The sequence below is a fragment of the Burkholderia sp. BCC1998 genome (genome assembly GCF_905339875.1).
Classification (GTDB): Bacteria; Pseudomonadota; Gammaproteobacteria; order Burkholderiales; family Burkholderiaceae; genus Burkholderia.
This window is the reverse complement of record NZ_CAJPHE010000019.1, coordinates 115,344-163,921: the sequence shown is the minus strand read 5'-3', so window position 1 is coordinate 163,921 and position 48,578 is coordinate 115,344. Positions and strand designations below refer to the sequence as shown.

48 protein-coding genes, 1 tRNA gene and 1 pseudogene (1 of these 50 only partly in view) are annotated in these 48,578 nt (G+C 62.6%); 19 read left to right on the top strand and 31 right to left on the bottom strand.

All coding sequences use genetic code 11. The annotated features are described in order from the left end of the window. The 11 genes from U5A56_RS27910 to U5A56_RS27860 form a co-directional block, all read right to left on the bottom strand. Window positions 1-1,516, bottom strand: a 1,516-nt coding sequence (locus tag U5A56_RS27910) for an HPr family phosphocarrier protein (RefSeq protein WP_321925666.1), incomplete at its 3' end; no start/stop codon positions are given. A 51-nt stretch (window positions 1,517-1,567) separates the two neighbouring features. Beyond that, window positions 1,568-1,945: a PTS glucitol/sorbitol transporter subunit IIA gene (locus tag U5A56_RS27905; protein WP_321925664.1), complete on the bottom strand. Its 378-nt coding sequence runs from the start codon at window positions 1,943-1,945 to the stop codon at window positions 1,568-1,570. A 19-nt stretch (window positions 1,946-1,964) separates the two neighbouring features. Then, on the bottom strand, window positions 1,965-2,981 hold the full coding sequence (locus tag U5A56_RS27900; RefSeq protein ID WP_321925662.1) for a PTS glucitol/sorbitol transporter subunit IIB: 1,017 nt from the start codon (window positions 2,979-2,981) through the stop codon (window positions 1,965-1,967). 44 nt (window positions 2,982-3,025) lie between these two features. Then, window positions 3,026-3,580: a PTS glucitol/sorbitol transporter subunit IIC gene (locus U5A56_RS27895; protein WP_062885851.1), complete on the bottom strand. Its 555-nt coding sequence runs from the start codon at window positions 3,578-3,580 to the stop codon at window positions 3,026-3,028. Window positions 3,581-3,663: 83 nt separating this feature from the next. Next, window positions 3,664-4,080 carry a transcriptional regulator GutM gene (locus tag U5A56_RS27890; protein ID WP_321925660.1) on the bottom strand — a complete coding sequence of 139 codons (417 nt, stop codon included), beginning with the start codon at window positions 4,078-4,080 and terminating at the stop codon, window positions 3,664-3,666. A gap of 159 nt (window positions 4,081-4,239) precedes the next feature. After that, entirely contained in the window at window positions 4,240-4,983 is a 744-nt protein-coding gene (locus U5A56_RS27885) for an SDR family NAD(P)-dependent oxidoreductase (protein ID WP_321925658.1), read from the bottom strand. 12 nt (window positions 4,984-4,995) lie between these two features. Further along, entirely contained in the window at window positions 4,996-6,306 is a 1,311-nt protein-coding gene (locus U5A56_RS27880; protein ID WP_321925656.1) for an acetoin dehydrogenase dihydrolipoyllysine-residue acetyltransferase subunit, read from the bottom strand. 1 nt (window position 6,307) lies between these two features. Next, a complete protein-coding gene (locus U5A56_RS27875; RefSeq protein ID WP_321925654.1) occupies window positions 6,308-7,309 on the bottom strand; it encodes an alpha-ketoacid dehydrogenase subunit beta in 1,002 nt (333 codons plus the stop codon). Beyond that, the gene (locus U5A56_RS27870; RefSeq protein ID WP_321925653.1) at window positions 7,296-8,324 is read right to left on the bottom strand and encodes a thiamine pyrophosphate-dependent dehydrogenase E1 component subunit alpha; all 1,029 of its coding nucleotides are present in this window, start codon (window positions 8,322-8,324) and stop codon (window positions 7,296-7,298) included. Before U5A56_RS27870 ends, U5A56_RS27875 begins: the two co-directional genes overlap by 14 nt. Window positions 8,325-8,334: 10 nt before the next feature. Further along, window positions 8,335-9,663 carry a homoserine dehydrogenase gene (locus tag U5A56_RS27865; protein WP_321925652.1) on the bottom strand — a complete coding sequence of 443 codons (1,329 nt, stop codon included), beginning with the start codon at window positions 9,661-9,663 and terminating at the stop codon, window positions 8,335-8,337. Window positions 9,664-10,050: 387 nt separating this feature from the next. Next, window positions 10,051-11,034, bottom strand: coding sequence for a sugar-binding transcriptional regulator (locus tag U5A56_RS27860; RefSeq protein ID WP_321925651.1), 984 nt, complete (start codon window positions 11,032-11,034; stop codon window positions 10,051-10,053). An 83-nt stretch (window positions 11,035-11,117) separates the two neighbouring features. Here U5A56_RS27860 and U5A56_RS27855 point away from each other — a divergent pair, with 83 nt between their 5' ends. Then, window positions 11,118-11,963: a hypothetical protein gene (locus U5A56_RS27855; protein ID WP_321925649.1), complete on the top strand. Its 846-nt coding sequence runs from the start codon at window positions 11,118-11,120 to the stop codon at window positions 11,961-11,963. Window positions 11,964-11,986: 23 nt separating this feature from the next. After that, window positions 11,987-12,574 (top strand): hypothetical protein, encoded by a 588-nt coding sequence (locus U5A56_RS27850; RefSeq protein ID WP_321925647.1) that lies wholly within the window; start codon window positions 11,987-11,989, stop codon window positions 12,572-12,574. Between the two features lie 183 nt (window positions 12,575-12,757). Here U5A56_RS27850 and U5A56_RS27845 read toward each other — a convergent pair whose 3' ends face one another. The 3 genes from U5A56_RS27845 to U5A56_RS27835 all read right to left on the bottom strand — a co-directional run bounded on the left by U5A56_RS27845 (window position 12,758) and on the right by U5A56_RS27835 (window position 14,539). Then, window positions 12,758-13,048: a hypothetical protein gene (locus U5A56_RS27845; RefSeq protein WP_321925645.1), complete on the bottom strand. Its 291-nt coding sequence runs from the start codon at window positions 13,046-13,048 to the stop codon at window positions 12,758-12,760. Between the two features lie 245 nt (window positions 13,049-13,293). Then, on the bottom strand, window positions 13,294-14,256 hold the full coding sequence (locus U5A56_RS27840) for a D-glycerate dehydrogenase (RefSeq protein ID WP_321925643.1): 963 nt from the start codon (window positions 14,254-14,256) through the stop codon (window positions 13,294-13,296). A 76-nt stretch (window positions 14,257-14,332) separates the two neighbouring features. After that, window positions 14,333-14,539 (bottom strand): hypothetical protein, encoded by a 207-nt coding sequence (locus tag U5A56_RS27835; protein ID WP_124921003.1) that lies wholly within the window; start codon window positions 14,537-14,539, stop codon window positions 14,333-14,335. A 30-nt stretch (window positions 14,540-14,569) separates the two neighbouring features. Here U5A56_RS27835 and U5A56_RS27830 point away from each other — a divergent pair, with 30 nt between their 5' ends. The 5 genes from U5A56_RS27830 (at window position 14,570) to U5A56_RS27810 (ending at window position 18,746) form a co-directional block, all read left to right on the top strand. Beyond that, window positions 14,570-15,328, top strand: coding sequence for an SDR family oxidoreductase (locus tag U5A56_RS27830; protein ID WP_321925641.1), 759 nt, complete (start codon window positions 14,570-14,572; stop codon window positions 15,326-15,328). Window positions 15,329-15,434: 106 nt separating this feature from the next. Further along, window positions 15,435-16,721 carry an MFS transporter gene (locus U5A56_RS27825; RefSeq protein WP_124646566.1) on the top strand — a complete coding sequence of 429 codons (1,287 nt, stop codon included), beginning with the start codon at window positions 15,435-15,437 and terminating at the stop codon, window positions 16,719-16,721. Window positions 16,722-16,768: 47 nt separating this feature from the next. Then, on the top strand, window positions 16,769-17,161 hold the full coding sequence (locus U5A56_RS27820; protein WP_321925639.1) for a VOC family protein: 393 nt from the start codon (window positions 16,769-16,771) through the stop codon (window positions 17,159-17,161). A 60-nt stretch (window positions 17,162-17,221) separates the two neighbouring features. Beyond that, window positions 17,222-18,469, top strand: a complete 1,248-nt coding sequence (locus U5A56_RS27815) for a citrate synthase family protein (protein WP_124523053.1) — start codon at window positions 17,222-17,224, stop codon at window positions 18,467-18,469. Window position 18,470: 1 nt separating this feature from the next. Further along, window positions 18,471-18,746 (top strand): hypothetical protein, encoded by a 276-nt coding sequence (locus U5A56_RS27810; protein WP_321925636.1) that lies wholly within the window; start codon window positions 18,471-18,473, stop codon window positions 18,744-18,746. A 370-nt stretch (window positions 18,747-19,116) separates the two neighbouring features. Here the strand turns inward: U5A56_RS27810 and U5A56_RS27805 are convergent, their stop codons facing one another. Continuing rightward, window positions 19,117-19,353 carry a hypothetical protein gene (locus tag U5A56_RS27805; protein WP_321925634.1) on the bottom strand — a complete coding sequence of 79 codons (237 nt, stop codon included), beginning with the start codon at window positions 19,351-19,353 and terminating at the stop codon, window positions 19,117-19,119. 161 nt (window positions 19,354-19,514) lie between these two features. On the opposite strand from U5A56_RS27805, the gene dapA reads away from it, so the two are divergent. The 9 genes from dapA to U5A56_RS27760 all read left to right on the top strand — a co-directional run bounded on the left by dapA (window position 19,515) and on the right by U5A56_RS27760 (window position 30,481). Next, window positions 19,515-20,411: a 4-hydroxy-tetrahydrodipicolinate synthase gene (gene dapA / locus U5A56_RS27800; protein WP_124523047.1), complete on the top strand. Its 897-nt coding sequence runs from the start codon at window positions 19,515-19,517 to the stop codon at window positions 20,409-20,411. 14 nt (window positions 20,412-20,425) lie between these two features. Further along, the gene (locus U5A56_RS27795; protein WP_321925632.1) at window positions 20,426-21,592 is read left to right on the top strand and encodes an iron-containing alcohol dehydrogenase; all 1,167 of its coding nucleotides are present in this window, start codon (window positions 20,426-20,428) and stop codon (window positions 21,590-21,592) included. Further along, entirely contained in the window at window positions 21,589-22,866 is a 1,278-nt protein-coding gene (locus tag U5A56_RS27790; protein ID WP_321925674.1) for a four-carbon acid sugar kinase family protein, read from the top strand. The genes U5A56_RS27795 and U5A56_RS27790 overlap by 4 nt, the downstream gene beginning before the upstream one ends. An 11-nt stretch (window positions 22,867-22,877) precedes the next feature. Then, a complete protein-coding gene (gene pdxA / locus U5A56_RS27785) occupies window positions 22,878-23,903 on the top strand; it encodes a 4-hydroxythreonine-4-phosphate dehydrogenase PdxA (protein WP_321925631.1) in 1,026 nt (341 codons plus the stop codon). 136 nt (window positions 23,904-24,039) lie between these two features. Further along, complete coding sequence (locus tag U5A56_RS27780) at window positions 24,040-25,458, top strand: sodium:solute symporter family protein (RefSeq protein ID WP_124523039.1); 1,419 nt, start codon at window positions 24,040-24,042, stop codon at window positions 25,456-25,458. Between the two features lie 23 nt (window positions 25,459-25,481). Continuing rightward, window positions 25,482-26,669 (top strand): sialidase family protein, encoded by a 1,188-nt coding sequence (locus U5A56_RS27775; protein ID WP_124523037.1) that lies wholly within the window; start codon window positions 25,482-25,484, stop codon window positions 26,667-26,669. 104 nt (window positions 26,670-26,773) lie between these two features. After that, on the top strand, window positions 26,774-27,580 hold the full coding sequence (locus U5A56_RS27770) for a DeoR/GlpR family DNA-binding transcription regulator (protein ID WP_124523035.1): 807 nt from the start codon (window positions 26,774-26,776) through the stop codon (window positions 27,578-27,580). Between the two features lie 11 nt (window positions 27,581-27,591). Continuing rightward, the gene (locus U5A56_RS27765) at window positions 27,592-28,296 is read left to right on the top strand and encodes an SDR family NAD(P)-dependent oxidoreductase (protein ID WP_124523033.1); all 705 of its coding nucleotides are present in this window, start codon (window positions 27,592-27,594) and stop codon (window positions 28,294-28,296) included. 361 nt (window positions 28,297-28,657) lie between these two features. Then, on the top strand, window positions 28,658-30,481 hold the full coding sequence (locus U5A56_RS27760) for a DUF4365 domain-containing protein (protein ID WP_321925629.1): 1,824 nt from the start codon (window positions 28,658-28,660) through the stop codon (window positions 30,479-30,481). A gap of 267 nt (window positions 30,482-30,748) precedes the next feature. On the opposite strand, the gene U5A56_RS27755 is transcribed toward U5A56_RS27760, so the two are convergent. From U5A56_RS27755 to U5A56_RS27730, 6 genes and pseudogenes are all read right to left on the bottom strand, one after another. Beyond that, the gene (locus tag U5A56_RS27755) at window positions 30,749-31,123 is read right to left on the bottom strand and encodes a hypothetical protein (RefSeq protein ID WP_321925676.1); all 375 of its coding nucleotides are present in this window, start codon (window positions 31,121-31,123) and stop codon (window positions 30,749-30,751) included. Window positions 31,124-31,175: 52 nt separating this feature from the next. Beyond that, window positions 31,176-32,027 (bottom strand): FRG domain-containing protein, encoded by an 852-nt coding sequence (locus U5A56_RS27750; RefSeq protein WP_321925628.1) that lies wholly within the window; start codon window positions 32,025-32,027, stop codon window positions 31,176-31,178. 279 nt (window positions 32,028-32,306) lie between these two features. Further along, a complete protein-coding gene (locus tag U5A56_RS27745) occupies window positions 32,307-32,735 on the bottom strand; it encodes a hypothetical protein (protein ID WP_321925627.1) in 429 nt (142 codons plus the stop codon). A gap of 103 nt (window positions 32,736-32,838) precedes the next feature. Further along, window positions 32,839-33,993, bottom strand: a pseudogene (locus U5A56_RS27740) (PDDEXK nuclease domain-containing protein). Further along, window positions 33,990-34,268, bottom strand: coding sequence for an HU family DNA-binding protein (locus tag U5A56_RS27735; protein ID WP_059448531.1), 279 nt, complete (start codon window positions 34,266-34,268; stop codon window positions 33,990-33,992). The pseudogene U5A56_RS27740 and the gene U5A56_RS27735 overlap by 4 nt, the downstream one beginning before the upstream one ends. A 601-nt stretch (window positions 34,269-34,869) precedes the next feature. Next, complete coding sequence (locus U5A56_RS27730; RefSeq protein ID WP_321925626.1) at window positions 34,870-35,493, bottom strand: hypothetical protein; 624 nt, start codon at window positions 35,491-35,493, stop codon at window positions 34,870-34,872. 572 nt (window positions 35,494-36,065) lie between these two features. On the opposite strand from U5A56_RS27730, the gene U5A56_RS27725 reads away from it, so the two are divergent. After that, a complete protein-coding gene (locus U5A56_RS27725; protein ID WP_321925624.1) occupies window positions 36,066-36,899 on the top strand; it encodes a DUF932 domain-containing protein in 834 nt (277 codons plus the stop codon). Window positions 36,900-37,111: 212 nt separating this feature from the next. Here U5A56_RS27725 and U5A56_RS27720 read toward each other — a convergent pair whose 3' ends face one another. The 3 genes from U5A56_RS27720 to U5A56_RS27710 form a co-directional block, all read right to left on the bottom strand. Next, window positions 37,112-37,816: a protein mobD gene (locus U5A56_RS27720; protein WP_321925622.1), complete on the bottom strand. Its 705-nt coding sequence runs from the start codon at window positions 37,814-37,816 to the stop codon at window positions 37,112-37,114. 9 nt (window positions 37,817-37,825) lie between these two features. Next, window positions 37,826-38,287, bottom strand: a complete 462-nt coding sequence (locus U5A56_RS27715; RefSeq protein ID WP_081070249.1) for a hypothetical protein — start codon at window positions 38,285-38,287, stop codon at window positions 37,826-37,828. A 1,097-nt stretch (window positions 38,288-39,384) separates the two neighbouring features. After that, window positions 39,385-39,693 carry a helix-turn-helix transcriptional regulator gene (locus U5A56_RS27710; RefSeq protein ID WP_321925620.1) on the bottom strand — a complete coding sequence of 103 codons (309 nt, stop codon included), beginning with the start codon at window positions 39,691-39,693 and terminating at the stop codon, window positions 39,385-39,387. A 142-nt stretch (window positions 39,694-39,835) separates the two neighbouring features. On the opposite strand from U5A56_RS27710, the gene U5A56_RS27705 reads away from it, so the two are divergent. Further along, the gene (locus tag U5A56_RS27705; protein ID WP_321925619.1) at window positions 39,836-40,210 is read left to right on the top strand and encodes a hypothetical protein; all 375 of its coding nucleotides are present in this window, start codon (window positions 39,836-39,838) and stop codon (window positions 40,208-40,210) included. Window positions 40,211-40,332: 122 nt separating this feature from the next. Then, complete coding sequence (locus tag U5A56_RS27700; protein ID WP_321925617.1) at window positions 40,333-40,818, top strand: hypothetical protein; 486 nt, start codon at window positions 40,333-40,335, stop codon at window positions 40,816-40,818. Window positions 40,819-41,116: 298 nt separating this feature from the next. Here U5A56_RS27700 and U5A56_RS27695 read toward each other — a convergent pair whose 3' ends face one another. The 7 genes from U5A56_RS27695 to fdxH form a co-directional block, all read right to left on the bottom strand. Then, complete coding sequence (locus U5A56_RS27695) at window positions 41,117-42,370, bottom strand: tyrosine-type recombinase/integrase (protein WP_321925616.1); 1,254 nt, start codon at window positions 42,368-42,370, stop codon at window positions 41,117-41,119. A gap of 170 nt (window positions 42,371-42,540) precedes the next feature. Next, window positions 42,541-42,636, bottom strand: a tRNA-Sec gene (locus U5A56_RS27690). Between the two features lie 31 nt (window positions 42,637-42,667). Then, window positions 42,668-44,593, bottom strand: coding sequence for a selenocysteine-specific translation elongation factor (gene selB / locus U5A56_RS27685; RefSeq protein WP_321925614.1), 1,926 nt, complete (start codon window positions 44,591-44,593; stop codon window positions 42,668-42,670). After that, window positions 44,590-46,029 carry an L-seryl-tRNA(Sec) selenium transferase gene (selA, locus tag U5A56_RS27680; protein ID WP_321925612.1) on the bottom strand — a complete coding sequence of 480 codons (1,440 nt, stop codon included), beginning with the start codon at window positions 46,027-46,029 and terminating at the stop codon, window positions 44,590-44,592. The genes selB and selA overlap by 4 nt, the downstream gene beginning before the upstream one ends. A gap of 73 nt (window positions 46,030-46,102) precedes the next feature. Further along, a complete protein-coding gene (fdhE, locus tag U5A56_RS27675; protein ID WP_185733814.1) occupies window positions 46,103-47,038 on the bottom strand; it encodes a formate dehydrogenase accessory protein FdhE in 936 nt (311 codons plus the stop codon). Window positions 47,039-47,145: 107 nt separating this feature from the next. Then, window positions 47,146-47,772, bottom strand: coding sequence for a formate dehydrogenase subunit gamma (locus tag U5A56_RS27670; protein WP_321925609.1), 627 nt, complete (start codon window positions 47,770-47,772; stop codon window positions 47,146-47,148). Beyond that, window positions 47,769-48,578, bottom strand: the 3' portion of a protein-coding gene (gene fdxH / locus U5A56_RS27665) for a formate dehydrogenase subunit beta (protein WP_124521371.1). Its footprint extends 105 nt past the window's final position; the window shows 810 of its 915 coding nt (coding positions 106-915); the start codon falls outside the window, past its right edge; it ends in the stop codon at window positions 47,769-47,771. Before fdxH ends, U5A56_RS27670 begins: the two co-directional genes overlap by 4 nt.

The following is a 48,578-nucleotide window of genomic DNA, read 5'->3' as shown; positions in this document are numbered from 1 at the left end:
AGATGTTCCCGTGCGCGGCGGCACGCAGTAGCGCCCGCAGTTGCGGCTGGAACACTTCGGGGCTGTCAAGGCACATCCGGATGCCTCGCCACCCCAGAAACGGATTCTCCTCCTTCGGGAAGCGAATGCCCGGCAACGGCTTGTCACCGCCCGCATCGAGCGTCCGAATGATGACAGGCCACGGGTGAAAGCGCCGTGCGAGCGTGGCATAAACTTCGTATTGCTCGTCCTCCGTGGGCACCCGCTGGTGGTCCATGAAAAGCAGCTCGGTACGGAATAGCCCCACGCCCATCGCGCCGGCTTGCAAGGCCGAGTCAAGTTCCGCCAGAGAACCCATGTTTGCGGCGATCTGTATCTGGCGTCCGCCGCGAGTGCGGGGCTCGACGTCCCGATAAGCAAGGAGCGCCGATTGCTGTTCGCGCTGCGCCTTGATGCGGCGCGATAGTTCCTTTTCATGCTCGTCGGAATGGTCGAGCCAGACCTCTCCGGTCGTGCCGTCAATCGATACACGCGCGACCGATCGCAGCCGGTCCTTGTCGATCGGCAGACCCAGAACTGCCGGAATGCCGTGCGAGCGCGCAATGATCGCGACATGCGATGTCGCACTGCCCGATGTGCAGACGATTCCGAGGATATTGACGAGGTTCGCGCGCGCGAGATCCGGCGCGGACAGTTCTTCGGCAAGGATGATGCTCGGCACGTCTAGTTCCCGCAGCGACTTATGCTGCTTGCCAAGAAGCACGGCCACGATCTCGCGCGTCAGGCCGCGAATGTCGTCGGCGCGGCTGCGAAGATATTCGTCCGTCATCGATTCGAACGCGAACGCCAGTTCCTGCCCGCATTTCAGCGTAGCCGCCGCCGCGCTCCACCGCGTTGCGATGAGCTCTCGGATCGTGCCCGCGTAGTCTTCGCTCCTTGCGACATCGGCGATCGCCTCGATGATCTCGTTTCCCATCGTCCCGTCGCCCGGCTCGAGCATCGCCGCCAAAGTGGACTCGAGCGTCGCGGTGAATCGCCTAGCTTCGTCCGCTACCTCGTGCTCGGACACGAACTGGCGATCGATCACCAGTTCGTCACGAACGTACACAAGCGCACTGCCAAATGCCAGCCCTTCACTCGCCGGAACGCCTCTCAACGCGCCGGGAGGATCGGCATCGTCAGCGGATTGCGCCGATGCCGTGCGCTCGAACGCTTGCGGAGCCGCTGCAGAACCGCCGGACCCACGATGGCCGTCCTGTGCAGTGGCGCCCTGCACGATTGCGCTGACGTTCGACAGAAATTGCGTCAACCTGTCCACCGCCTCGCATTCGTCTTCGCCGTCCGCTCGAAGAAGTATCTGCTCGTCCTGCTTCACGCCTAGCAACATGAGCTTCACGGCGCTCTTCGCGTCCGCCCATGCATCGCCTCTCCCGATTTTCAGCGCGCTATTGAACCCCTTCGCAAGCTTTGCGAATTGCGTCGCGGGGCGCGCGTGCAGACCCTCGTGTACCTTGACAACAACCTGAGTTTCCAACATGACGATGCCTTTTCGTATTCCGTGGGTGACAACGATTGACGTCGGTGCGATTCAGGCGTCAACGATCTCGATGACCGTCCCTTTCTGCATGCTCTTGAAGAGCCGTTCAGGATCGACCGCCGATGCGCAGATCTCCCCAGGGCGCTCTGCCGAATGGGCCCCATTGAACGTGATGACCACATGGCCCAGTTCGCTCACCTTGTTCCAGGCCGTCTGCCCAACGGCAGTCACGATCGCAGAAATCTCACCGATGCGCAGCACGGAGCCAATACGCGGCGCGTGGCTGTGCGCCTGCTCAACGCAGTGAAGAACCGACACCTCTGCCAGTTCGGAGGGCGCGCCATCCGAATACAGAATCAGCACGCCACCTTCGAGAAGCGATTCCACTTCTTCGCCGATACTGGAAATGATTGTCTTGTAGTAATGCATGCGTGACCTCAAGATGTTTTTAGAGAGCAAAACTGACCACCCAAGCGATCAACACCGATACCGGCCCCATGATCTGGCGACTGATCAGTACGGCCGGCACGCCGACGCGAATCGTCTCAGGTTTCGCTTCGCCGAGTGCCATCCCGACTGGCACGAAATCACAACCGACCTGGGTGTCATACGCGAACAACGCCGGCAACGCCATATGCGGAGGAATCGTGCCATTACCGATGGCCGGCCCGATGATTGCCGCGCCGATGACCTGCGCGATCACGGCGCCAGGTCCGAGTACGGGCGACAGGAACGGAAGACCGCAGATCGCCGACAGGATCACCAGCCCCACGATATTGCCCGCCAGCGGCGAAAGCAGATGAGCGAGCCCGGTTCCCACCCCGGTCGAATTGATCACGCCGATCAACATCGTCACGAACGCCATGAACGGCAGCACGTTGCGAATGACGGTATCGATCGACTTGCGGCCACTCGTGAACAGCACATTCACGACGCCGCCCATGCCGCGGCCGACCGACGTGATCATCCCGACGAAGCCGCCGTGGCTTTCCCCGGTGCGCGGTTGCGCCGGTGACGGCGTTGCGGCGGCCGGTGTGTCACCGCTCGTGAAAGCGGCGCGATGTGCGTCGACGTTCGACGCGTCGTCGTCGACGGACTGCAAGCTGTTCAATTCGACGCCGGACACATAGATGTCTTCGGTAATGAACTGCGCAAGCGGACCCGACTGCCCGACCGGACTCAGATTGACAGTCGGGATGCGCTTTCGCGGATATACGCCGCACCGCGCGGTTCCCCCGCAATCGATGACGACAGCCGCGATTTCCGATTCGAGCGGTGGATTGCGGAAGCCGTCGACAACTGTTGCTCCGGTCATATCCGCCAGCCGCTGTGCTACCTTCGGAATATCTCCTCCGGTTACGGCCACGATCTTGTTGCGCTCCACCGTCGGTGCGATGACGAGTGGACCGCCCCAGCCGTTTGGCCCTTTTCGAACCTCAACCGCCTTGTACGTACGCGCGTCCATTTCCTTCTCCTCCAGATGATTTCTCGTGTTTTATCGTGTCGAGTTCAAAGCGTCAGGCCTTCGCGCTTCGCGATCATGCGTGTGATCGCTTCGGTCAGCACTCCTTTCAGGAGATTGACGAAAAGGCCGACGCCCAGGTAGAAGAGCGCGAGTTTCGGCAATGAAAACGGTGCGGCATGTGTTTCAGCGAGCTTCGTGATACCTGCTGCCACACCAAGCCAGACGAAAAGCTCACCGGGATTGCAGTGCGGAAACAAGCCAGTGATCGGATGACACAAGGACACTGCGGAATCGTAGAACGCGGGTTTGTGACGCTCTTCAAGGAAGACGCCGAACGTGTAGGCCATCGGATTAGTCAGGAAGAACATCGCGAGTAACGGCAACAGCGAATATCGCGTCACGATGTTCTTCGAAAGGAAACGAGCCAATCCCTGAATGCGCTGCTCTCCTACCAGCGCGATGATTGTGTAGACCGCGGTGAGCAGCACGATCAGTGTCGGCAAAATGCCGGTGACAAAGCCGACGAACGTCTTTCCGCCTGCGTTGAATACGCCGATAAACGCCTCGGCGGCATGAGTGAGAAAATCCAGCGGATTCATGGTTGTCTCCTGATGAAGTTGTAATGTGCGACAGATGCATCAATTGAAACAGCACTACGACCAGCGTGCTTTACAGCGTTCGTCTACTCAATCACGGCAACGTTAGGACGGTTGACGTTCGCGGTTCTGCAAGCCATGTCGAGCGCGCTGTGAAGCGCGTGCCTGAGACGCGGCGCAAGCGCCGAGGACGCCACATGTTGCTGAAACTCGCCGATCGACCCGCCGTTGAATCCGGAAAGCGCTTCAAAGCGAGCAAACACCGTAAGCCCGGACATGGCCAATACTTGCCTGACAATGCAATCGTCACCGATGACGACGATCGCAACCGCGCCTCGCCCGATCCGCGGCTTGAACGTTCCCACGCCGAGGAACCCGTCGCCCCACGTTCGCGCCGTCTTTCTGAGCGTGTCCCTGTAGTAGCGCATATGGGCCCATCCGGCGATGAGCTGCAGCGCCCACGTGACAGCCAATGCCAGTAAACCGAACCGTACGAGTTCCATTGCATGTCTCCTACCTCGCTCGAGCTGCTTTAACAAACGGTACGAATCTGGCGGATTATTTCGCGCCGCCATTTGAACAAATGCGCATTTGAATAATACAATTGTTCATTTTTGGGTAAATACGGGAAAACGCGACACGAAGCTCTAGAAACGATTCTTCTAACAGAAACCCGAATTGACCTCGATCGGGAACACGAGACCCGAAATGTAATGTGACGCCTCCGAAGCCAGGAACAGAGCGGCACGCACCGCGGCGGACATGCCATCTTCTCGCCTCGGGATCGACGGCAGCAGGGCCGACTGCAGCGTCGCTCCATGTGAGGCGCGGCGAAACTCATCATATGCGGGTACCGTTGGACACACGGCATTGACGCGGATCCCGTCACCCTTCAATCGTTGTCCCAATGCTTGGGATAGCTGACAGAGCGCCGCGGCACAGGCGCTCTGCCATGGCACGCACCAGGAATCGGCTTCGGCGGTTGGCGCGATATTGACGATCACGCCTCGCTTGACTCGCCGATACTGCGAAGCCGCGGCATGGGCGATGTAGAACGCAGCCTTGACGCACTCGGCGTACGCGTGATCGATCTCTCGCTCGTGAATCTCGAGATCGTTTGCCCCATCCAGGCGCGCGCAGCCGTTATGGACGACGATATCGAGTCTCCCGAATTCGAGAACGGTCCGTTCGACCAGTTCGACCGCACGCCGCGCCGTGAAGATTTCCGCCCCCGCCTTGTCGACATTCGCTTGACCGTCTCCCGTTTCATCCAACAGTTCGAGAACGCGTGCCTGCTGCGTAAGCACCGTTGCGCCGGCGGTACGCAAGGCACGGACCACCTCGTCGCCGATCGGGGACGATAGCCCCGTTACCAGCGCGATCTTGCCGTCAAGCTCCAGGTTCATGAATGGCTCCGCCTATCGTGACAATTGCTCGCCGACGATGCCGATCACATCAGCCAGCGCTTCGACGTGCGGCAAATGACCGACGTCCGCGAAGCGGTGCTGCGCAATCCGGCCAGGCAAGCCATTCGCGTGCGTGATCGGAATGATCTTGTCCGATGCCCCCCAGACGACGCGAACAGGCATTGTCAGCGACGCGATGGCCGCTCGCAGATCAATCTTCTGCCGGCCGCCCGGGAAAAACGTCTCCGCGATTGACGCAAGCGTCACACGTTTTGCCTCGCTCGACAATTGCTGCTCTGCCGTCGCGATGAACGCGTCGTCGATCACACCGGGACGCGCAACCAATTCCAGCAGCCATCGCGTAAGACTGGTTCGATCGGCGGCTTGCGTCAGCCCGCGCAAGAACGCACCGTTGCATTCGGTACCCAGCCCCGCCGGTGCGGCCAGCGTCAACGACGACACACGCACATGGCGCGAAGCGCTCAACGCAATCGCGACAGCCGCGCCGAACGAATGCCCGATGAGATGGCAGTGCGCGGCATCTTCTGCGGCCAGCGTAGCGCCGATCGCGTCGACGATGTTCTCCAGCGATGCGGCAGCGTCGGCCGGCGATTTTCCATGTCCGGGCAGATCGATCGACAGTACACCGAGATTCTTCGCAAGGCCGGCGTCGCGCAACGCATTGAAGAACGGGCGCCAGCTATTCGCCTCGGCCCCGAATCCATGCAGAAACACCAGCGTCGCCGGGCCGCCGCGCTGCAGCCAGACCCGATTGAGCGCGCCTTGCTGGCTCGCGCCGGCTACCACTTCACGTGAACCGCCGCTCCCAGCGGCGACGGCGCGCACGTCATTTTCGATAATCCGCCCATGCGGACCGGATCCTTGCAGGCTGCCCAAGTCGATTTCGCTTTCGCGAGCGGCCCGACGAGCGGCGGGCGTCGCGCGAATCCGGCTGTCGCTGATATCACCCGGCAATGCCGCATCTGCGACGTCCGCGCGACGATGGATCGAGGGTTCAGCCGCAGCGTCAGGCTCGGCAACGCCTGATGCGGTCGTGCCGACGTCCTGCTCGATGACGGTCTCACCATTGGCATAGATCCATGCGATCACGGTTCCGACGGGGACCGTATCGCCGACGCTGGCGGTAATCTGCCGGACCGTGCCGCTCGCCGGGGCCTCCACTTCCATCGTGGCCTTGCTGGTCTCGATGTCGAAGATCGGCTCGCCATGCCTGATCGTGTCGCCGTCCTTGACATACCAGGTGGTAATGGTGCCCTCGGTCATGTCCATGTCGACGCGAGGAAGGATCACTTCGGTCGCCATCTCAGCCCCTCCGACCGACGATATGCCGAATCGCCTCGACGATTTCGGGCACCTGCGGCACGGCAGCCTTCTCGAGCTGCGGGTTGTAAGGCAACGGACAATCCGCCCCGCCCAGCCGGACGATCGGTGCGTCCAGATAATCGAAGGCGTCGCTTTCGCAAACGATCGACGCGATCTCGGCGCCTATGCCCAGTTGCTGAACACCTTCGTACACACATACCAGACGCGAAGTCTTGCGTACGCTGTCGATGATCGCCTCGCGGTCGATCGGACGGATGCTGCGCAGATCGATTACTTCCACGTCGATGCCTTCCTGCTGCAGCGCGTCTGCCGCTTCCAGCGAACGCACGGTCATGATCGAAGTCGCGACGATCGTGACATCCTGCCCCTCGCGGCGAACGACGGCCTTGCCGATCGGCTCCACATAGTAGCCCTCCGGCACGATGCCCTTGCTCTTGTACAGGAGCTTGTGTTCGAAGATCATCACCGGATCGGGATCCTCAAGCGCAGCAAGCAGTAATCCCTTCGCGTCATGGGGCGTACTGGGTTGCACCACCTTCAACCCAGGAACGTGCGCGAACCAGGCCTCGAGGCTCTGGCTGTGCTGGGCTGCGGCACCTGTCCCCGAACCGGCCGGAAAGCGCATCACAACCGGCACCGAGACTTCCCCGCCCAGCATGTAACGCATCTTCGCGGCCTGATTCACGATTTGTTCCATCGCAAGCGTTGCGAAGTCCGAAAACTGGAATTCGTAGATCGGCCGGCAGCCGGTCATGGCCGCACCGACCGCAATGCCTGCGCCTGCCAGCTCAGCGATGGGCGTGTCCATGACACGTCCCGCACCAAAGCGCTGAAACAGGTCACCGGTCACCTGGAACGCACCGCCGTAGACTCCGATATCCTCGCCCATCAGGAACACGCGCTCATCTCGCTCCATTGCGATGCCCATTGCCTCATGAATCGCCTGAGCGTAAGTCAGTTCGCGCTGGTCACTCATGGTCATTCCCCCCGTTCTCCGTATATACATAGCGCGTCAACTCGGCGATGTCCGGTGCCGGGCTGTTCTGCGCGTAGTCCAGACCCGCCTTGATTTCTTCCTCGACTTCCGCGTGGATTACTTGCACCGCTGCGGCGTCGATCAGTCCAAGTTCCACCAACTGCCGCTCGAATTTCGTAATGGGATCCCTTGCGCCCCAGGACTCGATCTCTTCGCGGGTGCGATAGCGGTTCCGGTCGCTCTTGGAGTGGCCGCGAATGCGGTATGTCTCGCACTCGATGAGTGTCGGCCCCTCGCCTTTTCGGGCACGCTCGATCGCGCCTTCAGCCGCCGTCAGCACGTCGCCGAAGCTATTGCCGTCGACAGTGATGCCGGGCATGTCATATGCAGCCGCGCGCTGCGAGATCCGACTGACGGCCGTCGAACGTTCGACCGACATCGACATGCCGTACCGGTTATTTTCACAGACGAAAATCACCGGCAGCTTCCAGATCGCGGCGAAATTCAGCGATTCATGGAACGCACCTTCATTGTTCGCGCCATCGCCGAAAAAACACACGACAACCGAGTCCTTGCGCTGCTTCTTGATCGACAGCGCCGCGCCGACCGCGATAGGCAAGCCTCCGCCCACGATACCGTTGGCGCCGAGATTTCCGCGGCTCACATCCGCAATGTGCATCGAACCGCCCCGCCCCCGGCAATACCCCGTCTCCTTGCCGAAGAATTCGGCGAACATGCGTTTCGGATCCGCACCTTTGCCGATGCAGTGGCCGTGCCCGCGATGCGTTGACGTGATGTAGTCCTCATCGGTCAGGAGCATCGTCATCGCGATCGCGGAAGCTTCCTGACCGATAGACAGGTGCATCGTCCCGTGAATCAGACCGCGCATATACGCCTGCTCCGCGCTCTCCTCGAATCGACGCACGAGTTGCATCTTCTTCAGCGCGTCACGCAGCGCCTGCACCGAGACATGCCGATAGACTTCGGGCATTCCTTCGATCTTCTCTGCAACGAATCCCATCATCTTCTCCTCAAGCGGCGGCACGCGCACCGCGGACCATTTCGTCCTGGCGCTGGCGCAGTTTGACGATCGGTGCGTTCGCGTCGACCGCGGCGTTCTGGTACGTCAGCAATTCGCCCTTTCGGATTGCTTGGGTGACGATGCCGCCTTCCAACAAGCCGCATGGAACCGCGCGCTGTGCAAGCGCGTGGTCCGCCGCGATGGCCCAGGCGCGGTACGTGAATTCACCGATCGCGTCGAGGCGGTCACCGGCTTTCAAGTCTCGCTTCGCGACCGCGCAAACCTCGACCACCGGAACGGGGAGCGGCCGCATGTCGGCTTTGCCGTACAGGACAGCGCGCGCGCAGCTGAGCGGCACCTCGAGACTCGTCAGGTGATACGGACGATAGAACGTGTAATACGGCCCCTTGCCGAGCTTGAGGTCTGCCATGCGCTCGCGCAGGCGACGATGTGCAAGTTCGGCAACGACGAACACCCCGGGTGCGACGCCCTTTCCAATGGTGTAATCAACCACGCCCTTTTGGGTGAGGATCCCGCCGTCCGCCACCGGACAAAGCACCTCATGCAGTTGGTCGAGCGTGGCCGCGGGACCATGCATGCCTGCCACATCCGGAATCAGCCCGGTCGCATTTCCGATCGCCGCCATTTCGACCGCGGTCTTCGAACCATCGACGAACTCCACCAGCATGCGCGGGTTCATGTTGCGCGCCTTGGCTTCGGCCATGTAGTCATCCGGCGTCGCGTCGATATTCAGAGGGTTGTTCTTGCCCTTGCCCGCGGCGACGATCGGATAACCGAGCGCGCTGACGAAATCGATCAACTCGATCGTCGAGCTCGGCTCATCGCCGGCGCCGAGCGTGTACACGACGCCCAGCCGCTCCGCTTCACGACGCAGATATGCGCCGATGGTCACATCGGCCTCGACGTTCATCATCACGAGATGCTTGCCGTGTTCCATGGCCAGCAGGCCGATCTGCGCGCCCACCGCCGGTTTGCCGGTCGCATCGATAACCACGTCGATTTGATCGTTGGTACAGATCGCATTCGAGTCTTGCGTGATGGCGATCGATCCGGCCTCGATCGCCTGCGAAATCCCCGAGCCTGTCTCGACGACGCGATAGCCCTCGTCCACCTGATTGGCGACTCGAACCGCTTCGCATGCAGCGTCGACGCGGAGGTCCGCGATCGCGCCGATCTCGAGACCTTCCATTTGCCGGACCTGGGTCACGATGTCCGTGCCCATTTCGCCCGAGCCGATCAAGCCAATTCGAATAGGTCTGCCCGATTGGGCGCGGGTTTTGAGGTCGGCCGCCAGGCCGCTAGGAATGATGTTGAGCATCGACGATGTCTCCTGGGGTAGTGACGCGCGCTTGCGCAGACATGTGCCCTTAACCCGCGTTTGCAACCTGGATCGCCGCGACGTTCAGTGCACATTTGTTTTTTACAATATCACTTTGTTCACAAAAGGTACAAGCGACCAAGCGGCAAAAAGAGCGCATCTAGGGTTATTCCTAGCGCATGGAAATTTGGGGACGGAAAGAGGAGGAGCCGCGCGAGCGGCTCGTTGACGCGAGCGCCACCCAGCGGCGGGCACTCATACAGAAATTGATGCGGCGCAGCATCACTGCCGTCGCCGCGAATGGGGGTGGTGCGAGAGCGCGCTTCTCTCGGCAGTGGGGACGAGCGCGGAGTACGGAAAGGTGACGGGGTCCTTTCCGCGCGAGGGTCAGCTCGCTAGTTTCAGCAAGTCCGCTGCGGCGTATTGATCCGTGATCAATACGGACGGTCGCAATAACCTCAGAGCGCCCCCAAGCGCCGGCACCTTGCTGACGCCGCCCGCTGCAAGCACGCGCACCGGTACTTGCTTGACGATGTCGAGCGGCACGGACATCACACGCTCGTTGATGGGATGGTCAACCAGTTGTCCGTTGGCGTCGAAAAAGTTGAAGAGCAGATCGCCCACGGCACCGGCCTTGATCACGGATTCGCGATCAGCATCGCTGATGAACCGCGATCGGTGCGCCGTTGCCTCCGGGCCAGTGCCCGCAGCGCCGAGCACGACCGCATCCAGGGATCTCGCCAGATCGAAAATATCCCGGAGGCCGCAGCGCTCGATGAGCGTGCGCCGGGTCTCCGGGCTGTCGACCACCAACGGCGCGGTCATCAGGTAGCAGTCCGCCTGATACAACGTCGCGAAACGCCAAGCGAACTCCGCCGGGTTGAAATGTCGGGCCTTCATGATGCCGCCCAGCAGTGAAACCACCGAGACGTTTTCGACGGGACGCTCACCCATGTACGACAGCGAACTGACAAGGGTGCGCCCCCAACCGACGCCGATCTTCATGTTCGACCGCACCATCGACGACACATATTCGCCAGCGGCGGCGCTCACTGGCGCGGTGGCATCCGCGTCTCGCGCTGACAGCGGTACGACGATCGCTTCCGCGATCCCGAATCGCTCCTCGAGTTGCCGTTCGAGATCCACGCATTCGACTAGGCGATCCCCAATCGAAATTTTTACCTCGTTTCGCTCGCGCGCAGCGGCCAGCAGGCGCACGACAGTCACCCGACCGATGCCGAGTTTCTGTGCGATCTCGTGTTGCGTCATCTCCTCCACGAAGTACATCCAGGCCGCGCGCAGCCGCAGTCTGCGCGCTGGGCTTTGCTCGTCGATGGCCTCTTCTCGCTGCTTGGTTCGGGCTCTCGGCACGCTTCCTCCCCTAAATTAAGGTGATCAATGACACTGAACAAATGTGCTATCTTAACTTCAAATGTTTCAGCCTCGAGGCAGCCATGGAACCCAAGTCATTGACGCCATCGCACATCGTCCAGGATCTCGGTCAAGTTCGCCTTGCATTGATGGATTGTGCGCGGCAACTTCGATACGCGGCGCGAAACGTCCCCGGTTCTGGGTCCGATTCTCAGCGAACCGCTATCCACCGCGCGAACTTGCCGCCACTGCCGCAATTTCTTGGCTCCGTCGGCCATATCGCGGACACACTGCTCGAAACGGCCGAAACGTATGCAGGTCACGCGATCCCCCCACTGCAGGATCACTGGAAAGCGCCGGTCAGCTTCGACGGCGGCCTGGAACGCATCATTCTCGAATCCGCGGATGCAAAGCTGATCCGCCACTGCTCGGCACTTTATTACGCAGCCGCGAAGCGATTCATCCTGCACGCGGGTGCGACGGACGTCCTTATATTTGAACACCGCATCAATGACGCATTCAGCAGCCTGCGCGGCGCGCACAATGTGTTGAAAGGCATATCGGAAATCCAGGTCGAGGCGTCCCCGGATAAATTTTCCGACGATACTTGTCGCGCGTATTCCCGACTCACGTTATCGCTCATCGATCGCCAGCCGATTCGAAGCGCACGATTCGATGAATTGCCTGATGTCGTCGCGCCGTGGTGGCTGGTATCCGAGCCGAACGTATATGTTTTTCTATTACTCGGTATCACCGGGTGCGCAAGAATTGTTCAGCCTGCAGCGCTTCCGTCCGATCCCGACGCGCTGCTTCGCTTCGCGGCCGATCTCGTAGGCGCGTCCGAGTCGCGAATTCGAGCCGCATTGCGATCGAGAAATCCGGACGACGCGATGCAGCGCGAGTTTTCCAAAATTGTCAGCTACCTGTGAAGTCAATGCGCCGGAGAAGCATCTTGGTAGACGAACACGAACCGATCGCAAGGTCCATACATCGCGTATGGCCGGCTCTCACCAAACTGTCATCTTGCAGACTGCTTCTTCAGCAGTATTGCGACGACTACTCAAAAAATTCCGGCGTGTTGCTCGAGCTCGATGAGCGACAGTTCACACAAGCGTTCGTCGCGTGGACCCAAATCCTCGAAGACAGCGAGTTTTACCAACACAAGAACGCGGCTGACTATTTTCAGTTCTGCATCGGCGGGCTGCTCGCCGAACTATTGAAATTCAAAGCTGTCCGAGACACATCGGTGACCGTCATTCCGCATAAAAAATCGAGCAGCGAAATTGCAGACTGGTGGTCGACCGGATTCGCACTGACTCATTTTTGCGTCGAGCTCGTCAAAAACGTATCACAGCAGGAATGTGGAAAAGTCGTCAAACCGTCCGAAAAAATCGGACAGCTCAAGATCTGGCAATCGTATCGCGAGAATTTGCTCGAAGAGCCGATGCTGGCCATCGCATATTTCGACAACTTCATGGGCATAACGCCAAACTGGCGCACCCCGTACTATGCCGGTCACCGCACGGCAGGGACCGATTGATTCGTATTTTTTGAATCGTGCAGTGCGCGCATGTCTACGGCGCCCTGCACGGCTACGTTCGGTAGTGCCGACAACCAACGATTGCGGCACTCCGCCGCAAAAGCCGATCGCGACAATCGTCGATCGCCGTATTCGATTCGCGACGGTCGGTGGTTCTGTCTAATTCCGGCAATATCACTCGGCTCAGCCACCGATCGGCATATCGATCCGGCGTACCGTTGCCAAACTCGCTGCCGCGAGTTCGCAGTAGCGGTTCGTCGCTTCGACCTTCTCACGCAGTTCCGCTTCGGTCAGTACGCGGACGATTCGTGCCGGCACGCCCATGACCAGCGTTCGTGCCGGCACACTTGACACATCCATATATTTACTGGGGTCGCGCACATCCATAACATGTGACATCTTATGACCCGTGGTGTACGGAAAATGGAATCCGATGTTTCGCAAAACTAAGAGCGGCGGCATGGTTTGGCGCATCAGGCGAGACCAAGGCGGAAGCTCTCTCGCTATTCGACATTAGGGCGTCCGTCGTCACTCCCCTGGGCGAAATAAAAGCGACGCTGCTGCATGCGACCGCTTATTCGGGTATCCCGCATCGTCTCAGCGCGTTCGAGGCCACGCATGCGGTGTGGCGGAGGGGGTGTTGAAGTGACGACGCGTGTGAAGCCGGGGGTTCCGTCATCGGACACCCCGGCATGGGCGAGCGCTCTCGCCCGCCGTCATCACAGCGCGTTCGGCGCCCCCTTCCCGTCAAGCACCGCCGCGACGTTGTCGAGCGCGGTAAACCCCATCTGGTCGCGCGTCTCGATGGTCGCGCTCGCCATGTGCGGCGACAGAAACACATTGTCGAGCGCGGCAAAGCGCGGATCGATGTTGGGTTCGTTCCGGTAAACGTCGAGCCCCGCGGCGAACAGCCGATGCGACGTCAACGCATCGTAAAGCGCATCCTCGTCGACGAGACTGCCGCGTGCCGCATTCACGAATACCGCACCGGCGCGCAGTAAGCCGAATTCGCGGCGGGTCATCAACGGCGTGCCGCCGCCGGGCACGTGCAGCGTGAGGATGTCGCACTGCGGGAGCAGCGTGTCGAGATCCGCGCAATAGCGTGCACCGGCCTCGATCTCGGGCGGTGCGGGACGCCGGTCGGTATAGACGATCTTCATCCCGAAGCCGCGCGCGCGCTGCGCGACCGCCCGGCCGATCCGCCCGAAACCGACGATTCCGAGCATCTTGCCGTTCACGCGCGTGCCGAGCATGTCGGTCATGCCGAACGACTTTCCCCACCCCGCGCGCACGATTCGCTCGTACTCCGATGCACGCCGGCACGCGGCCAGCACCAGCAGCATCGTGAAATCGGCCGTGCAGTCGGTCAGCGCATCGGGGGCGTTGCTGACCGCGATTCCGCGTGCGCGTGCGGCGGCGACATTCATGTGGTCGTACCCGGCGCTCGCGTTCGCGATGATCTTCACGCTCGGCGGCAATGCTGCGATGTGCTCAGCCTGCAGCCCCGATTTCTTGCCGATCAGCACCGCCGGCGTCTCGTAGCGGTTGCAGAACTCGACGACGGACGGCGCGTCCATGTCGGCGTCCGTTATATACGCGTTGAATTCGGATTCTGCGCGTGCGGCGACTGCGGCGGGAACGCGTCGCGCAACCAACAGGCGGGTGCGATTGTTGTCAGGCATGGTCTCGTCCTTGGGTCGAAAAACGGAACACAGGCTACGAAGCGCAGTCGGCGCGGGTCAATATTGATTGGTTCGATCAACATGTCCGCGCGGCATTGAGCGACCGGATGATCGACCGATTCCGACCATATCCTCTGCCATGCGCGATGCCGTGCCGGCGCGCGAACGGCGCAGCCGCGAACTCAGGAAAACCCTGACGCCAGCCCGTCTGGACGGGGCGGTTGATATTGATTGAAAGAATCAAGATTGCTGCGAAATCGTCGCCGCGCAATGCTTTTTGCATGTTCAACGGACTGAAGACGAGGGCGTGAAAATGCAGCCAGAGAAAAAAATCGCGGCAGTGACGGGCGCCGGCACCGGAATCGGGCAGGCAGCGGCGGTTGCGCTGGCGCGAGCAGGCTTCACCGTCGCGCTGCTCGGCAGGCGTATCGATCCGCTGCTCGCGACGCAGGAGATCGTCGAGCGGGCCGGCGGCGTGGCCGCGGCCATTCCGACCGACGCTTCCGACGAGGCATCGGTCGATGCGAGCTTCACGCGGATTGCGCATGACTTCGGCCGCCTCGACGTGCTGTTCAACAACGCGGGCCGCAACGCAGGCGCCGTGCCGCTCGACGATTATTCGCTTGAGTTCTGGAACGACGTGGTCGCCACCAACCTGACCGGCGTGTTCCTGTGCGCCCGCGCCGCGTGGCGCCAGATGAAGCGCCAAACGCCGCAAGGCGGCCGCATCATCAACAATGGCTCGATCTCCGCGCACACGCCGCGCCCGAACACGATCGCGTACACGGCCACGAAGCACGCGGTCCTCGGCATCACGCGCTCGCTCGCGCTCGACGGCCGGCCGTTCAACATCGCGTGCGGCCAGATCGACATCGGCAACGCCGCCACGTCGCTGACCGAGCGGATGAACAACGGCGTGCTGCAGGCCGACGGCCGCGTCGCACCGGAGCCGCGCATCGACGTCGCGCACGTGGCAGACGCGATCGTGCAGATGGCGAGCCTGCCACTCGAAGCGAACATTCTGAACATGACGATCATGGCGAGCGCGATGCCGTTCGTCGGGCGCGGCTGACCGGACGAGCGCCGGCGTACGAGACAACCGCGGACAACCGCGCGCCGGCCCTGCAATCAGGAGACAGGAGACGACATTGAAAACCGCAGAAGAGCAGGTTTCGGTCATGCGCGAGTTCGACGCGCACGCAGGCACCGCAAGACGATCAAGGGTGCGCTACGGCGTACTGTCGATGCTGCTCGTGGCCACGATCCTCAACTACGTCGACCGCTCGGCGCTAGGCATCGTCGCGCCCGCGCTATCGAAGGATCTCGCGCTCACGCGTGTGCAGATGGGCGAGCTGTTCGCCGTGTTTGGCCTCGCCTACTCCATCGCGCTGCTGCCGGCGGGCGTGCTCGCCGACATGCTCGGCTCGCGCGTCGCATATGCGCTGTCGCTCGTCGGCTGGTCGCTGGCGACGCTCACGCAAGGGCTCGCGCACGGCTATCACATGCTGCTCGGTTCGCGGCTAGCGATGGGCGCGCTCGAAGCGCCCGCGTTTCCGTCGAACGCGCGCGCCGTGACGATGTGGTTCCCGGTCCAGGAGCGTGGCTTCGCGACGAGCGTGTACGTGATGGGTCAGTACATCGGCACGCCGCTCTTCACCGGGCTGCTGCTGTGGATCTCATCCGCGTTCGGCTGGCGTACCGTGTTCTTCGCGACCGGCGCGTTCGGCATTCTGTTCAGCGTCGTCTGGTACCGGCTCTATCGCGATCCGTCGCGCCATCCACGCGTCAACGCGGCCGAGCTGCAGTACATCACCGAAGGGCAGCCGGTAGTGACGGCGCGCGACCGATTCGACTGGCGCATGGCGCTGCGCCTGCTGGGCTATCGGCAGATCCTCGCGATCTGTCTCGGCAAGTTCTGCAACAACACGCTGCTGGTGTTCTTCACGACCTGGTTCATGACCTACCTTGTCGAGGAACGGCACATGTCGATGATCAAGGTCGGTTTCTTCCAGGCGATGCCGTTCATCGGCGCGACGCTCGGGATCCTTATCGCGGGCTATTTGTCCGATCTCTGCATCCGGCGCGGCGTATCAATGTCGTCATCGCGCAAGGCGCCCCTCGTGATCGGCACCTTCCTCGGCGCATCGATCGTGCTCGTCAATTTCGTGCAGTCGAACGCGCTGGTGATCGCGATCCTGACCGTCGCGTTCTTCGCACAGGGAATCGGCTCGATGTCGTGGGCGGCGGTGTCCGAGATCGCGCCGAAACGCTATGTCGGGCTCACCAGCAGCATCACGAGCCTCGCCGCGAATATCGCAGCCGTCACCACGCCGCTGATGATCGGCTACGTGACGCAGCACACCGGCAACTTTTTCTGGGCGCTGAACCTGATGGGTGCGATCTGCCTCCTCGGCACGCTGTCGTACTCGGTGCTGCTCGGCAAGCTGTCGCGTATCGAGCTCTGACCCGGTTCGCCCCCTTTTACGCTCCACTGCACGTACCGCACACGACCATGATCGAATTTAAATGGGATCACCTGCAACTCTGCTCGGCTGATGCCGAGGCCACCGCCGCGTGGTTCGCGCGCTGCCTGAACGCCGAAATCGTGCGGCGCCCCGGCCGCGTCGACCTGCGGATCGGGGCAATCAACCTCTTCATCACGGCGCTGCCGGACGCGTGTCCGGCGATCGTGCCGGACGGTGCGTGCATGCAAGGGATCGACCACTTGGGCGTGCTGGTCGAGGATCTGGATGAGGCTTACGCGCATCTGGTCGACAACGGCGCGGAGATCGTCCAGCCCGTCACGCGGATCCGCGCCGGCGTGCGCGGCTGTTTCGTGCGCGCGCCCGGCGACATCCTCGTCGAGGTGCTCGAGCGGCGCCCGGCCGAGATGACATTCAACTGAACCCGGTCTATAGTCGGCGCAAGCGGCCGCACACCGGCCGCATCCTCACCACGACTCACCATGCAGAACTGGATCACCCTGACGGAAGCGGCACGGCGGCTCGGCGTGCGGGCGCAGACCGTCTATGCGTACGCGAGCCGCGGCAGCATTGCCGTGATGCAGGATCCCGACGATCCGCGCAAGAGCCTGTATCGGGCCGAGGATGTGGTCGCGCTGTGCCGCAAGAAGCAGGTCGGGCGCAAGCGAGCGGCGCTCGCGGCCAGCGCGATCTTTGGCGCCGAGCCGTGCATCTACAGCGGCATCACCACGTTCTCGAAGGGTCGCGCATGGTATCGCGGCCGCGACAGCATTGAACTCGCAGATAGCGCGACGCTCGAGGAAACGGCTTCGCTGCTCTGGCAGGCCACCGCGCCGGTGTCGTTCGACGCGCCGGTGATCGTGCTGCCGCCCGGCGAGCGTGACCGGCAATGTGCGTTCACGATGCTCGCGACGCTGGCCGCGTTTGGCCATTCGACGCTCGGCCGGCTCGACAGCGCGCTGCACATCGAGGCCGGGCAACTCGTTGCGATCGTGTCGCGCGCGTTCGGCGCGCACGACAACGCCGGCGCAAGACCGCTTCACACCCATCAGCGGCTCGCGGCCGGCTGGGGCCTCGATAGCCATGGCGCAGACTTGCTGCGCCGCGCGATGGTGCTGGTCGCCGATCACGAGATCACGAGTTCGGCATTCGCCGCGCGCATCACCGCATCGACCGGCGCGTCGCTCGCGGGCTGCCTGCTGACGGGGCTCGCGACGTTGTCGGGGCCGCTGCACGGCGACGCGTCGGGACGCGTGCGCGCAGTGTTCGACGATGTGCAACGAATGGGTGCCGAGCATGTCGTCGATCATCACTTGAAGTCGGCGATCCCGATTCCCGGTTTCGGTCATCATCTTTACCCCGAGGGCGATCCGCGTGCGGCCTCGCTACTCGCGCGACTCGATCCCCCGGCGGAACTCGCGCACTTCGTGGACAAGGTCACGACGCTCACCGGCCAGCGGCCGACCATCGATGTCGCGCTAGCGATGCTGTCGGTGCAACTTCAGTTGCCGCGCGATGCGGCGTTCGGGCTGTTCTCGATTGCGCGCAGCGTCGGGCTGCTCGCGCACTGCATCGAGCAGCTGCGCGTCGGCAAGGTGATCCGGCCGCGCAGCCGCTATATGGGGCCGACGCTCGACGATCGGCATCTGCGGCCCGCCGCTGACGACGACGGCAAACAGGCGAAAGCCGGCTTAATCGCGAAGAACCGCGTGTTCAAAGTGGTGGAGTAACATGCGTGACGACAGCGATGCTTGTCTTCACGCCAAACGAAGCGGCGGGAGTACGCGCGGCAACCTCGCGCCAAACACGTCAAAAGCGCCGGTCGTCACAGCATGCCCGCAGCTTTCCCGTCATTCAGTGCTGCTCGGCGCGCGTCAGAATTCGTCCCCAGCACCAATCACCGCACCGAAGTCCGACTACGTATTGCCACTCACCGACGCCTTGATGGCGCAGCGGTTGCTCTCCATCACATACGAATGCCAGGCGGTGAACCGTTGCTGGCAGTGACTTTCCTTTGCGCGACAAGTAAAGATCGAATCAAGAACCTTAGCTCAGCATCCGTCGACGGTGGCAGCAGGCGAGAGTCGGGGTTACACGCGAGCGTCTTCTGCGTGTCGGCCGGCGCTGCTTCGAGCAACCCACGATGCGGAGCGTGATGGTAGCGTCTCCCAATCTCAACCGCGAGCCATCGCTCGAATTCTCGAGGCGTCAACAACACGCCGTCTTTTCGAACTCCCCCCTTTGCGGCCCTCTATGGGATGACCCAGTCGCTCCCGGCAGGCCCCGGACGCGCTCCATCAAGGTGCGGATCAAGCGCTCAATGTGCCCGCCAAAATGCGGCCGCCCGACTGAACGATACATGGGGTCGATGCCGTATTCACGACACCCGCTGCGAAGTGCCCTGCTTTTCCAAGCACTTCAACATCCGCCGCTGGCCGCCCTGCTGGCCCACCATCGAGCCACTGCCCAGCACGGGTGGACCAGCGCTGAACCGGCAGCGCGTCTCAATGACAGAAATGACTGATTCGGTCATATCAGGGTTTTCATTGATCGAATCGATCACAAAACAGGCTAAAATGCACATATCGATTAATTTATTGATTGGAACGAGCAAGTCAATTCACCGATATCGGCCGGGATTTCTATGCGTCCGGATAGCGTCGGAGGACATATCCAGCGGCGCAATCCTGACCGCCGGTGCGCAGCGTCCGCTGATGTCGACACACCCCATGGAGATGGCGTTTCCGCCGCCGTCCCAGTTGCGATGGAGCAAGCATGTCAATTTCGCTCAAGGGAATCGTTCCCGCGCTGATTACGCCGATGACGGCGGACGAGAACGTCGATGAAGACGGCCTGCGCGCGCTGGTCGAACGGCTGATCGAGTCGGGCGTGCACGGCCTCTTCGTGCTCGGCACCAACGGCGAATTTATCGCGCTGAATGAAGAAGAGAAGCTGCGCATCGCCCGCATCGCGGTCAGCCAGGCCCGCTCGCGCGTGCCCGTGATCGCGGGCACCGGCGCCTATGCGACGCGTGACGTGATCGATTTGAACCGGAAGATGACCAACGTCGGCGTGGACGCCGTATCGGTCATCACGCCGTATTTCAACGGCGCGACGCAACCGGAGCTCTACACCCACTACAAGAAGATCGCCGACGCCACGCCGCTGCCGGTCATGCTCTACACGATTCCCGCGAAGGCGGGCATCACGCTGACGGTCGATACGGTACGGCGCCTGTCCGAGATTCCGAACATCCGCGGCATCAAGGACAGCGGCGGCGACTTCGATCGCCTGCTGCAGCTGATCAACCTGCGGCGCGACGACTTCTCGGTCTTCACCGGCACCGACTCGATGATTCTCTGGACGCTGATCGCGGGTGGCGACGGTGCGGTCGCCGCGACGACCAATGCCGTCCCGCATGTCGTCATGTCGATCTGGAACAAGTTCAAGGCCGGCGATATCGCCGGCGCACGCGCCGCACAGGAATCGCTGCGTGCGCTGCGCGATGCGTTCGCGCTCGGCACGATGCCCGTCGTGCTGAAAACGGCCGCGCAGATGCTCGGGATGCCTGCCGGCCCCGCGCGGTCTCCCGCCCAGCCGCTCGACGCCAGCGCCCGCGAGCGCCTGGCGCAAGCGCTCTCCATTTACCACGACGCCGCGCGCGGCCACTGAAACGGGTCACCAGCATGACTACCTATCACTTCCAGACCGTCAAGCACATCGTCCATGGCGCCGGCAGCCTCGCCACGCTTCCCGACAAGCTGTCGCTGCTCGATACGGCGGTCGAGCGCATTGCGCTGATCACGCAACCTGCGATGGACGAACTCGGCATCGCCGATCGCGTGATCGAATCGCTCAACGCGAAAGACGTCGAGGTTCGCATCATTCGCGGCGTCGAGCCGGAACCGACCATTGGCAACGTCGAGACAGTTTTCAAGGAGCAGATCGAGCCGTTTGCGCCGCAAGCGATTCTCTCGATCGGCGGCGGCAGCGTGCTCGATGCGGCAAAACTGTTCTCGGTGCGGCTGACCAACGACGAACCGCTGCGAAACTGGCTGGGCATCGACCTGATCAAGCATCCGGGCGTGCCGATGATCCTGGTGCCGACGACGGCCGGAACCGGCTCCGAAGTCACGCCCAACGCAATCGTGACGCTGCCGGACGAATCGCTGAAGGTCGGGATCGTCAGCCGTCACCTGCTGCCGCAGATCGTCATTCTGGATGCAGAGCTGACGCTCGGCCTGCCGAAGCCGATCACGGCCGCGACCGGGATGGACGCATTCGTGCACGCGCTCGAGTCGTACATCTCGACGAAGGCGAACCCGGTCAGCGACATGTACGCGATGGAGTCGATGCGCCTGATCGGCGCGAACATCGTCGAAGCGTACGAGAACGGCCAGTCGCTGAAGGCACGCGAAGCGATGATGCTCGGGTCGATGTACGGCGGCCTCGCACTCACCGCCGCCGGTACCGCAGCGGTGCATGCCCTCGCCTACCCGCTCGGCGGAATGTTCAACGTCACGCATGGCGTGGCAAACGCGATGCTGCTGCCGCATGTGATGGCGTTCAATCTCGATGCGATCGAAGGCCGGCTGTCGAACGTTGCGCGCGCACTCGATCTGGCGTCGAAGGCCGACCCGGACGCGGTCGCGGCACGCAAGCTGATCGACAAGATGGAGGAATGGACCGCAGCCGTCGACATTCCGCAGGACCTGCGCAAGTTCGGCGTGTCCGAAGAACATCTCGACGCGCTCGCGGACGCTGCATCGAAGGTCAAGCGCCTGCTTGGCAACAACCCGAAGGCGCTGACGCTCGACGACATGAAGTCCATCTACAGCCGCCTGCTGCCATGAACGCAGTCGCACAGAGTGCTGCACGGCTCCTGATCGTCGCCGACGACCTGTCGGGCGCGGCAGATTGCGCGGTGGCCGGGCTGCGTCACGGCTTGACGGCCATGGTTCTGCTCGACGCGGAGCGCGCACCGGCCCAGGCGAGCGGCATCGACATTCTGTCGGTCGACGTGGACGCGCGCCGTACGTCGAAGGAAGAGGCGGCCCGACGCAACGTCGCCGCCGTCGATTCGCTGTCGCGTGCCGGCATGCGCATCTACAAGAAGGTGGACTCCACGCTGCGGGGCAATGTCGCGGCTGAGGTCGCCGCGCTGGCGTCGCGCCTCGGCATGGCGATCGTGTGCCCCGCCTACCCGGCATCCGGCCGTACCACCCGCGACGGGCGGCAATGGGTGCGCGGCGTACCGGTCGAAGCAAGCGAATACTGGCGCAACGAGAACATCCCGGGCAAGGCCGACCTGGTTGCGCTGCTCTGCGCCGAACATCTGCGCATCGCGCATGCGTCAATCGATGCGGTACGCGGCGAACCGGACACGCTCGCGGCACACCTGCGGCAACTGCAGTCAGACGAAGTGCAAGCCGTCGTGTGCGATGCGGAGTCCGACGAGGATTTGCAACGAATCGCCCGCGCATCCGTCACGCTCGAGCACGTCTTCTGGGTCGGCTCGGCAGGCCTGGCCCCTGCCGTCATCGAAGCGCTGGAGCCGCCGCGCAGCATGACGGGCAAGGCGGTCGACAGTCAGGATCCGCAAGGACCCGTGCTCACCGTCGTCGGCAGCATGTCGAGCGTTTCGCATGCGCAACTGGACTGCCTCAAGGCGAACGCCGGCACCGACCTCGTCGCGCTTGAAGTCGCACTCGCGGCGCTCGACGCTCCACATAGCGACGTAACGACGGTCGTATGCGAGGCCCTGCGTCGCGGCCGCCATGTGGTGGTGTCGTTGAGCCAGGCGCAGCGCGGCGACGTGAAGGACGGGCTGCTGTTCTGCAACCGTCTCGCGACCTTGCTGGCGCCCGCCGTGCCCTATGCAGGCGGAATCATCGCAACGGGAGGCGAGACGGCGCGCGCACTGCTCACCGCGGCCGGCGCGAGCGCGTTGCGGGTCGTCGACGAAATCGAGGACGGCATGCCGCTGCTCGAATGCCAGCTGCAAGGCAAGGCACTCCCCGTCGTGACCAAAGCGGGCGGCTTCGGCCGGCCCGAATCGATCCATCACGCTTGGTGTCGGCTTGCGAATGCACGCAAGACGGCCGACACGGCGCAATCCAATCAGTGAAGGGAACTGCCATGGACAACCGTCCCATCATCGGCATCACCATGGGCGACGCGGCCGGCGTCGGACCGGAAATCATCATGAAGAGCCTCGCCCATGCGTCCGTGTACGAGCAGTGCCGCCCCGTGGTCATCGGCGACGCCGCGCGCTTGCGGGACGCCGGTCGCCGGGCGGGCGTCGATCTCGAGGTTCGCACGGTCGGCCAGCCGTCCGGCGGCGCGTTCCGCGTGGGGGTCGTCGATTGCATCGACCTCGCGCTCATTCCGGCGGACCTGCCGTACGGAAAGCTGTCGCCCGTCGCGGGAGACGCCGCCTATCAATACATCGCCCGCACCGTCGAACTGACGTCGAAAGGCGAGCTCGACGCAATCTGCACCGCGCCGCTCAACAAGGAAGCGCTGCATGCCGGCGGGCATATTTTCCCCGGCCACACGGAAATGCTCGCACACCTGACGGGCATCGACGAAGTGTCGATGATGCTGGTCGCGCCGAATCTCCGCGTGATTCACGTGACGACGCACATCGGCCTGCTCGACGCGATCCGCAAGATCGAGCCGGGCCTCGTGCAACGCACGATCGAACGTGCCCATGACACGCTGGTTCGCGCCGGCATCGCGAATCCGCGCATCGGCGTGTGCGGGATCAACCCTCATGCCGGCGAGAACGGCCTGTTCGGCTACGGCGAGGAGGAAGAGAAGATCGTGCCGGCGGTGCAACTCCTGCAGGCGCGCGGGTGGGACGTGGAAGGCCCGCTGCCAGCGGACACGCTGTTCTTCCGTGCGGGCCGCGGCGATTTCGACGTGGTCGTCGCGATGTATCACGACCAGGGACACGGGCCTGTGAAGGTGATGGGCCTCGAAGCCGGCGTGAACGTGACGGTCGGCCTGCCCGTCATCCGCACATCGGTCGACCATGGCACCGCGTTCGACATCGCCGGCAAGGGCATCGCCGACGAACGCAGCCTGCTGGAAGCCTTCCGCCAGGCCGTGGATCTTGCGACACGACGCAACGAGGCGTCGCCCGTCGCCACCGCCGCGTAAGCGACACGAGCGACACGAGCGACACAAGCGGCACAAGCACGACACGCATCGACCCGGGAGCGATACCGGCAGACACATGCCGGATCGCTCGACGCACCCGAACGTACATCAACCGAAGGTAACGTGGAGACAAACGATGGCCACCTTCAGTTCCTGGGATACAGCCACCATCATCGGCATGGTTGTCATCTACATCGTGATTACCAGCCTGATCAGTATTCGCCTGCGCAGTCGCAATTCCGAACAGTTCATGGTGGCCGGGCGGTCGATGCCCGCGCTGGTGGTCGCCATCCTGCTGATGTCCGAATTCATCGGCGCGAAATCGACGGTCGGGACCTCGCAGGAGGCCTTCTCGGCCGGCATCGCGGCGTCGTGGTCGGTCCTCGCGGCAGCCATCGGCTTTCTGCTGTTCGGCCTGTTCATGGCCAAGCGCCTGTATGCGTCCGGTGAGTTCACGATCTCCGGTTTCATCGCGCAACGCTATGGCCACGGTGCCAAGCTCGCCGTCTCGGCGATCATGATCTACGCGCTGTTCGTCGTGAACGTCGGCAACTACGTGAGCGGCGCGGCGGCAATCTCCACGGTCATGCACATCAACCTGCCGACGGCCGCCGTCATCACCGCGATCGTCAGCACCATCTACTTCGTCTGGGGCGGCCTCAAGAGCGTCGCGTACCTGACGGTCGTCCACAGCGCGGTGAAGCTGCTCGGGATCGCGATCCTGGTGGGCGTCGCGTGGAAGCTGTCGGGCGGCATCGCGCCGATGGCGCAGCACATGCCCGCGCACTACTTCACATGGAGCGGTGCGCTGTCGGGCGGCACGATCGGCGCGTGGATCATCGGCACGGCCGGCGCGATCTTCTCGACGCAGTTCATCATCCAGGCCATCTCGGCCACCCGCAGCCCCGAGGGCGCGCGTGCGTCTTCGCTGATCGCCGCATTCCTGTGCGTGCCGATCGGGCTCGCGCTCGGCTTCATCGGCGTGACGGCGAAGTACCTGTACCCGAACATCAAGAGCCTGTACGCGCTGCCGGTGTTCCTGCAGCACATGAACCCGATCCTGGCCGGCATCGTCACGACGTCGCTGGTGGCATCGATCTTCGTGAGCGTCTGCACCGTGGCGCTGGCCATCGCATCGCTGATCGTCAAGGACTTCTACGTACCGCGCTTCCATCCGACGCCGGACGTCGAACTGAGAATGACGCGCTGGATCTCGCTGGTCGTCGGCTTCCTGCCGCTGATCTTCGTGCTGTTCGTCCCGCAGATCCTCGCGCTGTCGTTCTTCAGCCGCGCGCTTCGCCTGTCCGTCTCGATCGTCGCGCTGATCGGCATCTACCTGCCGTTCTTCAGCGGCAAGCGCGGCGCCGTGTCGGCCCTGATCGTCGCGACGATCGCCACGACGCTCTGGTACCTGCTCGGCAATCCGTTCGGCATCGACAACATGTACGTCGCACTCGTGTCGCCCGCCATCGTGCTGGTCGTCGGCAAGCTGCTGTTCCATGGCGAGGACTCAAACCTGCGCGACAAGCGCCTCACGCACCGCGAATCGCACTAACCTCGCAACCTCAGAGATATTTCATGAGCACGAACCTCGTTGAAGCGGCGAGCGCCGCGTCGGATCATTGCGTTCGCACGGCATATGCGGACGCGGAACGGCAAGAAGCGTTTCTGCCGACCGCATGCGTGCAGAACCACGCGGCCAACCTGCACACCCTCGCGAACGGCGACCTGCTGTGCGTCTGGTTCGGCGGTACCCAGGAAGGCATTCCCGACGTGTCCATCTACCTGTCGCGTCTCGCGGCCGGGACGAGCGAGTGGTCGCAGCCCCGGAAGCTGTCGGACGACCCGACCCGCTCCGAACAGAACCCGGTGCTGTTCACCGCACCGGACGGCCGCCTGTGGCTGATCTACACCGCGCAGTTGTCAGGCCACCAGAACACCGCGATCGTTCGCCGCCGCGTGTCGATGGACGACGGCATCACCTGGGGCCCCGTCGAAACGCTGTTCGACCGCCCGGGCACGTTCGTGCGCCAGCCGATCGTCGCGCTCGACAGCGGCACGTGGATCTGCCCGATCTTCCTGTGCCGCACGGAGCCCGGCGAACGCTGGGTCGGCAACGACGACGTCAGCGCGGTCATGGTGTCCGACGACGAGGGTGCGTCGTGGACGCTGCACGAGGTACCGGACAGCGTCGGCTGCGTGCACATGAACGTTCACGTGCTGCACGACGGCTCGCTGCTGGCGCTCTACCGCAGCCGCTGGGCGGACTTCGTCTACGCGAGCCGCTCGACGGACGGCCGCACGTGGAGCGCGCCAGAGCCGACCGACGTGCCGAACAACAACTCGTCGGTTCAGTTCACTGTGCTGCACAACGGTCACCTCGCGCTCGTGTTCAACGAAAGCGATGCGTCGCACAGCAAGGCGCGCCGCGCATCGCTGTACGACGACATCGAAGACTCCGAGGACAGCGGCGAGCTGCGCGACCAGAAGGCGTCCGCGCACGGCACCGCCTTCTGGGGTGCGCCGCGCGCGCCGATGTCGCTGGCCATCTCCGAGGACGGCGGCAGGACGTGGCGCCGCCGCCGCAACCTGGAAATCGGCGACGGCTACTGCATGACGAACAATTCGGCGGACCAGCGCAACCGGGAATATTCGTATCCGTCCATCGTGCAGTCGGCGGACGGCGCGTTGCACATCGCCTTCACCTGGTTCCGCCAGAAGATCAAGTACGTGCGCGTCGACGAAGCGTGGGTTCGCGGTCGGTGATGCCCGCCGGTGCCACTGGCCGGTCACCGCGGCAATTGGATAAACTTGTCGGTCGCGAGGCGCGGACCAGCGCGCCCATTCGATCAGACCAGGAATTCACGCACATGAAAGTGACCAGGCGCCGGGAGGCGATGCTGCAGGCCGTGCTCGGTGGCATGACGGACGTAGCGACGTTGTGCGAGCACTTCGGGATGTCGGAAGCGACGGTGCGCCGGGACCTGCGGGCGCTGGCGAGCGACCGCCGCATTCTTCGCACGTACGGCGGTGCCGCCGCGGTGGGCGGCCACGAGCCGGAGGCGTCGCTCGAGGAACGGCGCATCAGCTCGCAGGAGCAGAAGGAAGCGATCGCGCACGCGGCGAGCGCGTTCGTCGAAGCCGGCGACACCGTGTTCCTCGACGGCGGCACCACGACGGCGGCGCTCGCGCGCCTGCTTGCCGGACGGACGGACGTGCACGTGGTCACCAACAACCTGCTCGTCGTGAGTCCGCTCGCGTCGTCGGGCGTGCCGGTGACGGTAATCGGCGGCGACGTGCGGTCGTCCAGCATGAGCACGCTCGGGCCGCTCGCGCAGATCGCGCTGAGCCGGTTGAGCGTCGACAAGGCCTTCCTAGGCGCCGATGGCGTGGTCGCCGAACTGGGCTTGTGCGAGGCAAGCAGCGAGCAGTCGTATCTGAAGGAGTGCGTGATGCGGCAGGCCGCCGAGGTCTTCGTGCTCGTGACGGCGGACAAGCTCGGGCGCGCAAGCCAGCAACACTGGACGCCTCTCGAGCGCGACTGGACGCTCGTGACGGATGACGGCGCGCTGCACGAGCAACTCGAACCGTTTCATGCGCAGGCGCGGGTCACGGTTCACGCAGTCGGCACAAAACCGGCGACCGCCTCCGGCAGTTCACCGCAGGTTCAAACGTAACGGGAGAGATCGTGGCGCAACGGGAGCAGTCGGGTTCGGTTTCACGTCATGCCGTCGTCACCGGTGCGTCGTCGGGAATCGGCCGCGCAATCGTCGAGCGGCTGCTCGCCGACGGCTGGCGCGTCACCGGACTGTGCCGGTCGCACGTCGAAACGGCGCACGATTCGCTGACGATCGTGCCGGTCGACGTCACCGACTTTGTGGCGCTCGCGCCTGTGTGCGACGCGCTGGGCGCGGTCGACACGCTCGTGCATGCGGCGGGCTTCATGCGCACCGCGCCGCTCGGCCAGCTGTCGCACGACGACGGCGCGGCGATGTGGCGGCTGCACGTCGAAGCCGCGACGTTTCTCGCCGATCGCCTGGTGCCACGGATGCCGGCCGGCGGACGCATCGTGCTGCTGGGCAGCCGCACCGCCAACGGCGCGGCCACGCGCAGCCAGTATGCGGCGACCAAATCCGCGCTGGTGGGCCTCGCGCGATCGTGGGCGGCTGAACTCGCGCCGAAGGGCATCACCGTCAACGTCGTCGCGCCCGGTGCAACGAACACGCCGTTCCTGCGCGATCCGGCGCGCGCGGCAACACCCCCGAAGCGTCCACCGATCGGGCGATTCATCACGCCCGAGGAAGTCGCCGCGCTGACCGGCTTTTTGCTGAGCCCTGATGCAAGCGCAATCACCGGCCAACAGATCGTCATGTGCGGCGGTGCATCGCTTTAACCTAGCGCGGCGCAGCCACGAACGCACGCAACATCGCTGGCGGGATAAGTTCCACTATCCTGCTTGCGCATTAGCCCAACGTCAGGAGCTGTACGAGACAGCGAATGGCCATTCTGGCGCGCCGCGAACGACTCTGAACGACTGCGTTCGGTCACTCGCACCCATGCGGGGAATGTCAGCTTTCGGAAACCGGTTCTTGTCATTCATGCTGGCAGCCTGATGCCTTTTGCTGCAGCCATTTGTGCCCCCCAGTGGGTCTGATTAGAATAGTTGGCAACAAAGTATTCGGCGAAAGAAAGCGGGTGCACGCTCGGTCGCCGAACGGCCAGCTTGCAGCAATACAAATCGGATCCCCATTGAAATGAACGCAAAAGAGATCGGTCGAGCCGCCGGGCGAATTTTCGCCTTCCACTTGCCGCCCAACTGGATTTTCCGTAGCCAGGAAGACCAGGAGGACTATGGGGTGGACGGTGAAATTGAAATTGCTAGCCCTGAAGACAAGGCTACCGGTTTTATCTTCAAGGCGCAGATCAAGGGGCAACTAAAGGTCGCCTACATAAATCAGGGAACGCAGATCTCGTTCGACCTGTCCGTCGACCGTCTACGTTACTACATGGAGCAGATCGAGACACCGATTATCCTCGTCGTTGTTGACGTGACCGACAAGAAAATCTTCTGGGTTAGCCTTCAAGACAACAAGAAAATTGCAGAGGATCTCGCCAAGGCCAGCGAAAAGAAGCAGAAGACAGTGACGGTTCATCTTCGAGCTGAAGACACCATCCCTGAACGCACCAGCGAATTGCTGAGTGCTGTCGAACGGAATATGAACGGGCTACGCCTACACGCCCTGGAAAGATTAACGGAACCCATCGACGCACTGGTCAAACATTCTCACGACGATGCACTGAAGGCCTTGTTGGAGCAGAACAAAAAGGTAGCGTTCAACATCTTCAATGAACAGTTTGAGCGCCTTTACCATGCGGGCAATTTCAAGGAACTGGTCGCGGCGGCGAAACGAGTGATCTACTCTTCGACAGAGCTGGTCGAAACGCGGATCTGCGCCGGACTTTACGTGGAGCGAGTGGTTCAGGTCGAAGCTGGCAGGCGTAATCCTCATGGACTTGCGGCTCTTGCGGACCTGTACGCGTTGATGCTGACAATAGTTCGGCACGAGAAGGCTTCTGCACACTTGAGGCGCTATTTGATGACGCTGGCACGCGTGCTACGTCTACAGGTGAAAGTAGAATCCGACTATCAGTACTTCATCACGTCAACGCGGTTCCCGCGTGAGAGCCTCACGGGGTGGATCGTCTCAACCTCGCGTGCGCAGGCGAGTGGGCGTGCATCACGCGAGGTGGTGAAAACGGTGCATCTGATGAACAGGATGATTCTTGCCGGTGAGTATCATACCGTCATGGATGCCCTGCCACGATTAATACCCCCCATCGCATTGTTCACACTTCGATTGAGACAGGAGAAGTTGGAGAGTCAGGCAGATCGCCTCTCGTCGTGGCTCAAGTTCTGCGTTGATCTGGCCATCGACGTGGCAAAAAGCACCGGAAACCAAGAAGCTCTCGCAGCTATGATTACCCAAAACGCGTTCTCTGCGCTCGACGAGGCTGGTAAACCAACGCGTATTGAAGAGTCCTTTGTGCTCTCGGAGAGTATCGAAGACCCTCTTCTTCGGGAACAAGTCCAAAAGCACCTGCAAGAATTCAAAGCCCAGAACCAGCAGGTACAGCATGACATGACGCCGAAGCAGGAGATTGAGGCGTTCCGTGCTCGCGCACTCGCTCTGGGATTTAACGTCGACGACCCCAATGATGAAATGGGGCAGATTATTAGACAGGGCCTGCTTGACTACAACCCTGAGCGGGTCGTTAGAGATTGCGAATCGCTAGTGATGATTCCCGCACAGGCGCTTGGTGTTCCGGCCCAGATGGTCGGTCTTCCGTCTGCGGGGATGAAATGGCTGTACTGCCTCAAGTTGGGTCACGCCATGGCAGGGTGGCGGCTCGACGATATTTATACAGCGCCAATTCCGGGCGCAGGCTTCAAATCAGTCCATTGCGATTCCTGTGAATTTCGCCAGCCCAGAAGCACGGACTGGAGGTGGACAAGCAAATGGCAAGAAAGTCTTGCGGAGGAACATGGCGAGATATACATGGGTCTTGGTAGGCTTTGACGGCGCGCTGCACAATAGCGAGTTGCTGCTCGTCAAGAGACGTTCGTGAAGAGAATGCGAAGGGCCGCTTGTGGCCGGGAGCAGGCGGACGCAGTCGACCCCGGATGTCCCACAGCACTGCTTTTCCAGCATAGATGACTGAGCTTTAGGCAGAGCGCGTCCTGTCTGAATTCAGCGCTTCGACCGGCCGTGCGTTGCGCCGGGAATCGGTCTAGAAATCAGGGCGTTACCGCCGGAACGCTTGGTCCACTACGCGAGTTGACAAATTTAATGCGGACGTAGGCGAATTGACGACATTATTTTGAAGCGCCCGTAAATAAAGTCGTCAACTCGCGGGCCGAAGGCCTTGATCCACAAGGATTCTGGGGTGACGGAATTACTTTGCTCCACGCGTCTGGATCGAGCCTCACGCCTGCCCGGATCCCCGTCGCCCCGTTTTCCTACCTGCGCCCCCCGTCGCCCGCTTGACCGATCGTGGCTCGACGGGACAACGCAGAGTCGCGACTCGCCGCGCCGCGCTGCCAGTCGCGCGTAATACTTCGCCGCTTCCTGGCGCATCTGTTGCTGTTCCGCATTCACGTAGATGGTGGTGGTCTGCAGCGATGCGTGCCCGAGCACCTGCTGCAGCACCTCGAGCGCCATGGCGGAGGCAGGTCGAGCTGCTGGGGACGGTTGGCCACGGGATCGTGACTCCTCAGAAATTGCTAGCGCCGGGCGATGGCTGGTCGGCGGGATACAGGATGTCATCCGTGATTCGGCCGGCGACCCCGTCGAGGTCCGGGAACAACACGCCGCGATTGATGCCGGCCCGCTGAAGCTGCCCTCGGATGATGCCAAATCTCTCGCCTGGAATGCGGATATAGCGCAGCCGATCGCGAAACTCAGGGTTGGTGTCCAGCGCGAAATACTTCGTGTCGAGCCCACTCTGCTTGCCGCGATGCACCGTGAACCAGCCATCCTGGGCAGCGATACGGCGAGAGACATGGCGCGGCTTCAGCAACCGTGTTCGACCGAGTCGGAGCGGATCTTTGCTCTCCTCGGGCGAGATCAGGTCGTCGTGCGCGACGGGCAACATCCACACGGCGCCCGGCCACACGCCACGGCCCTCCTCGCTTTCACACGAACGGTTCTCGCACGGTTGCCCGACGGCCGGTTTTTTTACAGCGAACCAGAGGGCCGACAACGCACTCCCCGACCAATCCAGCAAACGGGTGGGCATCGCGTGGTGTTGCGCGATCGCAAGCCAGTCGGCGTTCGTCAAGTCCACGGTCGATTCGATGTGAGGCAGGGCACGCTGCTTGAACTCGTCGAGCATGCGTTGCTCGGTGTTGGGCCGCAACCGCAGTTGGTATGGTGCGCGTCCAATTGCGGGCACAAGCCGCCACGACTCCACCTCCTGGCCGCGAAACAACGGGAAATCGAGGCTGATCACGTCGACGCTGGCAAGCCACTTGTCGACGTGTTGTAGAAAGCTCACGAGGTCAGTCGCTTCCCCGACACATTGGGCATCGCGGAGATTCGGATCGAGACTGGATGAGGTGCTCATCGGTGAGTCCTTTGTTCGTGGGTCAGGGTACCGTCATCCTGATGCCCCTTTATTCCACTAGATCCCGCCACGGAATAGAACCACTTAGACAAAGAATATCGCGGTGCCCTTTGACGATACAACTACACACGCCCTGACTCACTTGCTAGAGTTTCTACGTAGAAACTGTCGACTACGAGGTCCACACACAGATCACGCATTGGCTGCGCCAACTCGCAGATTTATCCGTGCACATCAACCGCCGGCGTATTCGCCGCGACAGGCAGAAAACGTTCAGCATCAGTCCGATTCGTTCGGCAAGTTAAAGGAAGGCGTGCCAACATGCTGCACCTGTTCCAGTGCTTCAAGATAGCGATGGACCGGCACCGCAGCAAGTTGCTTATCATGAACACGAAGCAACGCTTCGAGTGCAGTCCGTTCCGCGGCTGTAAAAATCCACTTGCCACCCCGCTCTGCCCGCGCAATGCATTGGTTGAGTGCGAAATCCGCGGAGCGATACAGTTCCGCTTCGCCGTCGGAACGTAAATAGAACGCGAGCGCGAGTATATTGGACAGCGTGGCGATCGCCTCGACATCACCAGTGCCGCCGCAAAGCAGCGCAAGTACGAGGTGGTGCTTGAGAGAAAGACGACGGACCTGGTCAACCGGAAGAGGTAGTAGTTGCGCCTTCGTCAGTGGCCGTCGGCGCACGGTAGAGTGTTTTCGCATAGCTTGATTGCCGTGCCAGCAACATCAAATTTTACCGGGCGACCGCTTCATCGTATTCGCCGATCCGCGCGTGTTTAAGCACTTCGGAACCTCGGACGGGAAGTCACGCCTTGCGGCCCCGGCGCTCCAGTTCGATCCTGGTACGTTCCAATTCCCGAGCAAACGTGGCCTCATCCGGCAGGACCGTCTGATACTCCGCCGCGAGTATCTTGTTCGGTAAGTTGTCGAGTGCATAATGCGCCTCGGCCGCGCCTTTTTCTGCACACAGAATCAAGCCAACCGGAGGGTTCTCGCCGGGTTTCATCCAATGTTCACGCGCGTAGTTGAGGTAGAGATGCATCTGCCCCGCGTCCGCATAGCTGAAGCGCCCGACCTTCAAATCGATAATGAGCAGGCATCGCAAGCGCCGGTGAAAAAACACGAGATCGACTCGAAACCAGGTGTCATCGATCCGTAGACGCCGCTGCCGACCTATGAACGCAAAGTCATCGCCGAGCTCGAGGAGGAAATCCGCCAAGTGCTGGATCAAGGCCGCCTCGAGATCCGACTCCGAATATTCGTCCTTCATGTCAAGAAATTCGAGGACAAACGGATCGCGGATCGCTTCCTCTGGCGATAGAAGATCGCCGGGTTGCGCAACAGCCGCCTTCCCGAGCAAGGACGCCTTGTTGCGTGACAGCACCAGCCGCTCATAGAGCTGACTGCTGATCTGACGGTCAAGCTGCCGCACAGACCAGCCCTCACGCAGCGCTTCAGCCTCGTAAAAGTCGCGAGCAGCTTGCGCTTTCACCGCGAGGAGGCGAACGTAGGCGGACCAGGGCAACGGAAAAGCCTGAGCGATAGCATTCAGCTCAAACGCCACGCCCGGCGGCGCCTTCACCGCCGCCTTGGTTGATTTTGCAGACGCTGTCGGGACAATCCGGGCGGGCGTGGATTATGCAGACAGTGTCTGCACAATCCGATCCGCAGGCCACGTCAAGTAAAAGGCGCGCATCTGTGCGAGATTGCGCCATCCGAAGCCGCGACCGAATCGCTCTGACAGATCGGCACCCAAACGGCGGATCACCGCCTCGCCATAAGCGGCCCGTCCCTCCCCGCCCTGCTCGAACTCAACGATTCGTCGCCCGATCTCCCAATAGGTCGCCGTCATCAGGGCGTTCACCGTGCGAGCCGTCGCTTCGCGCGCCGACGCGACTACATCAGCAATTTCACGGTGCAGTCCCGCATAAGCGGCCTGCCCAACCTCGCGCTGCGTCACAGTGCGTTCACCACGTCCTTGAACGCCTTGCCGGCGGTGAACTTCACAGTATTCGCGGCCGGGATGGCAATCTCCGCGCCCGTCGTCGGATTACGTCCCGTGCGGGCAGTGCGCTGCCCCTGCGAAAACGCGCCGAAACCGATCAGCTGTACCGATTCGCCGCGACTCACCGCGTCCGTGATCGCGTCCAGGACCGCCTGGACGGTTTTGCTCGCGTCAGTTTTGCTGACGCCCGCGCCTGCTGCGACCGCGTCAATGAGTTCCTGCTTGTTCATGAACAGCCTCGGCAACAAAGTCAAAGCTGCACCCTACCTCATCCCGCTGCACACACGCAAATCGCTGGCCTCCGCCCCACCACTGCCTGCGGCGGGCAGCCCACCAATAAACTCCGGCTTACACCTGTCGCAGCCACGCTCGCCAAGAGCAATCGCGAACGTCTTCCGCCCGGCCAGCGCTCACACAACCAGCGGGCCGGTGCGGGTGTCATCACTCGCGCTGACTACGTGGTCCGGCTTCCGGTGTCGCACAACCTGACTGTTTCTCCAGCCGAATCTGCCCGGCCGACCTGCGCGGACTACGGCATCGGTTCGTGCCGCGTCTCCTGCCTCCCCTCTGCCCGCCACCGGCAGCCGGGCCTCGACTCAACTTTAGTCGTGTGCGCCCCACGAGCCTGGGGCGTTCGCTCGATGTCCCGAAGTGAAGGGTAACATAGCCCTTACTATGTTCCCCTTCATTTCAACAGGTCCGACATGGCGCGGACGCGAGCCGTCACGGATCAAGAGTAAGAAGCTTGAGCGCTTCCTCATCGCCCCTGAGCTTAACCACGAGCATCAAACCAAACGCCGGTCGTCGGTTTGGCGCGATAGCGGCAACACGTCACTGCTCGTCAGGAATGGGCTCTCCGACAGTCACGTTGGCTGCTGCCTGCCGTTGCTTCTCCCGAAACGCCCCACGCTTCGTGCTCTGCTCCGCAATGAACTGCATGAGTTCGCTTTTCAGATCGGCATCCGGCACGATGGGCTTCCATGGCGCAACGTCATGCCTCGTGCGCGTCAAGTGAGATAGTTCCAACGCCCTCACCGCAGCCTTCGCACATTCGAATTCCACTTCTGCACACCAGTCGATCGGATCGCCGTATTCCCACTCCGCGGACAGGGACTGACGGGTCGAATGCAGCGTGGCCGGAAACTCGTGGAGCTGAGAGGCAACGTTGTGTTTCAACCATTTCCAATCGATCGGCTCCGGGAATACGAACGGAGGTAACGCAACGCCACGGAGCGGCTCATACGTCTGCAAGCGACCGGCCTCCCCCCTGGCCCAGTCAGCGCGATGCATCATCGATCGGGCTTCCCGCGCATAGCTTTCCAGCAACAGCGCGACCGTCAACGCGACATGCCGCGCTTCGCGCCTGCTGACCCTGGCCTCCCGCAATTCATTCCAACTCAGCGTGACGACCGAGCTCACAAAGCCGGCGACGCCGCCAACTTTCAGCAGATCCATCCAGCCGCTCTGCTTAAGATACTCGATCCACTGAAGCCCCATACCCACCCCCATGTCCTTACGTCGGCCCCGGTATACGGGGCGGCTAACTTCCGATGCCCATATGGTTCCGAGCGACAGTGAACTTCGGGCGATCGAATGCCCGAATCCTGACCCGATTCACGCTTACCGCACCGTTCGCCCCGAAATCCAATACACCTCAATCACTTCCGCTCCGGCCGCGAAAGTTGCTCACAGCGTTGCCCCAGAAACTGTGAATAACCGGGGTCTCGTCATTCTTCCGGTCGAACTCTTGCCTTGGCCTGCGCCTGGCACCCAGTTTCCTGCCCTGTCCCGCGACCGTAGCCGAGGGCGGGACGGGATCAAGGGGCGAGGGACCGGGTTGCCCGCACCATCCCTCGCCTCCTTCCTTGACACCGTCCCGCCCTCGGCTCCTTGGGTCGCACGGGCAGGAAACAGGGTGTCAGGCAAAAGCAAAAGCCAACCCCGAGTTCCACCGGGAGCGTTTTCCGCGTAAGCGGCACGGTCATCCCACAGCCCGCCGTTCAACCCTTTTTGCTGTGGAGATTGCCATGCAACTCGCTTCTTCCTTCCATTACAGCTCCCCGATGCTTCGGGCTGACTCGCCCCTCTCGGACAATCAGATTCGCCGCGTTGCACCGTCCATCTTCGGCGACGGCAAGCACGAAAGCCGCTCGGAGCGCTACACCTACATTCCGACCATCGACGTATTGCGAGGCCTGCGTAATGAAGGATTCCAGCCGTTCATGGTCTGCCAGACGCGCGTGCGCGATCAGGGCAAGCGCGACTACACGAAGCACATGCTTCGCCTTCGCCACGCCGAGCAGATCAATGGCGACGAAGCCAACGAAATCGTGTTGTTGAACTCGCACGACGGCACGAGTAGCTATCAGATGCTCGCCGGCTTGCTGCGCTTTGTCTGCCAGAATGGCATGGTTGCGGGCGACAACGTCGCCGATATTCGCGTGCCGCACAAAGGGAACATCATTCAGAACGTCATCAATGGTGCGTTCGACGTGCTCGACGGTTTCGAGCTGATTCGCGAACAAAAGGAAGGCATGCGCGACGTTTCGCTGAACCGTGACGAACAGCAGGCGTTCGCTCGCTCCGCGCTTGCGCTGCGCTACGATCCAACCGATGCCGAGATTCCTGCTCCGATCACCGAAAGCCAGTTGCTCGCTCCCCGCCGTTTCGAGGATCGCCGCGACGACCTCTGGACGGTGTTTAACCGGGTGCAGGAAAATCTCACGAAAGGCGGGCTGCATGGACGCTCGCGCACCGGGCGTGCAATGTCCACACGCCCCATCACCGGAATCGACCAGAACGTAAAGCTCAATCGCGCCCTATGGATGCTGGCCGACGCCATGCGTCAAATGAAAGTGTAAGTGCCGTAGGGCGGCATCGCGTCGCCCTACTCAAATCAATCCCATCAGGATAACTATTCATTTTGTCCTGACAGACTCTCCTTGGGTCCGTCATATAAGCCATATCACTGCCGCCAAACGGCAGTTGGCAAAGTCTGTGCGTCTCCCGAATATTCTCACCGACCGGGACGTTCCGACCTCGAATAACAAGCGCGCGAGCGCCCCTGGCGACCTCACCGCACCAATTGCACATGATCTGTCAGCTTGGCGAACATCGTGCCGTATATCGCACGCCAGCGCAGCAGTTCCGCCCGCTCACCAATATGCATCGTTTGCGCCGCCTTCCCGACCGACAGACGCTGGCTACGCAGTTCGTCCGCGACGCGATCCGCAAGGTCTGGAAAATCCAACGATTGGCCCTGTGCTTCAACGGCGTTGCGCAATTGTGAGTCCCGATAAAGGGTGAATTTATCTGGAGAACCAAAGTAGCCGTTGCGCACAACATGCGTGATTGCGTTCGGGAACGTCGCGCCGAACTTGAGCAGCAATTCGAGACTATCGCGTTGCCGGTTGATGACCCACAATACGACCAGACGCCGGGCGAGCTCATCGAGCGCCCTAGCGAGCGTTCCGCCGTACTGCTCGACACCCGCCTGACTCCGGGCTGCCGTGTTGACGACAACGATTGCATCCCGGTGCGTATCGCAGAAGTTAACAAAGTCGATCCAGCCGCTGACGTCGTCCAAATTACATGACGCGCACTCGATTTCGGCATGGACCGCTTTCATAACATCAGGATTGGACGTGTCCGTCTCCACCAGCACGACGTCGATGTCCGTGCGTTGCAGATAGTCGACCAGCGCCAGCGTCACAAAACTCTTGCCGACGCCACCCTTGCTACCACCGACCATGTAGATGGGGGGATTTTTACTTGCCATGTGAGACCTCTACAAGTTCTCGGTATCCGGGCTGATCGGAAATCCAAGAAAGCCCTGTACCTGTTGCCCCGGCCTGGTTGTCCTCGTGTTCTCTTTCTGCTGCAATCCCGTGCGCGGCGGGTTATCGCGTGACGCATTGGCCCGTGCTGACTTCCTGCCTCGAGCAGGCGCTGCCGTCTGCTCTCGTGCCGTGTCTCGATTGCCTCGTCGCCCCCTTCCCTTTCCGTCCGCACGGCGCATCGCATATCTCAGCGAATTGAGATTCACGTCGATGCCTTCTTGCGCGGCCTGCTCTATCAGTTCATACAACGTATATCCCTTCTCCCGCGCCGCCACGATCTGTGTCTGTATAGATTTGACACCGTCCCCCACCTTGACAGGTTGCGCGTCTTTCGGTTTTTCAGGCAACGCATCCAGCCTGCGACCGAACGCTTCCCACTGCCCTCGAGTGAATCTCCTGGCAACCGCCATGACAACCTCCGACGCACATCCTTCACTGCATCTTGCGCACGCGTTTACGCTCCGTCAACCCTCGTTCTATGTTGTTTTCGACGCAAACGGAATGTAGAGGAATACATAGGAATATGAAGGAACAAGAAATATTTTTTTCTCGTCAGACGCCTCATCTGGCTTCTCATTCGCGCGCGTATGGACACGAATTGCAGTGAGCGCTGCTGCCCGTCGATTCGCGCTGAAGAGCAATCCAGAACGCATTCGATGCCACCGGCGCGCACTCGGCACTCACCTCTTCTGCCCGGCCCTTTCAACGTCAGCGCTACACGCGCGCACCGGCGTTACGCAGACATTCACCGCCGCGCCACTGCGGACCAAACTCGAGTACCACCGGCACGACCCGACGCGGTGCGTCGGACGCACCAATCACTCAAGACATGCTTTCAGGCATTCACCATGCGTTTACACGTGATGCGCTCGAGATCATGCGATCGTGTATGCCATGCTCACTTCTTCACACCGCTACCTCAAACGCGCCGCACACGGCAATTACACGGACGCGATTTCAAAATACGCATGGCTTGCACATCGCGCATACGGAAGTCACTCTCGACAGAGAAAACAAGATGAAAAATGAGTGACGGCAGGATAGGCTTGCGCCGGTTTTGGGCGCCATGCACATCTGAGCTGCGCGGAATAGACGTTAGAGCGATGGAACGCCGCTTCGCGACCTGTGGAAGTTCGGCTACTGTCCGGCTGCGCCTCAGCCCTGCAATAGTCCGCATTCCCCCGGCAACATATCTCAATGGTCAGCGGCGCACATTAGGAAGTACATCGGGTCCGGGCGATCGCAGGAAATACCGCTTCCAACGGCGTCCATATCTAACGAGGCCGGTCGCCATCATAGTGCTGCCCGGTTGAGGACGGCTGCGTCGAAGAGGCCGGTCGTCGTTCCTAGGCAGAGCCGTTGACGGGACTTCTTCTAGCCGAAGAGGTATTGGCCTTACACGTCGCCCCGACTTCTTCTACAGGTCGCGATCGTCAGATCGTACGGTCCGGGAACGTGCCGACTTCTTAGCCACCCTACGAATCATCGTTCTGTTTCGCACGGTGCGTTATCCACCCATGGTCTCCATAAGCGCCAGCATTGCAATGCGCTGATCTGCGTCGAGGGCCCTGTATCGAGACAAGATCTGCTGTTCCTCAACAGTCGATGCAAGCGTCGCGACCTGCCCAGTAAGCAGGTAGTACACATCCACGCCGGCAGACGCCAGTCCGACTAGGTAATCGGAATTCGGTCGGCGCGTCCCTCGCTCGTAATGAAACTGAGCCTGCTTATGAACCCCACCCAGCTCTGCAAATTCGGGCTGGGTCAAGCGCATGCGCTTGCGTTCCTGCTTCAGGCGTGTCGGAAAATCATCCATTTGTCATGTTTTGTTCGTTGACAATGGTACAGATGAGTACTAATCTCGTCATACCATTTGACTTCTCGATGTTACCGCACGTTGTCGAGCGGGGTTCCACCATGCCTGCTCGCACGAGCGGCGAATCGGTCCGGAGGAAACCATGGCCAACTACATACTCCGCGGCGCGCTACCGGTCGGTACCCAATTTCGCCGTGCACACGCCGAAAACCTCGCCAACAGATTGACCGAACAGGTCGATGTCGACGTTTATTTTGCCACCGACCCCGTGGCGCACTGTCTAGCCATCTGCCTCACAGGCGCGCTATTACCGAACGCATGGCTCGCGGTGGAGAAAGTGCTTGCCGACTTTGCGCAGAAACACGCGAGCGCCGCTGCAATTTTCACCAGGAATTGGGCCGGCGACGTTTCATTCTTGCCGCTCGGCCTTGATCGCCACATCGACCTCTCCCGAGATTCCATCATCTGGACCCGCAGACTGGAACGCTGCGCGTCGACGGTGCATGGCGACTCCTGAATTTTCTCACGATCGCCCAGCACGGCAGCACGCCGTCGCATGGCCGCTGGCCGCCTGTCCCACGCCGGAGCATCCAGTCAGTCGCTTGACCCGTCCGGCGAAACATCAGCGGAGTGACGATCATGGACATCGAAGATGCCCTAGACAGGGGCGAATATGTATTGTGCGGGGCAATGCCAGTGGATGCAGATATGGAACTCGAGCATCTCGAAAGCGTTCGTCGGCACTTGGGCGGCATTGCGGACGTATATCTCGCGCGTGACGATGCGGCGAACACTGTCGCGATCCGCCTATCTGGATCCATTTCGCGCGACGATGCGAAGGTGATCGACCGACGGATCCAGAAGTTTGCACACGATCATTGCAGCGCTGGCGCCATCCTGTGGCGCGGGTGGAACAATTCGTGGAAATGGTTCGTGGTGGGGTTGGATTGGCAAGCTCAATGCCTGTTGAAGCTTGCCGCAGCTGAGGAGCAGTTCGAGCGCCTCGAGGACCGGGGCTTCGATTTCATTTTCTGGGTCCATCTAGATGCGACCGCCAACGGCGATCACAATCAACGTGGCAACCCGGTTGGTCGCCTTTCAATTGAGGCCGAAAGGCGAGAGTGACTTGTGATCAGCATTACGCCATTGGGGCGGCGACGTCATCAGTGGTGTGCAAGTTGTACAGGGCGGCCGAAGTCGCTACAACCGGAATACCGATCCGGACGCCGCATGGCTCGGTGGAAGTACCGCGCCGTTCCCGCGAGAACCACTCAACGTGTGGGGGCAAATGTGGGGGCAAAATCCGCCCAAAATGGAAAAGGACTTACGGCTTCCACCGTAAGTCCTTGATTTTCCTAGTCGGGGCGATAGGATTTGAACCTCCTACCACCTGTACCTTTTCCAGAGCAAAAGCTGCGTCGATCTAGGCGGCAAACGTTTGCGGCATGACCGGCGCAATTGATGCTTCATGCATGTGTCCGCTTGAACAATACGCCCCCCAGTCCTCCATCATGAGCCGCCGTCTTTCGAGCTGATCGCGACGCCGATAAGCCGCTATCGTTTGCGAAGTAATGATGTGCGCCAAGGCTTCCTCTGCAAGAGAATCCGGATAGTCGGTGCATTCGGCGACCCAGTCACGAAATGTCGACCGGAAACCGTGCACGGTGATCCCCGAGTACGACATGCGTTTCAACAGGGCCAACATAGCCATGTTCGACAGTGGGCGCCCCTCCGTGCAGCCAGGGAAAAGATAACCATATTTGGCCTTGGGTAGTGCAGCATGGACGACTTCGACGGCTCGCTCACAAAGCGGCACGCGCAGCGGCCGACCGCTTTTCGTGCGATCGCCCGGGATGCTCCAGATACGACTGTCGAGATCAAATTCCTCGACCCGCGCAAATCGGACCTCGTTCGTACGAGTCGCCGTGAGAATAAGCAGGTGCAGTATCCGCGCCGCGCGTCGAGGACGAAGCTCCAGTTCCCGGATGAACGTCGGCAGATCTTCCCATGGCAGTGCTGGATGATGCTTGATCTGCGAACGCTTCTTCGAGCGCGGCAACACCAGTTGGAGATGGTCAACGTATCGGGCCGGGTTGCCGCCGGTGCGGTGACCCATCACGGTCTCCGCGTCGAGGATTGCCTTGATGCGACCGCGCACCCGGCGTGCCGTTTCTGCCTTTTTGGTCCAGATAGGCTGGAGGATACGCACGATCATCGCTGTGTCGATGTCGCGCACGCGCACATCGCCGATGATGGGATAGGCGTACGTCTTTAGTGTGTTGCCCCATTGCTGGACATGCTTGCGGTTTCGCCATTCCGGTTCACGTGCGCGGATGAACGATTCAGCCGCCTCACGGAACGTCACATTGGCGTCGATCGAGATATCAAGCTGTCGCCGACGCTGCTCTTCGCGCCGGGCAAGGATGGGATCGACCTGGTTACCGACCATCTCGCGATATCCGATGGCCAGTTTCCGGGCTTCCCCAAGCGCGACTCGCGACAGCGGTCCAAGGCCCATTTCGCGCACGCGCCCATTGAGCGTGAAGCGAAACACCCATGAGCGTGCGCCGCTATCGGCGATCTGGAGGTAGAGGCCACCGCCGTCTGCGTAATGGCCTGGATCGGCCGCCTTCGCGACGCGCAGTGCGCTGAGTCGATGCAAGTGTCGTCCCGCCATGTCGCCCTCCTTTCCTACCCACAAAACCCAACCCGCTACCCATGTTTCACGGGAAGATTGTGCGGAGCCGTGGCGGAAGTCGCAAGCATGCCGTTACCCACAAATCGCTTTGAAATCAGCGACCTACGGTGCATTTACGGAAGTCACCGGAATGCGCGGGAAGCCTTGACTGGCGGAAGGCAGCCGGAGTCGAACCGACCCGGGAGTGTCTGACACCCCCAACCGGGTTTGAAGCCCGGCCGTACCACCGGATACGAATGCCTTCCGTGGGGAAAAAAACCAAAGAACAACGAGCGCCTACGCCTGTACACCCACCCAACCGCTGTCAGGCCGCAGGAAGTGAAGATCGCGGTGGAAGCGAGTATACCCAACCCGATCGAAGAACTCGAGAATCTGGATCGCGCGCTTGCGGCCGAGCCCCGTCGCGTCGCGAAACGTCGCCGCGTCGAGCCCGCCGCCGCGCGCCGGCGCGAGATGCGCGACCAGCCCGGCCAGCTCTCGCACGACATCCGCGTGATAGAACAGGTCGCGCACGACCTGATGCACGTCGCCGCGCCGCGCGAGCTTGCGCAGCAGCGTGCGCACGGCCTCCTCCTGCGCGCCCGTGTCGCGCGCCAGATCGCGGACCCACGGCGGATCGAAGCGCCCCGCATGAATCAGCGGCAGCAGTTGCTGCGCCAGCGCTTCCTCGCGCGCATCGAAACTCACCGAATGCGACGGCAGATGCAGCCACGGCCCGCTTCGCGCCACCTCCCCGCCGTCCACCAGCGCATCGACCAACGCGCGCCACAGCGCATCGCCGACGAGCGGCGCCGCCATCCGCCGCAGGCGCGCCGCATCGAGCCCCTGCTCGTCCGGCACGCGTTCGTGATACGCGCGCAGCGTATCGATCGCCCGCGCCTGCAGCGCGTCCCAATGCACCCGCGCGATTACCGTGCCGTCGTTCGACGCGCGCTCGCGCTGGCCGATCGCCAGTGCGTCGTCCGGCAACGCCAGCACGTCGGGCGCGAAGCCCGTCAGGTGCGTGAGCATCGCGCGTGCGATACCGAGCGGCGCCTGCGCGAGCAGCGCATCGAGCCGCCCTTCGTCGAGCCACGCGGCCAATGCGTCGAGCCATGCGCGGCGCGCGGGCGTGCGACGCTTGCGGGCGGGACCGAACGGATCGAGCACGCGACCGCCGCCGACGGTGCGCGTCGCCTGCGGATTGCGGACGATGAAGCGATCGCCCGGCAGCGCGAACACGGGTTCGTCGAACACCAGTTGCACGCGCATCGTGTGGCCCGCCGCGAGCGTATCGCCGTCGAGCAGCGCAACGTGCGCGACGCGATGCAGCGTGCCGAGATGCACGTGCAGCGGCGCCCAGTGCGTCAGCGTGAGCCCCGCATCGGCCAGCAGCGTCAGTTCGACGTCGAGACGCGGCGACGTCGCGACGAGCCGCGCATCCACGACGGTATCGCCACGCTCGACGTCCGCACGGTCGACGCCGGCCAGGTTCAGCGCGCAGCGCTCGCCCGCGCGGCCCGCGTCGACCGGCCGGTTCTGCGCATGGATGCTGCGCACGCGCGCCGCGCCGCCGGTGCGCACGACCGCGAGCGTGTCGCCGGTCGCCACGCGGCCCGCGAACGCGGTGCCCGTCACGATGGTCCCCTGCCCGGCGAGCGTGAACACGCGATCGACCGCGAGCCGAAACAGGCCGTCGTCGCGGCGCGCACGCCACGCGAGTGCCGCATCGGCGAGATGACGCTTCAGTGCAGCGACGCCCGGATCGTCCTCGCGCGTCGCGCAGGTTTCGAAGATCGGCGCGCCATCGAGCGCCGAGCCGTGCAGCCACGCGGCGATCTCGTCGCGCACCGCCGACAGGCGCGCGGCGTCGACCCGATCGCACTTCGTCAGCGCGACAGCACCATGCGCGACGCCGAGCAGTTGCAGGATCGCGAGGTGCTCGCGGGTCTGCGGCATCACGCCGTCGTCCGCGGCGATCACCAGCAGCGCGAAGTCGATCCCGCTCGCACCGGCCGCCATCGTATGAATCAGCTTCTCGTGGCCCGGCACGTCGATCAGGCCGAGCACGTCGCCGTTCTCGAGCGGCGTATACGCATAGCCGAGCTCGATCGAGATGCCGCGCGCCTTCTCTTCCTTCAAGCGGTCGGTGTCGACGCCGGTCAGCGCGCGCACGAGCGTCGTCTTGCCGTGATCGATGTGTCCCGCGGTACCGACGATCATGCAGCCGGCCCCGCGACCTGCGCGCATTGCGCGACGAATGCCGCTTCGTCCGCCGCTTCGAGGCAGCGCAGGTCGAGCCGCAGCGCATTGTCGGCGATGCGGCCGATCACCGGGCGCGGCCATTCGCGCAACCGCTTCTCGAGCTGCGCGAGCGCACGGCCGCCGCGCTTGCCATCCGGCGTGCGCACGACGAGCCCGGCGCTCGGCAACTGGTCGACCGGCAGCGCACCGCTGCCGATCTGGCTGAACATCGGCTCGACCTGCACGTCGAAGCCGCCGCCGAGCGCGGCCTGCAACGCCGGACGCACGCGCTCGGCGGCCTCGGCGATGTCACGCTGCGGCCGCGTCAGCAGACGCAGCGTCGTGAGCCGCTCGCGCAGGAATTCCGGCGCCTGGTACAGCCTCAGCACGGGCTCGAGCGCGGCGAGCGTCAGCTTGCCGACGCGCAGCGCGCGCTTGAGCGGATGTTTCTTGATCTTCGCGACGAGCGCGCGATCGCCGACGATCAGCCCGGCCTGCGGCCCGCCGAGCAGCTTGTCGCCGCTGAACGTGACGAGGTTCGCGCCGGCCGCGACGGTTTCCTGCACGGTCGTCTCGTGCGGCAGGCCCCATTGCGACAGATCGGCGAGCGTGCCGCTGCCGAGATCGACCGCCACCGGCAGCCCGTGCTCGCGCGCGAGCGGCGCGAGTTCGGCCAGCGTCACTTCCTTGGTGAAGCCGCTGATCGCGTAGTTGCTGCAGTGCACCTTCATCAGGATCGCCGTGCGCGGACCGATCGCGTCCGCGTAGTCGCGCAGATGGGTACGGTTGGTGGTGCCGACTTCGCGCAGTTTCGCACCCGCACGGCTCATGATGTCGGGAATGCGGAACGCGCCGCCGATCTCGACGAGTTCGCCGCGCGACACGATCACTTCTCGTTTCGGCGCAAGCGCCGACAGCACGAGCAACACGGCCGCGGCATTGTTGTTGACGACGGTCGCGGCTTCCGCGCCGGTCAGTTCGCACAGCAGATCGTCGATCAGGTCGTCGCGGTCGCCGCGGCGGCCGGTGGCGAGGTCGAATTCGAGGTTGACGGGTTGCGTGAGCGCGTCGACCACCGCGTGCACCGCGTCGTCGGGCAACAGCGCGCGCCCGAGATTCGTGTGCAGCACGGTGCCGGTCAGGTTGAACACCGCGCGCACGGTGCCCGCGCTCTGCGCGGCCAGCGTGCGGGCGACGGCCGCCGCGATGCGCGGCTCGTCGAGCGGCCCGGCCGCCGGCGGATCCTGCTGCGCGGCGGTGCGCCAGCGTTCGAGTTCGGCGCGCACCGCGTTCAGCACGCGCGTACGTCCATAGTCGGCGAGCAGCGGCTGCAGCGGCGCCGACGTCAGCACGCGCTCCACCGACGGCACGCGTGCGAGGACGGCATTCAGTTCATTCAAACCCGGTTCGGTCACGTAATGGTGGCTCCAATTCCATGCGCGGCAGGCAGCCGGCGCAGGCGCTCGCGCGCGCCCCGGCTCCGTACCGTCATTCCGCTTCGCGCGACATATCCGGCCACAGCAGCGGGTTCGGCGAACTGCGCTGGTAGCCGGCTTCGTTCATCAGCAGGTCGAGCGTGAGGCTCGCGAGATCGTCCGCCAGCGGCTCGAACTCGTAGTCCTTCTCCTGGTAGCCGATCTTGCGATAGGTCTTGCATTCGTCACAGGACTCGGCCTTGACGGCTTCGCTGCCGCCTTCGATCCCGTGGTAGGCGATGCCCTTGGTCGAGTCGCAGTGCGAACATTTCGTGCGCACCATGTGCCACTCGGTCGTGCACAGCCCGCACTGCAGGAAACGGTAGCCCTGGTACTGGCCGCCGACGCGCACGACGCTCGCGACCGGATGCGTGCCGCACACGGGGCACAGCCCCGGCTGGTCGAGATACGGGACGTCGGCCGGTGCCACGCGGCTCGCGAGATCGGTCCAGACGACCTGCAGCGCGGCCATCAGGAACGGCGCGGTGGCCGGGTCGACTTCGGCGAAGCGCAACGCGAGGATCGCGTCGGCCTGCGCGTCGAGTTCGGCGGGCGCCATCAGGCGCAGCCGGTCGAGCAGCTTCGCGAGCGACGGATTGACGAGCCCGGCGCTTTCGACGCGATCGAGCAGTTCATACAGCACGGCCCGCCACTGCGGGTTGCGCTCGCCGTCGAGCGCCGGCACAAGGGGCATCGAATGCTGTTGCGCGCGTGCGATCGCTTCGGGCGACGGCAGCGGCAGCTCCAGCGCCTGCAGCGTCGCGTGCTGCGCGTCGGCAACGGTCGCCATCAGCCGCAGGTAGCCGCTGATCGGGTTCAGGTCGGCAAGCTTGCGCAGCCGGGCGGCACGCGCGGCGAACGCGGTGCCGCGCTCCGGCAGGCGAAAGCGCGGAATGGCCGAATGATCGAGCGCCGAAATCTCGGTCGGTTCGAGAATGCGTTGTGTCACGAAAATGTCTTCCAAATAAACAAGCGCCGACAGGTCGGCGCTTCAGGCGATTCCGACGGCTGACGGAACGGCCCGCCGCGATCGGCGAGCCGCCCCGCTCCAGTGCGTTATTTCACGCTTTCACGGAACCACTTCGGGTGATGCTTGCGGGCCCAGCCCAGCGTGACGGTGCCGCGCACCATCGCCCCGATCGAGCCCTTCACCCACAACGCCGCGTAAATGTGCACGATGATGCTCGCGATCAGCACGAAGGCCGCCACGGCATGCACGACAGCGGCCGCGCGGATCACCCCGATCGGGAAGTAGAACGAGAAGTAGCGCCGCCAGATCACGATCCCCGACAGCAGGAGCAGCAGCAGGCACGCCACCAACGTGAAGAATAGCAGCTTCTGTCCGGCGTTATAGCGCCCGACGGGCGGCAGCTTGTCTTCCTGGTTGGTCAGCACGTCGCCGATCTGCTTCAGCCATTGGCGGTCGTCCGCGTCGAGCGTGTTGTGATGCCAGAAGCGCATCACGAGAATCGCGAACGACACGAACATCACGAGACCGACGAACGGATGCAGGATCCGCGTCCACTGGCCGCCGCCGAACAGCGCGGTGAGCCAGAACATCGACGGATGGAACAGCGCGAGCCCGGACAGCGCGAGCAGCACGAACGTGATCGCGGTGATCCAGTGGTTCGTGCGCTCGTTCGGCGTGTAGCGGACGATCAGGTTGGGGTCGTCGTGCTTCATTTTGCGTCCTCCTTGATGCGTCGCGCCTCGTCGCGGGCGGCGGCTTCCTCTTCCTCGCTGACCTCGTTCGGACCGACCCGCGTGTAGTGGAAGAACCCGGCCAGCGCGGTCAGCGCGAGGCCGGCGACCGCGAGCGGCTTCGCGATGCCCTTCCACAGCTTCACCATCGGGCTGATCGACGGATTGTCGGGCAGCCCGTGGTACAGCGACGGTTTGTCGGCATGATGCAGCACGTACATCACGTGCGTGCCGCCGACACCCTGCGGGTCGTACAGCCCCGCATGCTCGAAGCCGCGCTCCTTCAGGTCCTCGATCCGCTCGGCCGCGTGCTGCTTCATGTCCTCCTTGGTGCCGAACACGATCGCGCCGGTCGGGCAGGTCTTCACGCAGGCCGGTTCCTGGCCGACCGCGACGCGGTCGGAACAGAGCGTGCACTTGTACGCGCGATGATCCTTCTTCGAGATCCGCGGCACGTTGAACGGGCAGCCGGTCACGCAATAGCCGCAACCGATGCAGTTCTCCTCGTGGAAATCGACGATCCCGTTGTTGTACTGCACGATCGCGCCCGGCGACGGACACGCCTTCAGGCAGCCCGGATCCTCGCAGTGCATGCAGCCGTCCTTGCGGATCAGCCACTCGAGGTCGCCCGCCGGGTTCTCGTATTCGGCGAAGCGCATCACCGTCCACGAGTGCTCCGACAGGTCGGCCGGGTTGTCGTACACGCCGACGTTGGTGCCGACCTCGTCGCGCAGGTCGTTCCACTCCATGCATGCCGTCTGGCATGCCTTGCAGCCGATGCATTTCGA

Bases quoted from the DNA above. Each gene is read 5' to 3' on its own strand.
- U5A56_RS27905 (WP_321925664.1), bottom strand. From the start codon at position 1,945: ATGCATTACTACAAGACAATCATTTCCAGTATCGGCGAAGAAGTGGAA.
- U5A56_RS27900 (WP_321925662.1), bottom strand. From the start codon at position 2,981: ATGGACGCGCGTACGTACAAGGCGGTTGAGGTTCGAAAAGGGCCAAAC.
- U5A56_RS27895 (WP_062885851.1), bottom strand. From the start codon at position 3,580: ATGAATCCGCTGGATTTTCTCACTCATGCCGCCGAGGCGTTTATCGGC.
- U5A56_RS27890 (WP_321925660.1), bottom strand. From the start codon at position 4,080: ATGGAACTCGTACGGTTCGGTTTACTGGCATTGGCTGTCACGTGGGCG.
- U5A56_RS27885 (WP_321925658.1), bottom strand. From the start codon at position 4,983: ATGAACCTGGAGCTTGACGGCAAGATCGCGCTGGTAACGGGGCTATCG.
- U5A56_RS27880 (WP_321925656.1), bottom strand. From the start codon at position 6,306: ATGGCGACCGAAGTGATCCTTCCTCGCGTCGACATGGACATGACCGAG.
- U5A56_RS27875 (WP_321925654.1), bottom strand. From the start codon at position 7,309: ATGACCATGAGTGACCAGCGCGAACTGACTTACGCTCAGGCGATTCAT.
- U5A56_RS27870 (WP_321925653.1), bottom strand. From the start codon at position 8,324: ATGGGATTCGTTGCAGAGAAGATCGAAGGAATGCCCGAAGTCTATCGG.
- U5A56_RS27865 (WP_321925652.1), bottom strand. From the start codon at position 9,663: ATGCTCAACATCATTCCTAGCGGCCTGGCGGCCGACCTCAAAACCCGC.
- U5A56_RS27855 (WP_321925649.1), top strand. From the start codon at position 11,118: ATGGAACCCAAGTCATTGACGCCATCGCACATCGTCCAGGATCTCGGT.
- U5A56_RS27845 (WP_321925645.1), bottom strand. From the start codon at position 13,048: ATGCGCCAAACCATGCCGCCGCTCTTAGTTTTGCGAAACATCGGATTC.
- U5A56_RS27840 (WP_321925643.1), bottom strand. From the start codon at position 14,256: ATGCCTGACAACAATCGCACCCGCCTGTTGGTTGCGCGACGCGTTCCC.
- U5A56_RS27835 (WP_124921003.1), bottom strand. From the start codon at position 14,539: ATGCAAAAAGCATTGCGCGGCGACGATTTCGCAGCAATCTTGATTCTT.
- U5A56_RS27830 (WP_321925641.1), top strand. From the start codon at position 14,570: ATGCAGCCAGAGAAAAAAATCGCGGCAGTGACGGGCGCCGGCACCGGA.
- U5A56_RS27825 (WP_124646566.1), top strand. From the start codon at position 15,435: ATGCGCGAGTTCGACGCGCACGCAGGCACCGCAAGACGATCAAGGGTG.
- U5A56_RS27820 (WP_321925639.1), top strand. From the start codon at position 16,769: ATGATCGAATTTAAATGGGATCACCTGCAACTCTGCTCGGCTGATGCC.
- U5A56_RS27815 (WP_124523053.1), top strand. From the start codon at position 17,222: ATGCAGAACTGGATCACCCTGACGGAAGCGGCACGGCGGCTCGGCGTG.
- U5A56_RS27810 (WP_321925636.1), top strand. From the start codon at position 18,471: ATGCGTGACGACAGCGATGCTTGTCTTCACGCCAAACGAAGCGGCGGG.
- dapA (WP_124523047.1), top strand. From the start codon at position 19,515: ATGTCAATTTCGCTCAAGGGAATCGTTCCCGCGCTGATTACGCCGATG.
- U5A56_RS27795 (WP_321925632.1), top strand. From the start codon at position 20,426: ATGACTACCTATCACTTCCAGACCGTCAAGCACATCGTCCATGGCGCC.
- U5A56_RS27790 (WP_321925674.1), top strand. From the start codon at position 21,589: ATGAACGCAGTCGCACAGAGTGCTGCACGGCTCCTGATCGTCGCCGAC.
- pdxA (WP_321925631.1), top strand. From the start codon at position 22,878: ATGGACAACCGTCCCATCATCGGCATCACCATGGGCGACGCGGCCGGC.
- U5A56_RS27780 (WP_124523039.1), top strand. From the start codon at position 24,040: ATGGCCACCTTCAGTTCCTGGGATACAGCCACCATCATCGGCATGGTT.
- U5A56_RS27775 (WP_124523037.1), top strand. From the start codon at position 25,482: ATGAGCACGAACCTCGTTGAAGCGGCGAGCGCCGCGTCGGATCATTGC.
- U5A56_RS27770 (WP_124523035.1), top strand. From the start codon at position 26,774: ATGAAAGTGACCAGGCGCCGGGAGGCGATGCTGCAGGCCGTGCTCGGT.
- U5A56_RS27760 (WP_321925629.1), top strand. From the start codon at position 28,658: ATGAACGCAAAAGAGATCGGTCGAGCCGCCGGGCGAATTTTCGCCTTC.
- U5A56_RS27755 (WP_321925676.1), bottom strand. From the start codon at position 31,123: ATGGCGCTCGAGGTGCTGCAGCAGGTGCTCGGGCACGCATCGCTGCAG.
- U5A56_RS27750 (WP_321925628.1), bottom strand. From the start codon at position 32,027: ATGAGCACCTCATCCAGTCTCGATCCGAATCTCCGCGATGCCCAATGT.
- U5A56_RS27745 (WP_321925627.1), bottom strand. From the start codon at position 32,735: ATGCGAAAACACTCTACCGTGCGCCGACGGCCACTGACGAAGGCGCAA.
- U5A56_RS27735 (WP_059448531.1), bottom strand. From the start codon at position 34,268: ATGAACAAGCAGGAACTCATTGACGCGGTCGCAGCAGGCGCGGGCGTC.
- U5A56_RS27730 (WP_321925626.1), bottom strand. From the start codon at position 35,493: ATGGATCTGCTGAAAGTTGGCGGCGTCGCCGGCTTTGTGAGCTCGGTC.
- U5A56_RS27725 (WP_321925624.1), top strand. From the start codon at position 36,066: ATGCAACTCGCTTCTTCCTTCCATTACAGCTCCCCGATGCTTCGGGCT.
- U5A56_RS27720 (WP_321925622.1), bottom strand. From the start codon at position 37,816: ATGGCAAGTAAAAATCCCCCCATCTACATGGTCGGTGGTAGCAAGGGT.
- U5A56_RS27715 (WP_081070249.1), bottom strand. From the start codon at position 38,287: ATGGCGGTTGCCAGGAGATTCACTCGAGGGCAGTGGGAAGCGTTCGGT.
- U5A56_RS27710 (WP_321925620.1), bottom strand. From the start codon at position 39,693: ATGGATGATTTTCCGACACGCCTGAAGCAGGAACGCAAGCGCATGCGC.
- U5A56_RS27705 (WP_321925619.1), top strand. From the start codon at position 39,836: ATGGCCAACTACATACTCCGCGGCGCGCTACCGGTCGGTACCCAATTT.
- U5A56_RS27700 (WP_321925617.1), top strand. From the start codon at position 40,333: ATGGACATCGAAGATGCCCTAGACAGGGGCGAATATGTATTGTGCGGG.
- U5A56_RS27695 (WP_321925616.1), bottom strand. From the start codon at position 42,370: ATGGCGGGACGACACTTGCATCGACTCAGCGCACTGCGCGTCGCGAAG.
- selB (WP_321925614.1), bottom strand. From the start codon at position 44,593: ATGATCGTCGGTACCGCGGGACACATCGATCACGGCAAGACGACGCTC.
- U5A56_RS27670 (WP_321925609.1), bottom strand. From the start codon at position 47,772: ATGAAGCACGACGACCCCAACCTGATCGTCCGCTACACGCCGAACGAG.